Here is a 57,419-nt window from a genome sequence, read left to right on the forward strand (position 1 = left end):
TATGAGGGAAAACCTCACGTACGGTTTGATGAGGAGGGGCTGATAATCTCAGCCCTTTACTCTAGTACGATCTAATGCTCCGCCGTATCCGTTAGCCGTTCGCGGATTTCGAGAAGCAGAGGCAACTCTTGGAAGAAGACGTCGATGACCGCCGGATCGAAGTGACGTCCACGTTCCTCGCGGAACAGGTTCTCGATCTTCTCGATCGGCCATGCCGGCTTATAGACGCGCTCTGCGCTGAGTGCGTCGAATACGTCGGCGACTGCGGTAATGCGACCGTAAATATGGATTTCCTCGCCTTTACGTCCCGACGGGTATCCGTTGCCGTCCCACTTTTCGTGGTGCTGCTCCGCGACGATCGCCGCGGTGCGCAGCAATTCGCGCCTCGATCCGCGTAGCAACTGATGGCCGATCTTCGTATGCGACTTGATGATATCGTATTCTTCCTCGGTTAGTTTGCCGGGTTTGTTCAGCACGGCGTCCGGAATCGCGACTTTGCCGATGTCGTGCATCGGCGAAACGGTACGAAGCAGCTCGGCTTCGCTAATGTCCATGCCCATACCGAGCGCGAGCACGTAAGAATACTCGGCGACGCGTTTAACGTGGTTGCCCGTTTCTTTGGAACGGATTTCGCCGACTTCGCCCATCGTCGATATGATTTCGCGCTGCGTATCGATGATTTCTTGGTGCAGCATGACCGACTCGAGAGACTTGCCCGCATAAGATGCAGCGAGCGACAGTAGCTCCAAATCGCGGGTCGTGAAGTAGTCGACATCCGTCATTTTGTTGATCGCCTGGTAGGCTCCGATAATTTCGCCGTCGTTGTTGGTGAAAGGCACCGTAATAACCGACTTCGTATGGTACCCCGTTCTAATGTCGTTGTCGGCGTTGTGCCTAGGATCGTTATACGCATCCTTAATGATCAGCGGCTCGCCGTTCACGATCGAGGAGCCGACGAAGCCCGTTCCGTAAGGGACGCGAATTTCTTTGACGCCGTGCGCCACCGTCGTGTACAGCTCTTTACGGACGTCGTCGATCAGCCAGACGGCACACCGATCGGAGAGAATCATCTCTCTGCCCATGTTCGCCATAAGGACGAGAACGGCGTTCAAGCTGCTCTCGCCGGCGATTTTGGCCGTATATTCGAAAATTATTTTAAGCAACTCTTCGGGGGACAATTCTTTTCTAACCATGCGGGAAATCACTCCACTCATTCATCGTGCCACCCTACCTTTATTCGCGAGAAAATTGTCGAATCCTTCCTAATCGAGGCGGGAAATCAAAAACCATGCGTAAATCCGCTTGGAACGCGGCTTAAACGCATGGTCCGTCGATGACATGATTAGGATTGGAAACCATCCATATAATGGCTGATAATAATGGTTAAGCTTGCGTCTTTGTCCACGTTCATCTGGAAGCCTCCGGCCGCTTCGAGGGAAGCGAATCCATGAAGCAAGCTGCGCAACCCGCGAACGGCGTGAACGCTATCTTCGTCGGATAACCGGAAGGGCTCCAGCAAGCGATAGAGCAGATGCAGCATATCCTGCGCGATTTTCTCGAATTCAGGCGGCCTGGGCATGCCGATCCGATAAGTAGCCTCGTACATGCCGGGATGCTCTCTCACGAACTGAACGTACGCTTTGCCGATCGCTATGAACGCCGCTCTTCCCGTTTGACCGACCGCGGCGTGGATGAGCCGATCCAGGAGCATGTCGGCTGCGTGAACGGCAAGCTTGTTTCGCAAGTCGTCCAAACCTGAGATATGATTGTACAAGGAAGGAGTCTTAATGCCCAATAGACCCGCCACGTTGGACGGAGTTACGTCGCTCCAGCCGTTGCGGTCCGCGATGTCGGCTGCGGCCGCTACGACGGACTCCGGTTTAATGCCTGCTCTCATCGTGCAGCCTTCCTCCCCAAGTATCGCTCTGCAGCGATTATCGCTTCGTTAATGGCAGATACGGGGCGTTCGATCGCAGCTCCGTGTCCGACGGCTAGGCGATTGGGCTGCAGCTCCATTAACTTGCGGGCGCTCTCGATGGCCGTCTGCGCATGCCAAGTCGCCAGCGCGGGGAAGGGGAAGCTAAGCTTCATATGACCCGATACGGCCAAGCCGCCTTTCGTCTGGAATGCATCGCCGGCGATAAGCGTATTCGTGCTCGTATCCAAGAAAGCCATGTGGCCAGGCGTATGACCCGGCGAAGCGACTGCGACGAGGGAACCGATGCGATCGTTATCGTCGAATAGGAAATCAGGCGAGAAGGGCGCTTTTTTCGGAACGCCGCCGCGTACGGCGGATTGCGGTTCTCCTGGCAACAGGGACTTATCCCCGTTAAGCAGGGCGGCGTCGCGTCGCGATATGCCGATCCGTGCGTTAGGGTACTTGATCTTCAAGGCAGGGACGGCTCCGATATGATCCGCGTGAGCGTGCGTGAGAACAATGCGGTTAAGGGGCAATCCGGTCCGTTCAATAGCTGAGGCAATAGCTTTGGCCATAGGCGGCATGCAAGCATCGATCAAAGTCAATCCGTCGGCATCTTCCACGAGATAGGCGTTCATCGGAAAAAATCGCGGCATGAATTGCAATTGTTTGACCGCACCCCATTCGATAATTCTCATCGTAACATCGCTCCCTATTTACTAATCTTATTATCATAATAACTAATGTAATTAGTTTTAGCAATAGGCATAACCTGTAATATTGACTTTGTTTTGTGGTTATTACAGTCGAAAATGGTCGAATCGTGTCGAAAAAACGCACTTGGCGCAAGATGATCTTATCCCTACTTTAGCCGTTTGACTCCCTTACGCCGTCCGGTTTTGCTTTTACAATAAGGGTGTAACCAACAAAAACACCAAAACATTTGGGAGGTCTACCGCGTGAAAAATAATTTCAAAATCGCCTTGACTATGGTCCTGGCCATGTCGACTTTCTTGGCAGCTTGCGGCAAGAACGATAACAACGAGCCGTCCCCGGCTGCATCTTCTAGCGCTCCGACTGCAAGCGACTCCGCTTCTCCATCCGCTGAACCTAGCCAAGATGCAGAGCCGTTCACGGTCTCGCTCCGCCACATTCAAATCGGCGATGCACAGAAGTTCCGCAAAGCGATCTTGGACGAAGTCGTTAAACGCACGGAAGCAGAAGTGCCAGGCCTGAAATTCGAGTTAGACGGCATCGAAGACGCAGCTAACCGCTTCACGAAGCTGCCTGCCGAGATGGCAGCCGGTAACCAACCTAAAATTTTCGACTTGTTCGGCGGTAACGCCGACGCCCTGAAATACGCAAAAGCAGGTCGCTTGCTCGATCTGACGCCGATCCTTGACGAACTGGGCATTAAAGACAAGTTCCTGAACGTATTCGGCCAATTCACGCTCGACGGAAAAATCTACGGCTTGCCGATCGGCGGTTCCGTAGAAGGCGTATTCTACAACACCGAGCTGTTCTCGCAAAACGGCCTGAACGCGCCTACGACTTGGGATGACCTGGTCAAAGCTGCAGACACGCTGAAGGCTAAAGGCATCACGCCATTCGCAATGGGCTCCCAAGCGGCATGGGTACCGAACATGTTCGTTAACACGATCATCGGTCGCTACACGAACGGCTTCCCGAACGGCATCGTAACCGGCGAAGTGAAATGGAATCAACCGGAAGTCGTAACGGCTTATAACCTGTACGGCGACTGGGTCAAAAAAGGCTACTTCACTAAAGGCGAGCTTGGCAAATCCTACGATGATATGCTTAACGAATTCGCTGCAGGCAAAGCAGGCATGATGTTCGACGGCAGCTGGCGCTCTTCCGCCTTCAAAGAAGGAGCTGTAGCGGCTAACATGGCTGGCAAAGTAGGCTTCGTAGCATTGCCGGCATTGCCTAACGCGGCAGGCGACCAAACGTCCCTGAACGCTAACTATTCTAATGGCTACGGCTTCTCTTCCGATCTGAACGATCAAGAGCTGGCAGCGGTTAAATCCTTCATTAAAAACTTGTACAGCGACGAAATGCAGCTTCGCGGCTTGCTCGAAGACGGCGTGCTTCCTTCCATGAAGCTGTCCGACGAATCGCTTGCTAAAGTTACGGATCCAGTCGTGAAACAAGTGCTTGACGTCATGAAAGCAGCGGGTTCCACGTTCGTTCACTTCGATGCGATCGCTCAAAAATCGGTATATAGCGAAACCGAGCTTCAACTGCAAAAGCTGATCGGCAACAAAGCGTCCGCTCAAGAAGTAGGCGACGCGATCCAAAAGCTGCAAGATCAAGAAAACGCGAAAACGAAATAAGCTAGCATTCCGACAAGGAGGCACCACCCGCCTGCGAGTGGTGCCTTCTTCTCCAAGTAGTGGGGAGGATCTATGAAAAACACACTTAAAAATCCCGCTGTATACTTAATGTTCATAATTCCAACGCTTGCGCTATACGGTTTATTTTTCCTCTATCCGATGTTCTCGTCCGTCTATTACGCGTTCACGGATTACTCCGGCTTGGACGCGACGCATTTCGTCGGCTTCGACAACTTCAAACGCGCATTCGACGACCAAAACTTCCGCGATTCGATCTGGAACAACATGTATTTCATCCTGTTCTCCGTGGGCATACAGGTGCCGATCATCATTATTTTCGCGCTTTTGATCAGTAACGTGAAACGTCTTAAAGGCTTCTACAAGACGACGGTGTTCATGCCGTCCGTATTGTCCACATCCGTAATCGGGATTTTGTGGAGCTTCATCTATGATCCGGACATTGGACCGATCTCCGATTTCCTAGGCTGGTTTGGAATCGATCCGATCTATTGGCTCGCCGAGTCTCCTTGGGCCATGATCGCGATTTTGCTGACGAACGCCTGGCAGTGGGTCGGCTTCTATATTGTATTGATTTTGGCCGCGATTCTCGCGATTCCCAAAGATATCGACGAGGCCGCGGAGATCGACGGCGCGAACGCGACGCAGCGCGCATGGTATTTGACCGTGCCGCTCATCAAGCCAATCGTATCCGTAGTCGTTATGCTTTCCATCGCCGGAGCGATGCGCGTCGTCGACATCGTCCTCGTCATGACGAACGGCGGCCCATACGGCTCGACCGAGGTTATGGCTTCCTACATGGTCAATAAAGCGATGAAATACGGCGAGTACGGCTACGGCACGTCGCTAGCCATCATTATTTTCGCGTTCGCGCTCGTGTTGACGGCGATCTATCAGCTCACCTTCTGGAAGACGGAAAGGATTGAATACTGATGACGCTGACGAAATCGCTGAAGAAATCGATACCCCATATCGTGCTGCTAATTTATGTCGCGATTATTTTGTTCCCGTTCGTATTCGTACTGTTCTCGTCTCTGAAGGCAGACAACGTCGAAATCTCGCAAGCGCCGTTCGCGTTCCCGAAAAAGCTGTTTTTCCAAAACTACTCGGACGCTTGGGTGCAAGCGAAAATCGGCAAGTATTTCTTCAATAGCGCGTACTTGGCGTTATCTTCCGCTGTCGTCGGCGTGCTCGTGGCGGCCGGAACGGCGTTCGCACTGACTCGCATGAAGTTCCGCGTTACGAGCAAGGCGGTGTACGGGCTGGTGCTGATCGGGATGCTCATCCCAGGCAACGTGTTGTTCATTGCGCAATACAAGCTGATGATGGACCTGCACATTTTGAATACCCATTGGTCTTTGTTCCTGCCCTATACGGCAGGCGCGCTACCGTTCAGCGTATTGCTCATCTCGGCGTTCATGAAGTCGATTCCGAGCGAACTGGAGGAGGCGGCCATCATGGACGGGCTGAGCGCAGCGGGATTGTTCGCCCGCATCATTTTGCCATTGACGGTTCCCGCGCTCGTCACCGTGTTCATTATCAACTTCCTGGGCAACTGGAACGAATACTTGCTGGCGAACTTCTTCATCAGCAAAGACGCGCTCCGCACGTTGCCGACCGGGATGGTCGGATTCCGCGACGCTTACCAGACGAACTACGCGCTCATCAGTACGGGCATCGTGTTCAGCGTCACGCCAGTCATCGTAATGTATGCGGTGCTGCAGAAGCAAATTATCGAAGGCTTGACGGCAGGCAGCGTCAAAGGCTAATGTTCGAACGGCGTTCGTTCCCAATTTGGGAATGGACGCTTTTTGCGTTTATAATAGAGGCACCTGAGTTAAAGCGGAGGTAGATCGTCATGCGCGTGCATAGCTTTCCGCCGATTATCGACGAACGATCGCGCGTTCTCGTACTTGGCAGCATGCCCGGGGTTGCCTCGTTGAAGGCTCACCAATATTACGGCAACGAACGCAATTACATGTGGCGGCTCTTGTACGCCGTATTCGAGGGACGCGAGCCGGACCCGGTTTACGAGGAAAGGATTGCTTTCGCGCGCAAGCACGGGGTCGCATTGTGGGACGTCATCGCGTCATGCGACAGACCCGGCAGCTTGGATAGCGATATCAAACAAGTAGTGCCGAACGATATTCCCGGTTTGCTCGAGGCTTATCTGAACGTCGATACGCTAGCCTGCAACGGGACGAAGTCTTATACGGAGTTGTTGAAGCATTACGGGGACCATCCGGAAGTCGCGCGAAGGCGCATCTTGAAGCTTCCATCGACGAGTCCGATTCCGACGCCGAAGTATCGGGGGTTAGAGGATCGGCTGGAGGCTTGGCGAGTTGTAGGAGAGTATGCAAAAAACGGTCTGGACTTAAAGTCCTGACCGCTTTTTGTGTGCTTCATAGATACGTTAATTTCGAGCTTGCCAGCCCATCCGCTCGCGAAGCGACGTAATATGGGCGATATGGTGGTTGCCGTGCCATACGTACATCGCGAACGCCGTATTCAAGCTCATCGGGCCGTATACGGGATGCAGGAACGTTCTGCCGAAGTCGCTCGCGGACATCCCGCGCAAAATGGCGTCCCACCGAACATACAAGCCGTCCAGCAAAGACAGCGAGGAGGCGATCGGAATCGTCGAATCGACCATTGCCGCCCACAGCTCCTCCTCGAACGCTTTGATCGTCGGATTGTCTTCGGTCAATGCGAGCTTGAATCGGGTAAATTGATTGATCGAAGCGTCGGCTACATGGTGAACGACTTGACGCACCGTCCAACCTTCAGGGCGATAAGGCGTGTCGAGCTGTTCGTCCGACAGACCTTCGACCGCTTGCTTCAGCTTCGCGGGTACCGATGCGAGCGAGTCGATCATCCCCGCGCGTTCGGTGTCGGTCAAGCTATCCGGCTTAACGAATTTTCCGATCGGGTATTTCAACTGTTCCAGCGTAATTTCCATGGTGGGTTCCCTTCTCCATGCAAAGCTATATATTTGCTTATTTCGACGTGAGTTGCTCCATTTGCTCGATCAGACCCTCGAACACGCTCATCGCTTGGCGAATCGGCTCTGGAGACGACATGTCTACACCGGCTTTCTTCAGGATGTTGATCGAGTAGTCGCTGCCGCCGCTCTTAAGGAAGCCGAGATAGCGGTCGACGGCCGGTTTGCCTTCGTCGAGAATTTGTTTGGCGAAGCTCGTCGCGGCGGAGAAGCCCGTCGCGTACTTGTAGACGTAGAAGCTCGTATAGAAGTGGGGAATGCGCGCCCATTCCATCTCGATATCTTTGTCCACGACCATGCCTTTGCCGTAATACTGCACGTTCAGGTCGTAATAGATTTTGCTGAACTCCTGCGGAGTAAGCGCCTCGCCGTCTTCGGCTTTCGCGTGAATGATTTTCTCGAATTCCGCGAACATCGTCTGACGGAACACGGTCGTCCGGAATTGGTCGGCGTAGTACGTCAGCAGGTACATTTTTTCCTTCGGATCGGTCGCCTTTTCCAGCATGTCGTGCATGAGGAGCGCTTCGTTCAGCGTCGATGCGACTTCCGCCAAAAATATCGTATATTGCGCATCGCGGTATTCCTGGTTGTTGTCCGAGTAGTACGAATGCAGGGCGTGGCCCATCTCGTGCGCGAGCGTGAACATGCTGTTCAGGTTGTCCTTGTGGTTCAGAAGCACGTAAGGATGGGTGCCGAACGCGCCCCAGCTGTACGCGCCGCTGCGTTTGCCTTCGTTCTCGTAGATGTCGATCCAGCCTTTATCGAAGCCTTCCTGAAGCACTTTGCGGTAGTCGTCGCCAAGCGGCGCCAAGCTATCGTATACTTTCTTCTTCGCGTCTTCGTACGAGATTTCCATGTCGAACTCATCGACGAGCGGGGCGAACAGATCGTACATATGAAGCTCGTCTAGCTTAAGCAGCTTTTTGCGAAGGTCCATGTACCGGTGCATGAGCGGCAGAAACTCATGAATCGTACCGATCAGATTATCGTATACCGACTGCGGGATGTTATCGCCGAACAGCGACATCTCGAGCGCGGACGGGTAATGGCGGGCTTTGGCGTAGAACAGGTTTTTCGTAACGTTGGCGTTAAGCGTGGCGGCCAGCGTGTTTTTCCATTTGCCGTATGTATCGTACATCGCCTTGAACGCGTCGCGGCGAACTTCTTGTTTACGGCTCTCGAGGAACTGGATGTAACGGCCGTGGGACAGCTCGACTTCCTCGCCTTGCTCGTTTTTGACTTTAGGGAACTTCAGATCCGCATTGTTCAGCATGCCGAAAATCGTATTCGGAGCTTGTGAGACGTTGCCGACTTGCGCAAGCAACGATTCTTCGTTCTTCGAAAGGATGTGCGGCTTCTGGCGGAGCATCTCGGTGAGCGTGCGCTTGAACTTCGCAAGCTCGGGAGCGTTCGTCAGTGCCGTCAACTCGGCTTCCGTCAAGCTCAGTATTTCCGGGGTAATGAACGAAGTCGCTTCGCTTACTTCTACGCTAAGCTTCTTAGACTTGTCCGACAGCGCTTGGTAAGCCGATTCCGCCGTATCCTCGTGATGGCGCATATTCGCGTAGACGTATAGGCGTTCCGTGAGCAAGGAGATGTCGTCATCGAGCGTGAAACATTTCGCGATCGCGTCCGCGTTGTTCAACTTGCCTTGGAAAGCGGCTACTTCGCCGAGCATACGCTTAACCTTACTGTACTCGGCGTCCCATGCGGCTTGATTAGCGTATAGATCTTCCAGCTTCCAACGATGCTCCTGCGGCGTTTCACTTCGTTTAGGTACTTGGCTCATAGGGTTCGATGACCTCCTTAAGGGTAGTTCGCGAACGGCCTGCGGGGAGTTGATTCCCGCATCGGTCGTCGCGGGGTAAGCGGATGAGTGCTGGAGCGTAGTGGCCAGCAACAGGAAAGCCGCCATAGCGGCGGCGATCGACAAGGAGTACGGTCTCATGGGCACCTCCGTCTAACGGAAATGGTTACCTGAGACAGTATGCCCCCGCGCGATTCGATCTTTGCATCTCCGATTGAAGCGATAGCGTATTAGCTGCCCGCCTTGAAAAAGCTGTACACGATCAGGAAGAAGGCGAACAAGACGAGCCCGATGGAGGTAAGGGCTAACCCGCGTCGCATGTTCTGCGGAATGCGTTCGCGCATCAAGATGAGGACGACCGCAAGCCCGAATGACGAAACGATAAAAATAATGTTGGCTTCCATGTGAGCATTGCCCCCCGACCGTCGGCGATATTAGATGTTGCGAAGCGTTTCGATCGTTTGTTTGAGCTCTTCTTCGCCTCCCGGGAAATCCTCCGCGCGGAAGCGGCGATTCGCCCAGTCCATCATCTCGGGACGGCTAATGAATTTGTGGCATTCTTCGCCCCATTGATCGGATATTTCGCGAACGACGAGCGTCTTTCCTTGTACTTCTACGGTAAGCATATTGTAATTGTCGTGTTTGTAGACGGTGTGTTTGGCGAACATGTGTAACTCCCCTAGTCCTGGCAGTGTCTGCCGTTTTTTTCATCATAGAAGAGATGGGCGTAGAAATCAACGTAGCGCTGGAAAAAGGTGGTTGACAGTAGGATGGGGCTGTGCGATTCTACTATAAATTGTTTTGGATCCGGCTTAGCGCCGCGATTGAAGCAATTGGAGTTAGCTATTCGAGACGAGCTTTGACGAGCCGAGAGGAGAAGAGCGCAATGAATAACAATGGAGTTAACAAGGGTGCCGATGTAGGTGCTCCGCCAGCGTATCCGCAGACGGGGGTAGCGTCCACGTGCCGCGCTTACCGGGAATACGAGGCGATGTTCCGCTTGGAAGAAGGCGATCTGCGCGCCGGTACCGTGCTGGATGTCGCGGGAGGCGCATCGTCGTTCACGGCGCATTTGCGTACGTTAGGGATCGAAGCGTTCGCGGTAGATCCGTTCTACGAGGGCGTGACCGAGCAAGTAATCGCGGACGCCGAGAAGGAGATCGAAGTGTCCTCCGCGAAGATAGCGGCTAATGCGGCATCTTTTGACTGGAGCTTTTACGGCTCGCCTGAACAGCATCGCCAACTAAGGGAGCAATCGCTTCAGCGGTTCGCCGCGGATTTCCGCATGGAAGGCGGTCGGAAACGTTATATTTCGGCGGCGTTGCCCAACTTGCCGTTCGCGGACGATACGTTCTCGCTGGTCGTATGCAGCCATTTCTTGTTTTTATATGCCGACTCCTTCGACGAGCGTTTTCACGCGGCGGCGATCGATGAAATACTCCGCGTTTTGAAGCCGGGCGGACAGTTGCGAATTTACCCATTAGTTTCCTTGAAATGGGAGGAAATCTCCTATTTAGACCGCTTAATCGATGGGGTTTCGGGGAAGGCGAGAGCGACGTTAATTTCGACCGGTTTACCGTTCACGCCAAGGCCAAGTTCCTTGCTACGCCTGGTTAAAATGGGGTAAGCGAACCCGCCGGACATATTGCAACTTAGTGCCAATTCGGTTATAATTACCTCATTCGCCGAGTAACGGCGAGATTTTAGGAGGTTTTTCATTTGAGAGGAACAGTTAAGTGGTTTAACGCAGAAAAAGGCTATGGTTTCATCTCCGTAGAAGACGGCAACGATGTATTCGTTCACTTCTCCGCAATCCAAGGCGACGGCTTCAAAACATTGGAAGAAGGCCAAGCGGTTGAATTCGAAATCACGCAAGGCAACCGTGGTCCTCAAGCATCCAACGTGGTGAAACTGTAAGTCTCGCGAAGCGAGGACTTATTTTCATAATCACGAAGTGCGCAACGAAGCCCCTGGCACATGCTAGGGGCTTTCGCGTTTCCATAGACGAAGTTTTGACCGCTCGATTGAACTAATGGTAAACTATTAACCGATACTAAGTCTCTCGGGGGTAAGTCGCTATGCCAAAATTCAAGCTGTTTGCCGGTCGGAAAGGCAAGGCCGACCAGGCCAAAAACAACCGATTCGTGAAGCTAGCCCGCGAAATCTACGTACAAGCCCGCAAAGGCGGGACAAATCCGGAATCGAACTACGGCCTAAAAGCAGCCATCGCGAGCGCGAGGGCGATCCAGATGCCGGCCGACAATATCGATAGAGCGATCAAAAAAGCATCAGGCGGAACGGACAGCGTCGACTACGAAGAAATCATGTACGAAGGATACGGCCCGGGCGGCGTGGCGATCATGGTCAAATGTTTGACCGATAACCGCAACCGTACGGCTGCCGACGTTCGTTCGATCTTTAACAAACGCGGCGGCAACATGGGCGAGTCCGGCTGCGTCGCTTATATGTTCGACGAGAAGGGGTTGCTCGTCGTCGCTCGCGAAGAGGACGACGGACGCGACGAAGACGGCGTCATGATGGAAGCGTTGGAAGCGGGAGCGGAAGACGTGATCGCGGGGGATGAGAGCTTCGAGATTTTGACGGCTCCAAGCGAATTCCTTACGGTAAAAGCCAATCTTGAAGCGATGGGTTACGCCTTCGTCGAAGCGGGCGTTCGCTGGTTGCCTCAGAATACGTTGGCGTCGGAAGGCGAGAACGCCGAGAAGCTGCTGAAAATGATGGACGCGTTCGACGACAACGACGACGTTCAGGACGTCTACCACAACTTCGAAATCAGTGACGAAGAAATGCATCGGATTAGCTAATCATATAGGCATGATATGCTGCGCGAAGTACGTGCCGCTTGTTCCCTTAGGGGACAGGCGGCTTTTTTGTTTTTGGATCGCGGGAAGCGTGGCTCATTTGGGCAGCAATGCAATGCTCGTTGGGGAGTAGGTGGGGGGATTATGGTGCGGACGATATATCTCATTGGGGCGATGGGGTGATTCTGTTGTGAACGATAACTCCGATCGAGGCTAATAGGGCAAATATGATGTGGGTAATCATTTTCAGTGGGCGGAGGAGTGCGGGTGGACGGCTTCGATACAGCTTTCGCAAAGTTTTTGAGGGAGCAGCAGCGTGAGGCAAGAGGAATGCGTTTAGAAATGTTGGACAAAGATTTGACGGGCACGAAGAAGCTGCTTCAAGTGCTGTGGCCCGTGCTTGGCTCGTTCGACGACTTGGTGCTCGAATATGAAATAACGAGCTTATCCGGCGTTAAGATCTATGCGGATGCGTATCATCGCGCGTGGCGCGCTGTATTCGAAGCCGAAGGTTATGCGTCGCACGCGGAGACGATCACCCGCGACCGTTTCTCTTTCGAGCGCATGCGCATACGGACATTCACGAACTTAGGCTACCGTTTCATGCCATTTAGCTGGGATGAGCTGGACAAGAGGCCGGAAGCGTGCCGCCGCTCCGTTTACGAGATGCTGGGGAGGTTTGGGAGCGGGGGGCTCGGTGTCATGGGCGCACGTGTACGCTGGACGGAACTTTCCGTCTACGAACGCGAATTGATCCGCTGCGCGTGGCTGCATAATGGATCTTTCGGCCTGCCGGACGTGTGTATGTGGCTGGGATTGAAGGAGGATGCTACACGCTTGGTGGTACGCAAACTGGAGCCGAAGGGGCTACTGCTCCGCGTAGGCGGAAGCGCGCGACATGCTCATCGTTATAAACTAACTGAGTTGGCGGCACAACTGAGCTAGATTGAGGCCAAGATCCCCGGGAAAACCCGGGAACTAGCCCGCTGAGAGTGCGCTGAAGGCCGAGATCACCGGGAAAACCCGGGAACTAGCCCGCTGAGAGTGCGCTGAAGACCGAGATCCCCGGGAAAACCCGGAATCTCGCCCCGCGAGGATGCGTCAAAGACCGAGATACCCGGGAAAACCCGGGAACTCGCCCCGCAAAGGTGCGTCAAAGGCCGAGATACCCGGGAAAACCCGGGAACTCGCCTAATACCAAAAAAACCACCCGTCTCACGACGCCGAAGCGGCAGAGAGCGGGTGGTTCTAACAAAGCGGCAGGTCAAACGCCGGCTTCGGCCGCCTCCAGCTTGTGTACCTTGTCGATCGTGCCGCCGCCGAGGCAGACGTCCCCGTCGTAGAACACGACGGCTTGCCCGGGCGTGATCGCCTTTTGCGGCGTGTCGAAGTCTACGCGATACGACCCGTCGCCAAGCGGCGTCAGCGTGACGCCTTGATCCGGCTGGCGATAGCGGAACTTCGCTACGCAGCGCGCCGGTCCGATAGGCGCTGCCGGGCTGATCCAGTTTACGCCTGTCGCCGTTAGGCCGACCGAATACAGACTCGCGTGCGTGTCTCCTTGCACGACGTACAACACGTTCTCGGCCAAATCCTTATCCGCCACGAACCACGGCTCGCCGTTGCCCGATCCGCCGATGCCGAGTCCTTGCCGCTGCCCGAGCGTGTAATACATAAGGCCATCGTGACGGCCTTTCACTTGGCCGCTCACGAGGTCGACCATATTGCCGGGCTTTGCCGGCAAGTACTGACTCAGGAACTCCTTGAAGTTCCGTTCGCCGATGAAGCATACGCCCGTGCTGTCTTTCTTCTTCGCCGTATACAAACCAGCTTCCTCGGCGATCTTCCGCACGTCCGGCTTGTTCAGATGACCGATCGGGAACATGGCCCGAGCAAGCTGGGATTGATTCAGCGCATGCAAGAAGTACGTCTGGTCTTTATTGTTGTCGACGCCTCGCAACAACCGATACTCCCCATCCTCCAGCGTCACTCGCGCGTAGTGGCCGGTCGCGATGACGTCCGCGCCTAGATCGAGAGCCTTTTGCAAAAATTCTCCGAATTTGATTTCGCGGTTGCACATGACATCCGGGTTCGGCGTGCGGCCGCGGCGATATTCCTCGAGGAAGTATTCGAATACTTTGTCGTTGTATTCCGCCTCGAAATTTACCGTGTAATAAGGGATGCCGATCTGATCGCATACCCGTCTAACGTCCTCGGCGTCCTCTTCCGCGGTACACACGCCGAATTCGTCGGTGTCGTCCCAGTTTTTCATGAATACGCCGATGACGTCGAAGCCTTGGTTTTTGAGCAGCAACGCGGTAACCGAGGAGTCGACGCCCCCCGACATGCCGACGACTACCCGCACCTTGGAAGGGTCGGGGAATCGATTGTCGTACTTATTGTCGTTCATCTATTCGTTCACTCCTTGACGGATTGCTTAGCTAGAAGAGCTATAACTTATCCCTTAGTTTAGCACATTCGCGCAAGTAACTCACTTGCGTAACACTCCCGACATGAATATGTCAACTTTTTTTTGACCACAAAGGTAGTAGATGTGATAACATAGATATGATATGGGGATACCCTCCATTTACCGGATGGATAGGCATACGAACACGATTCCGTGCTTCCGGCGAGAAAGCAGGTGTTGACTTTGAAAATTTCGACGAAGGGCCGCTACGGCTTAACGATTATGATGGAACTTGCGGCAAAATTCGGCGAAGGCCCGATTTCTTTGAAAAGCATTGCTGAAAAGAACGGACTGTCCGAGCATTACCTCGAGCAATTGATCGCTCCGCTGCGTAACGCTGGTTTGGTCAAAAGCGTGCGCGGCGCGTATGGCGGGTACGTATTGTCGCAGGATCCGGAATCGATTTCCGCCGGCGACGTTATCCGTGTACTTGAAGGGCCGATCAGTCCCGTCGATTTCACCGAAGAGGACGACCCGGCGAAGCGCGATTTGTGGCTCCGCATAAGAGATAGCATCGCGCAAGTGTTGGATTCGACGATGCTTACGGATTTGATCCACTTCAAAGGCGAAGGCAAATTGGACAATTATATGTTCTATATCTAGAAGAAGGTGCAAGGCATTGAGTTACATCTATTACGACCATGCCGCCACCACGCCGATGCACGAGGACGTCATTCGAGCCTACGTCGAGGCGGCCAGCGCGGGTCCGGGCAACGCTTCGAGCCTGCACGCGCAAGGACGCGCCGCGCGCGGACGAATTACGGCGGCCAGAGATACGCTGGCGCGTTATCTGTGCTGCGACGCATCGGAGCTCGTCTTTACGAGCGGCGGCACGGAGAGCGATAACGCCGCCTTATTCGGCGCGGCGCTGGCGCAACGCAGTAACGGAAGAATAGGCATCGTGACTTCGGCGGTCGAGCATCATGCGGTACTGCATGCCTGCAAACAACTGGAGAAACAAGGCTTCAAGCTGACCGTGCTTCCCGTTGACGACAACGGGCGCGTCTCGGTCGCGGAAGCCGAAGCGGCCATCGACGACACGACGGCAGTCGTGAGCATTATGGCAGGCAACAATGAGACTGGGACCATACAGCCGATCGCCGCGATTGGCGAATGGGCTCGCAAGCATAAAGCTATAATGCATGTCGATGCGGTGCAAGCGTTCGGCTACGCCTCGCTCGAGCTTCGCGAACTGCCGATCGATCTATTGAGCCTGTCGGCTCACAAAATCAACGGCCCGCAAGGCGTCGGATTGTTGTACGCCCGCAAAGGCACGTCGTTCCAGCCGCTCTTATACGGCGGGTCCCAGGAACGCAAGCGTAGAGCCGGGACGGAGAACGTCGCGGGAATCGCGGCTTTCGCCAAAGCCGCCGAGTTGGCCGTGTCGGATCGCGAACTGCGTTCGCGCCATGCCGAGACGATGAGGGAGACGTTCCTAACTCGGCTAGGGGATCTGATCGGATCCGAGTCGTTCGTCGTGAACGGCGAAGGAGCCGAAAGACTCCCGCACATCGCGAACGTAAGCTTCCTCGGCATCCGTTCCGAAAACATGCTTATGAACTTGGACCTAGCCGGCGTGTCGGCTTCGGGTGGATCCGCGTGCACGTCGGGCTCGCTTTTGCCCTCCCATGTGTTGCAAGCGATGGGCTTGCCCCAAGAAAGAGTTGCATCCGCTGTAAGATTTAGCTTCGGATTGGGCAATAATAGCGAAGAAGCTGAAAAAGCAGCGCAAATTACTGCAACCATTTGGGCGCGGCTGCGTAATTAATAGCAGAAGCCCATCACCGAGGGGCACTGAATGATCCAAATTCAACAAGTGCTCGGCCTTCCGGTATTGCTGCGAAGCGGTAGAAGGATCGGCAGAGTCAAAGATATACGGTTCGACGAATTTTGGAGCTTGAGCGGCATCGTGCTCGATCATCGGGTGTGGCTTCGCAAAGCGTACAAAGTCGTAAGCTGGGACGATGTCGTCTCCTGCGGTCCTGACGCGATATTCGTCAATGACAACGCGGAAATCGCGATCGTCGACAAGAAGCGGTTATTTCGTACTTACCATACCGGGATCATCCAACTAAAGGACATGCCGGTCTTTACTAAAGAAGGTTTGCGTCTCGGAGACATAACGGATGTTTATTTCAAGGAGACTGCGGGAAGACAGATTATAGGATACGAGTTAACGGACGGTTTTCTCGCGGACGTGATGGAAGGGCGCAGACGGTTATTTTTACCGGAGCAACCCGAGAACGTAACGATAGGCGAGAATGCCATTATCGTACCCTCCTCTTACGAGAGGGTATTGGAGAGAGACCATACGTGGAAAGTGACAGGTGAAGACGGATGATGAGATGCCCGAACTGCAATTCCAAAGACATCGGAAAAATCGGTTCCCATCAATTTTACTGCTGGAGCTGTTTCATCGAGCTTACGGTGAACGGCGAGAAAATGTCGGTGTACCAAGTCGAAGAAGACGGTACGCTTAGCTCCTTGGATGACCTATTTTTCAGCGAGTCGGAAGTACCTCAAGTGCACGCGAACTAACGATAGGCTAGCATACATCAAAGCGATGCGCCGGCGCTCCTTATTGGAGTTTGCCGGCGCATTGTCGTATATGCTGGTTTAGACGCACGGACAAGTACATATACTGGAAGGGAGCGTGAAGCCTCGCTGGCGGCTCGACAGGGGGTGGAGAGTTGAATCGGTTTACCCAAAGCCGTCTTTTTACCGTGCTGATCTATACGATCCTCATTTTGTTCGTCTTGTTATTGCTCGTACATGTAAGGCCGATGCTGCTGTCCGTGTGGGGGTTTCTGAAGTCGGTGCTGGCGCCGTTCCTCGTAGCGATGATCATCTCCTACGTGCTTAACCCGATCGTGAACTTGCTGCATAATCGCAAAGTTCCTCGTACGGCGGCGGTGCTGCTTATTTACGCGGTATTCATTACGGTGTGCGTAGTTATTCTGATGAACGTCATTCCGATGTTTATCGAGCAAGCGAAGGAACTGAACCAGCATATGCCGGAGCTGACGATGCGCGCGCAGAACGTCGTGGACCATTTTAACAACGTCAATTCGTTCCCCGAGAGCGTCCGAGTCGGCATTAATCGTTCGATTGACGGGCTGGAGAAGCAAATCGAAGAGCGAATCGCGGACTTTCTGAACAATATCGGAGCGGTCGTAAATGTCCTGTTCCTTGCGATGATCGTTCCGTTCCTAGCCTTCTATATGATGAAAGACATGGACGTGTTCGAACGGGCGGCGTTGCAGCTAGTGCCGCGCAATCATCGCAAGCATGCCGTCAGGCTGATGAAGGATATCGATGCCGCGCTAGGCAGTTACATAAGAGGCCAATTTATCGTGTCGATGTGCATTGGCGTGCTGGCGTACATCGGGTATTTGCTCATCGGGATGCCTTATCCGCTGCTCATGGCGGGGTTCGTCTCGCTGTTCGATATTATCCCGTACCTGGGTCCGTTTTTCGGGGCGCTGCCTGCGCTTCTTATGGCGACTACGATTTCTTGGAAAATGGTGCTATTGGTCATTATCGTCAATTCGGTGTGCCAAAACCTGGAGAGCAACGTAATCAGCCCGCAAGTCGTGGGCAAGTCCATGAAGATGCACCCGCTTACGATCATTCTCGTCCTGCTCGTCGGCGGAGAGCTGGCGGGTATCATAGGCATGATTCTCGCGGTACCGTTCTACGCGGCGATGAAAGTCGTCGTCCAGCATCTGGGCGCTTACTACATTCGCAGAAAAACCGTTTGACAGCGCCGATTGTCGTTTACTATAATTTAAATGTTAACCATAACGTAAAGCATTGACGAAACATGAGTACTTTGCAGACCGCATCGCCAGAGAGAAGATTTCTTGCGCGCTGCCGCGAACCGGAAGCCGGATTCGTCGCACGTCGCTTGGCTGGGAAAGTCTTCGTTGCGAAGGGTAGAGGAAGCCGGTTTCGGAGCGCGGACGAAATCCGCCGGCGAAGGCCGTTAACACTGATCGAGGAGATCGCGCAAGCACGTTCGCGCGATAACCAGGGTGGTACCGCGAAGACATTCGTCCCTGAATTTATTCAGGGGCTTTTTTTATTTGTTCCCCCGCAACCCATTTAATGAATCATTAGGAGGCACTTCACATGAAACCAATGAAAGCCGCTGAAATTCGCGCCAAATGGCTGGAGTTTTTCGCCACCAAAGGCCACAAGATCGAGCCGAGCGCTCCGCTCGTTCCGCATAACGATCCATCCTTGCTCTGGATCAACGCCGGTATGGCGCCGCTTAAAGCTTACTTCGACGGGCGCGTGAAACCTGAAAATCCGCGTATCGCGAACTCCCAGAAATGCATCCGCACGAACGATATCGAGAACGTCGGCAAGACGCGCCGCCATCATACGTTGTTCGAGATGCTCGGAAACTTCTCTATCGGCGATTATTTCAAGGAAGAAGTCATCACGTGGGCATGGGAGTTTCTGACGAGCCCGCAGTGGATCGGATTCGAGCCGGAGAAGCTGTCCGTCACGGTTTATCCGGAGGACGAGGAAGCGTTCAAGTTCTGGAACGAGAAGATCGGCTTGCCGGCCGAAAGAATCTACAAGCTGCAAGACAACTTCTGGGATATCGGCGAAGGCCCTTGCGGTCCTTGTACCGAGATTTTTTACGACCGCGGCGACAAGTACGGCGATCTGTCCGATCCGGAATGCACGCCGGGCGGTGAGAACGAGCGTTTCCTCGAAGTATGGAACCTCGTGTTCTCGCAATTCAACCATAACAAGGACGGCAGCTACACGCCGCTACCGAACAAGAACATCGATACCGGCGCCGGTCTCGAGCGCATTACGTCGATCGTACAGGACGTCGATTCGAACTTCGATACGGATCTGTTCATGCCGTATATCGAGCGCACGAGCGCTATTTCCGGCATTAAATATAAGCAGAACCTCGAGCAAGATATTGCGTTCAAAGTGATTGCCGACCACGTGCGCATGGTTACGTTCGCGGTAGGAGACGGCGTTCTCCCTTCTAACGAAGGACGCGGTTACATCATTCGCCGCTTGCTTCGCCGCGCGGTCCGTTACGGCAAAGTGCTCGGCATCGACCGTCCGTTCCTGTGGGAGCTTACGGCTACCGTAGGCGAAGTAATGGGCGGCTACTATCCGGAAGTGCTCGAGAAGCGCGAGTTTATCGAGAAAGTGATCCGCACGGAGGAAGAGCGTTTCCACGAGACGCTGACGGACGGCTTGGCGATTTTGGCGGATTTGTGCGCGAAAGCCCGCGCCGAAGGCAAGAACGCGATTTCCGGTCCGGACGCGTTCAAATTGTACGACACGTACGGCTTCCCGTTCGACCTGACCGAAGACTACGCGACCGAGCAAGGCATGACCGTCGACCGCGAAGGCTTCGATGCTTCGATGGAAGAACAACGCGAACGCGCTCGCGCGGCGCGCCAAGAAACCGACAGCATGAAGGTGCAAGGCGGACCTCTTGCCGATTATACGGATAAGAGCGAATTCATCGGATACGATCAATTGTCCGCGGAAGCTCGCGTCATCGCGATCGTCGCCGACAATCAATTCGTAGACGCCGCGGGCGTAGACGAAAAAGTGCTAGTCGTATTGGATCGGACGCCGTTCTATGCCGAAAGCGGCGGCCAAGTGAGCGACCGCGGCTTGCTGAAGGGCAACGGCATGACTGCCGAAGTACTCGGCTTGAGCAAAGCGCCGTACGGACAGCACGTGCATCAAGTAGCCGTGACAGCCGGCGCGCTTCGCGTAGGGGATACGGTCACGGCAACGGTCAATGCTGCCGAGCGCGGCGATACGATCAAAAACCATACGGCGACGCACTTGCTCCACAAAGCTTTGAAGGAAGTGCTAGGCGAGCACGTTAACCAAGCGGGATCGCTCGTCGGGCCTGAACGTCTGCGCTTCGACTTCTCGCACTTCGGCGCGATTACGGCTGAGGAGCTGGCGGATATCGAGCGTCGCGTCAACGAGCAAATCTGGCTCGGCACCGAGCTCGACATCACGCTCAAGCCGATCGCCGAAGCGAAAGCTATGGGCGCCATGGCGCTATTCGGGGAAAAGTACGGCGACGTCGTTCGCGTCGTTCGCGTAGGCGACTACAGCCTTGAGCTGTGCGGCGGCTGCCACGTGCGCAATACGTCGCAGATCGGCTTGTTCAAGCTCGTCAGCGAAGGCGGCGTCGGATCCGGCGTGCGCCGGATCGAGGCGGTAACGGGCAAAGGCGCGTACAACTACTTGGATGAGCAACTGAACGTGCTCAAGCAAGCGGCATCGCTTCTGAAGTGCAACGTCGCGGACGTGCCGAAGCGAATCGAAGCGGCGCAAGCGGAGACGCGTCAGCTGCAACGCGATAACGAGTCGCTCCAAGGCAAGCTTAGCCGCTTGGAGGCGGCGGATCTCGCCGGTCAAGCGAAGTCGATAGGCGGTGTTACGCTGCTCGCGGCTCAAGTAAACGCGGGCGGCATGGACGCGCTGCGCGGCGTGGCCGACGAACTGAAGCTTAAGCTCGGTTCCGCGGTACTCGCTCTCGGCGCGGTAGACGGCGACAAAGTGAATCTTGTCGTCGCGGTTACGCCGGACTTGGTAGGTCAAGGTTTGCACGCAGGCAAGCTGATCAAAGAAATCGCCGCGATTTGCGGCGGCGGAGGCGGCGGCAAGCCGGAGCTCGCGCAGGCCGGCGGCAAAGATCCTTCCAAGCTCGCCGAGGCTTTGGCAACGGCGGAACGGCTCGTGCTCTCGCAAATCAATTGACTGTGATTTCCTGTCCACTGCAGAATATGATATGATGAGATCAAATAACGATCTGTGCGTTAATATGAGAGCGAGGTGCAGGATATGAGTCAAGCGGATAAGAACCATCTTGATCTGACAGTCAAGTTTGATGTCGTAGCAGACCCGCAAGAGGTTTCGTCCCGCGATATTTTATTCTCTGTTCACGATGCTTTGCAAGAGAAGGAATATCACCCCATTAACCAGATTGTCGGGTATTTGCTGTCAGGTGATCCAGCTTATATCCCCCGCCACAATAACGCGCGAAGTCTGATTCGGAAGAAAGAACGCGACGAGCTTATCGAAGAGCTCGTCCGGTTCTACCTTCAGCAGAACCGGTAACCGATGAGAACAATGGGATTGGATTACGGGGAACGGCGGATCGGGGTTGCCATAAGCGATGCTTTCGGATGGACCGCCCAGGGTTCCGAAGTGATAGACAGGAAGATCGTCAAAGACGAGTTCGCGCGAATCGCGGAGCTCGTTAAGTTGCACGAGGTCGACAATCTGCTCGTAGGATTGCCGAAGAACATGAACGGTACGATAGGCCCAAGTGGCGAAAATTGTATCGCATTCGCGGAGCAACTGAAACAGAAACTAGGCTTGCCTGTCCAATTATGGGATGAGCGACTAACGACGGTGGCGGCGGAACGAACGCTCCTGGAAGCCGACGTTAGCCGCAACAAGCGCAAGCAGGTCATCGATAAGATGGCCGCCGCGATATTGCTTCAAAGTTATCTCGACTCGAGAGCGAAATGAGGGAAACCGGAATGGCTGATAACAACCAATTGCACGAAGAAGAAGCCGAAATTATTTACATCCCGGATGACGAAGGGAACGATGAAGCGTTCGAAGTCATCATGAGGTTCGAGCTAGACGACGGGACCGACCGCAAATACATTATGGTCGTGCCTGCGGAAGACGACGGAGACGAAGAACAAGAGGTGTTCGCTTTCCGTTATGAGGAAGAGAACGACGACATTCAACTGTTCCCGATCGAAGATCCCGCGGAGTGGGATATGGTCGAGGAGACGTTTAATACGTTAATCGGCGAATTCGACGAAGCCGAAGGAGACAAAGCGTGATTGAAAGCGGAGCGCTCAAACGGCAATTCGGAGATAGCATCGAATTGAACGGCGAAAGCGAAGTTTACGCGATATTGGCGGAGCTGAGCTTGAACGGCTCGTCGTACGCGATCCTTCAATCCGAAGCGATGCAAGGGGAAGACGCGATCGAAGTTTTCCGGATCGTTGCGGATGCCGAAGGCATCCTTCAACTGGAGACGGTTGAAGACGACGACGAATGGGAAGCGGTCTCGGAAGCCTACGACGATGCGCAATTTGGCAGTGACGACCAGCCTTAAGGGCGAATGAATCGAAAGAGAGCGGGCAACCGCTCTTTTTGAACATTTTTCGTGCCCGCGGGGCTGCTGGAGGGGACATAAGAGCGTGGACAGAGACGATGAGTCGCAATCGAACGGCTGGAAATCGTATTACGGTGACCGTTTGAACGACGACAAAGACGATAACGACGATATTGATACGCTGAAAGCCGAACGCGATCGGCTTCGCGAACGGTATGCCGCTAGCTCGCAAGACGCGGAAGAAGACGCGCATACACGCCAATTCCAAGGGTTTACGCAGCAGTTGCGGGAGGAAGCGCCACATCTTGCCGAAGCGACGACAGCTTCCGCCGGGTTAGCCGGCGGAATGCCGCCGCGCCAATCGGAGCCGCCGGCCGATCGGCCGACGCCTAAAGCGACATCGCGCAACGCGACGTACGTACCGCCCAAAAAGCCGAAAGTGCTCTTATGGTCGTTCCTGATCGCGCTGGGCATCGTCATGTCCGTAGGCGCCGGAGCGCTGTTCTACTTATGGAATGGATTACGTCCGCCAGCGGCGGGCGAACCTATCGAAGTGACGATCACGCCGGGCATGCGCGCGCAGAAGATCGCTGAATTGCTTGAGGAGAACGGACTTATACGTAACGCTTTTCTATTCAGCGGTTGGATGAAGCTTAAGGACGAGGGTTCGCGTTTTCAAGCTGGCGTCTATCGCCTTACGCCTGGCATGACGCGGGAAGAGATCGTGGCTAAATTCGACGCGGGCGAGATCGTTGCTGCCGCTACGATCAAATTCACGATTCCGGAAGGCTTTACCGTCCAGCAAATCGCCGCAAGGCTAGCCGATGCAGGAGCCTCGGACAAAACCAAGTTCCTCGACGCGGCGAAGCAGCCAGCGCTATGGACAGGCTCGGTATGGACGTCGACGCTGCCGTCGGACGGCTCGCTCAGATATCCGTTGGAAGGGTATTTGTTCCCGGATACGTACGAGTTCAAACGGGGAGCGACGGAAGCGGAGATCATCAACCGGATGCTTGCCGAGCTTGATCGCAAGCTCGATCAGTTGCCGGAAGATTGGCAGACGACGCTCGAAGAGCGCGGACTTACCGTTCATCAGTTGCTCACGATCGCATCGCTTATTGAACGCGAAGTCGTCGTCGACGAAGAACGGCCGATCGTATCGAGTGTTATTCAGAACAGGCTAAGGAAGAAGATGCCGCTCCAGATCGACGCGACGATCCAATATTTGCTCGACAAGCAAAAGGAACGCCTGTTGCAAGAAGACTTGAAAGTGGTCAGCCCGTACAACACGTATTTGAACGCGGGATTACCGCCGGGTCCGATCGCGACGCCGAGCTACAAATCGATCGAAGCTGCGCTATATCCGGATAAGACCGATTACTTGTACTACGTAACGAAGAAAGACGGCTCGAACACGCACTTGTTCGCCGTAACCTATAAGCAGCATCAGAAGAACATCCAGATCAGCGAAAAGAACGAGAAGAACAAAAAATAAAACGGACGCGCCCGAAAGCGGCGCGCCTCGGCCCGGACATGCGAAGATCGGCTAACCTCTGAGTTAGTCGACGCGTGCCGGGCCTAAGATTTCAGAGGTGATACTAAAATGACATCGACCATTCCCGAACTGTTGATCTCCGCAGGATCGATCGAACAGCTCGAACGTTATATCGGGGCAGGCGCGACCGCCGTCCTTATCGGAGAATCGAAATTCGGCATGCGTCAGCCCGGAGATATCCGCGCCGAGCAATTGGGCGAAGCGGTCGCCGTTGCGCATCGTCTTGGCGCCAAAGCCTATGTGAACGTAAATAAACTGTTCCGCAACGACGAGCTAACCGGCTTGCCCGAATATTTGCGGATCGTGAGCGAGTCTCAAGCGGACGCGATCGTATTCGGCGATCCGGCCGTGCTGATGAACGTTCGCCGGCATGCACCGGATTTGCAGTTGCACTGGAACGCCGAGATGACCGGCACGAACTCGGCTGCCGCCGCGTTCTGGGGACGTCGGGGAGCCGTTCGCGCCGTAGCTGCAAGGGAACTGAACGAGGCGGAAATCGCCGATTTCCGAAGCCAGATCCAGATGGAAATGCAAGTACAGGTGCATGGCATGACGAACATCTATCACTCCCACCGCAATTTGCTCGAGAGCTACATCCAGCATATCGGACGCGACGCGACGCTCATTCGCAAGGGGGCGGACAAAGGCTTATTTCTCGTCGAGACCGAGCGTCCGGACGAGAAGTTCCCTGTATACGAGGACGACAACGGCACCCACGTTATGAGCCCGGACGATATTTGCTTGCTCGAGGCGCTTCCCGAGCTGATCGAAGCGAACGTGGACAGCTTATACATCGAATCGCTCTTGAAATCGGACGAATACAATGAAACGACGCTTAGAAGTTATCGCGCAGCCCTGGATGCTTGGCAGAACGATCCCGGAGCTTATCGCTTCAAAGACGAGTGGCTGAACGCCATCCGCAAGCTTCAGAACCCGGACCGCGAGCTCGGATTCGGATTTTTGTATAAAGAGCAAGTGTATTAAAACGCATTAAGGAAGGAGGCCATACTAATGACACATACAGTTACGTTGGAAGGCGAATCGAGGCTCGGCAAACGCCAGCGTCTCGCTAAGCCGGAACTGCTCGCTCCCGCCGGCAGTCTAGAGAAATTGAAATTCGCGGTTCATTACGGCGCGGACGCGGTATACATCGGAGGGCAGCAATACGGCTTGCGCTCGAACGCGGACAACTTCAGCTTCGAAGAAATGCGTGAAGGCGTGGAGTTCGCGGCGAAATACGGGGCAAAGGTGTTCGTCGCTACGAATATTTACGCGCATCAGGAGGACTTGGCAGGCGTCGCCGATTATTTGCGCGAGCTAGAGAAAGCGGGGATCGCGGCGATTATCGCGGCTGACCCGGCGATCGTCGAAGTCGCTATGAAGGCAGCTCCCAAGCTGGAGGTTCACCTTAGCACGCAGCAGTCGACGATGAACTGGCAAGCGGTGGAGTTTTGGAAAGAGGAAGGCTTGCCGCGCGTCGTGCTCGCCCGAGAGACGACGATGGACGAAATCCGCGAGATGAAAAACCGCGTGGAAATCGAGCTGGAAGTGTTTATTCACGGAGCCATGTGCTCGTCCGTATCCGGACGTTGCGTGCTCTCGAATCACTTTACGGACCGCGACTCGAATCGCGGAGGCTGCTGCCAATCTTGCCGATGGAAATACGATTTGCACGCGGACGAACAATCCGTCTCTGAAGCCGGACAAAACTTGTTCACGATGGGTTCCAAGGACCTATGCATGATCCAGCACGTTCCGGACTTGATCGATGCCGGCGTCGATAGCTTCAAAATCGAAGGGCGCATGAAGAGCATCCACTACGTCGCGTCCGTCGTTAACGCTTATCGCCAAGCTATCGATGCATACATGGAGGATCCGGAGCATTACGAGCTTCGCCAGGAGTGGGTCGACGAAATCGGCAAAGCGGCGAACCGTCCGCTCAACACCGGCTTCTTCTACACCGTTCCAGGCGCCGAGGAGCATATTTACGAAGCGGAAGAGAAACCGGCCCCCTACGACTTCGCTGCGATCGTCACCGATTACGACGAGGCTACCGGCATCGCTACCGTGCAGCAACGCAGTCCGTTCCGTCCCGGCATGGAAGTCGAATTCATCGGTCCGGGAGGCCGTCAATTCAAGCAGCAAGTCGGCGAAATGACGGACGAAGAGGGCAACGCGCTTACGGTCGCGCGCCATCCGTTGCAGCGCATTCGCCTAGCCGTGGCACAACCCGTTCAACCGCTCGATTTGATGCGCAAAAGAATCGGATAAAAAACTACAGTTCGTGATTAAAAAATTAAATTATTTTTAACAATCAACAGGAGTTTTGTTTGGACTTGTCGAATTGACTCTCTTATAGTAAATCCTTGGCATTATTGGCCAATGGTTGCTGAAGAGAACTTCGACAAGTCCTTTTTGTTGCAGCTTTGTCAGTCGTCATTACGTAGAAGAGGGTGTTACATCAGATGAAGAAAACGTGGCGTGAACACGCGGAGTCGGTCAATTGGAAAAAAGGCGCTAAAAGTGTAAGCGTTTTTTCGAAAAAAGTTGGCGGTCAGCTGAAGGGAACGAAGTTCGAAAATCCGATTCGTTCGGTAGGCATGAAACTGTTCTTGCTAATTTTTTGTAGTATACTCGCGGTCGTCTTGTGCTTAGGATGGTTCTCTTATTCGAAATCCAGTTCGATCATCAAGAATAAGGTTGCGGACGCAACCGGCCAGACAGCGACGCAGACGGCAGGCAAAATCGGCTTGTTGCTCGACGGATACGAGAAAGCTTCGCTTCAATTCATTACGGACAACCAATTCATGAGCATGCTTAATACGCTCGCCGTTACGAAGGACGACTACGAGGTATTCGATACCGCACGGAAGTTGACGGAGAAGCTGAACGGCGTCGTTATGGCGGATGGCACCTACGAGTCGATCTCGCTCGTGCCTAAAGATCCCAACGACCAGCTTATTACGACGGGAAGCTCGTTAGTCAAAGAAGAAATCATGAAGTCCCCTTACATTAAGACGATCGATGAAGGCGGCGGCAAGGCGGTATGGGTACCGACCCAGCCTAAAGGGATCGACGGATCACGCAACGGACCTACGTTCTCGATCGGCCGCAAGCTGAGCCAAGGCAAAGATTATTACTTGATTTTGGAAATCAAAACCAAGGCACTCGAAGACCAACTGAAATCGGTTAACCTGGGCGAAGGCAGCAGTACATTTATCGTTTCGGATAACGGTACGATTGTGTTCGGCCCAAGCGTTGAACAGTTCGGCACGAACTATCCTTATCAGGAGCCGGAGGTCAGTGCTCCTAAGACGATTAACTTCGGCGGCACGGACAACTTGTCGTCGGCAGGCTTGATCGAGCTGAACGATTGGAAGCTAATCGGCAACATTCCGGTATCGTTGATGGTCAAAGACGCGAAAGCGATCAGCAACTTGACGTGGTTGATGTCCCTTCTGGCTGCGCTTATCGCGGCAGGTATCGGCGTAATCGTCATGCTGACGGTAGGTCGTCCGCTCGCTCAATTGCGTACGCTGATGAACGAAGGGGAGAAGGGTAACCTTACCGTTCGTTCAACGATCCGCAAGAAGGACGAGATCGGGCAGCTGTCCGACAGCTTCAACCGCATGATGGAGGAAATTACCGGACTCGTTCGCCAGACAACGCTATCCGCGCAAGAAGTGCTCGAAACGGCGGCTTCGTTGACGGAATCCTCTCGCAAGACGGCCGGGGCGGCCAAAGAAATCGCTGTCGCTACCGAAGAGATCGCGAACGGCGCTACGAACCTTGCGGTAGAGTCGGAAAAGGGCACGGACTTGACGATCATGATCGGTTCGCAGGTTCAGTCTGTTATTACTTCCAACATACAGATGGGTCAATCGGCGAGCGAAGTCGAAGAAGCTAGCCGGAAAGGCTCGGAATATATGGGCACATTGATTAAAAAGACGGGACAGACGGAAGATATGACCCGTTCCATGGTAGAGAAGGTAGACAAGCTCAAAGACAGCACGCGTTCGATTCGCAAAATTTTGGACGTGCTGGGCAACATGACGAAGCAGACGAACATCCTGTCGCTTAACGCCACGATCGAAGCTGCGCGCGCGGGCAATGCCGGCAAAGGCTTCATGGTCGTCGCGGACGAAATCCGCAAGCTCGCGGATCAATCGAGACAATCGATCGGCGTGGTCGGCGAAATCGTAGAGAAGATCCAACGCGAGATCGACGAGACGGTATCCGTATTGTCCGAAGCGTACCCGATCTTCCAAGAGCAAATCGAATCGGTTCGCGAGGCCAACCAAATCTTCTACGTCGTTCAAGACAACATGACCGGCTTCGTTCATCGCCTAGAATCGGCAACCGACTCTGTCCGCGATCTGGAGGAAGCGCAATCGACGCTGTCGCTCGCGATGAGCAACGTCAGCGCCGTAGCGCAAGAGGCTTCCGCAACGTCGGAGCAAGTCGCGTCGCTCAGCAACGAGCAGCTTAACATTAGCGACGGTCTCGTTCAGTTGTCGAACAGGCTTGAAGCGGTATCGGGTAAGCTGCGCGAATCGTTGAGCCGGTTTACGGTAGCTTAAGGCAAAGTAAGTTCTCGAAGGTTAATCTACGAAGTCCGATCATAAACGTAAGGCGCCGTTCCATAAGGGGCGGCGTCTTACGTTTTTAATCGTTTTTGGGGGATAACTTAACTATAGCGGGAACGCGTTTTTCTGCATATGTGGCATTCTTGAATTAAGCCATGACGATCTTAGCCAACGCACTCGACGTATTTCGACAAGCCAAGATCGAACGGGGAAAGTTTGTTTTCCTCTCATTGTGACGGGCGACGACCGCCATATAAAATTACCGCGTACAAGCTCTTTATTAAATAGAGAAGGCGGGTCTATTATGGACGTTCGGAACAAGGGAAGGCTACAAAAGTGGCTTGCATTAGCCCGACGGAACACAAGTGGAGGGAACGGTGGACACCATTCGAGAAGGCCGAGCGGGATAAGGAGAGTCCGCTTCTCGAACCCGGTTCGCTCGGTAGGAATGAAGCTCTTCCTACTAATCTTTTGCAGTACTCTCGTATGCGTGTTATGTCTCGGATGGTTTTCCTATTCCAAATCCAGCTCTATTATTCAACAGAAAGTCGCCGATGCCACGAATCAGACGACTAAAGAGAACGCGGGCAAGCTTGCGTTGCTGCTGGAAGGGTATGAACGTCAGTCTTTGCAGTTCGTGACGGACCAAACGTTTTTGAGCAACATGAAAATTATCGGAGCGCCGGCAACCACGGAGGAGGAAGGCGAAGCGGTCCAGGCGATAACGGCAAAGATTAACGGGGCGGCTCTAGCGGACTCGGCGATCGAATCTCTAATTCTATTGCCTTTCGAGAGAGATAAGCCCGTCATTAAATCTAACAGCAACCTGAACATGTCGAAAATCTGGAACGCGCCTATGTTGAAGACGTTTGAGGAAGGGGCCGGGAAAGTCGTGTGGTTGCCGACTCAGCTTAAAGGGATCGACGGCATGCGTTTGAACTCGACGATTATGCTCGGTAGAACGATCAATATCGCTCACAAGTATTACTTGATTATGGAGATCAAGCTGGAGGCGCTCGAACAGCAAATGAGCAGCGTGACGCTTGGCGAAGGCAGCAGCGTGTACGTCGTCTCTCCGGACAATAAAATCGTATTCGGTCCCGATTTAACGAAGGTGGGTACGGACTATCCTTATCCGCACGGGAACGTTAACGGATCGAGGACGATCGATATGGCCGGCACGAAGATGGTGTCTTCCGTCGGCGTCATAAAGACGAACGGTTGGATGGTGCTCGGCAACATCCCCGTGTCGTCGCTCGTGAAAGATACGAAGGCCATTAGCCGGTTAACTTGGGCAATGTCCGCCGTTGCGGCTGTAATCGCGGCCGGCATAGGCGTCATTGTCATGTTAACCGTCGGGAGGCCGCTTGCCCGGCTTCGCACGCTAATGAACGAGGGAGAGAAGGGCAACTTGACGGTTCGATCGACCCTTCGCCAAAGAGACGAGATAGGACAGCTGTCGGATAGCTTTAACCGAATGATGGCAGAAATTACGGGGCTTGTTCGCCGGACGAATCAATCCGCGCTAGAAGTGCTCGAGACGGCGGCAACGTTAGCGGATGCTTCGCGCAAGACGGCAAGCGCGGCATCGGAAATCGCGGTCGCGACGGAGGAGATCGCGGGCGGCGCGACGAATTTGGCGACCGAATCCGAGAAAGGCACCGATCTGACCGTCTGGATCGGAACCCAGGTGCAATCCGTCATCTCGTCCAATGCGCGAATGGGCGAATCCGCGAACGAAGTCGAGGCGGCGAGCCGAACGGGTTTGGATTATATGGACGAATTGATCGACAAGACCGGCCAAACGGAACGGATGACCCGCGCGATGGTCGACAAGGTAGACAAGTTAAAAGAGAGCACGTATTCGATTCGCCGTATTCTCGACGTACTTGGCAATATGACCAAACAGACGAACATCTTGTCGCTCAACGCCACGATCGAAGCGGCGCGCGCCGGCGCGGCCGGCAAAGGCTTCATGGTCGTCGCGGACGAAATTCGCAAGCTGGCCGATCAGTCCCGGCAATCGATCGGTATCGTAGGTGAAATCGTAGGGAAGATTCAGGGAGAGATCGAGGAGACGGTGCACGTCTTGTCCGAGGCGTATCCGATTTTTCGGGAACAGAACGACTCGGTCCGCGAAGCGAACCATATTTTCGGCGTCGTGCAGCACAACATGAACGATTTCGTGGACCGGTTGTCATCGGCGACGGCTTCTATTCGCCAGCTGGAGGACGCGCAATCAACGCTTTCGCTAGCGATGAGCAACGTCAGCGCGGTCGCCGAGCAAGCATCCGCCACGTCGCAGGAGGTCGCATCGCTTAGCAACGAGCAACTCGGCGTGAGCGAAAGTCTCGTACGATTGTCGAATAGACTGGAAGACGTGTCCGCACAGCTGCGAGAGTCGCTTAGCCGGTTTACGGTCGATTAATGAAGGACGGGGAAACAAAAACAGGATGGAGCAGATTATTGAATCTGCTCCATCCTGTTTTTTACTTTTTGCGCTGGTACCTCATTGACTTATCGTTTTCTTGTAATAAATCAACGTAGCTTGGTCATTGAGTCGCTGCTGAACGCCCGTCCGCTCATATCCGATTTTTTCGTAAAGATAACAGTTGCGCGTCTCCTCTAAAATCGTGGCCAGCTCCCAAGACTCGGCTTCGGGGTACAGCTGCTCCGCTAAGGCGAGGGCTTGTTGCGAAAGTCCTCGGCCTTGATGAACGGGAGCAATGAAGATCGGGCTAATCCAGAACTGCGTTTCTTCCTTCCACCATACGCGAATCGCTCCGACGAGGACGCCGGCTTCGATGATTTTGAAGTAAGCGCTACGGGGAGCGTTAATTCTGGCGCGCACGCGATCGAGCGTTTCGTTCGCCGGGCTTGTATCGTAATCTCGATACTTCTCGAGCAACGGGGCAAAAGCTTGAATCTGGATGTCGTAAATCGACTGCGCGTCTTGATCGATCGCGCGTACGAGCGCAACTCCCATTCCCATCCCCCCGTAGCTCGATCCGTATCCTTTAAGCGAACTTCACCAAGAAGTAGTTTTTCTTGCCGCGGCGGAGGACGATGAATTTGCCATGAAGGCGTTCTTCTTTGGCGATCATCGCTTCCGTATCGGTTACTTTACGTCCGTTTACGAGAACGGCGCCGCTCTCGATGTCTTGACGCGCTTGTCTGCGGGACGGCGCGGCTTTCGCGGCGACGAGCAGATCCATCAAGCTGGACGCATCGGCGTCTTCGGCGATCGTGCTCGGCATGTCTTGCAAAGCCTCGATAAGCTCGGCTTCACTGAGCTGCGCGATGTCGCCGGAGAACAACGCTTGCGTGATGAGCTCGGCGCTTGCCAGACCATCTTCGCCATGGACGAGACGGGTGACTTCGCGGGCCAGCTCGCGTTGGGCGGAGCGTTTTTCCGGGCGTTCGGACAGTTCGACCGCAAGCTCGGCGATTTGTTCCCGGGATAACGGGGTGAAATATTTCAGGAACTTGACGACGTCGTTGTCGTCCGTATTGATCCAGAACTGGTAGAACTGGTACACCGAAGTTTTGCTTCTGTCTAGCCAGACAGCGCCGGACTCCGACTTGCCGAATTTTTTGCCGTCGCTCTTCGTGACAAGTGGAAGCGTCATGCCGTAAGCGTCTCCGCCGCCCATTTTACCGATTAGGTCGAGACCCGCGGTAATGTTCCCCCATTGGTCGCTACCGCCGATTTGAAGCGCGCAGCCATGGTCGGAATGCAGCTTGTAGAAGTCGAATGCCTGTAAAATCATGTAGCTGAACTCCGTGAAGGAGATGCCGTTCGCCAGGCGCGAGTCAACGGAGTCTTTGGCCAGCATGTAGTTGACGGTAAAGTTTTTGCCGATATCGCGCAGAAACGTAATAATGTCGAGCGGTTTAATCCAATCGTAGTTGCTGACGAGTTTGGCCGGATTGGCGGACGCGTCGAAATCGAGGAAGCGCGCCAGTTGTCCTTTCAGCCGCTCGGTCCAGCCGGCGACGGTATCGTCCGTGTTCAAGGAACGTTCCGTCGTGCGTCCGCTCGGGTCGCCGATGAGGCCGGTACCACCGCCGACTAGGGCAATCGGCTTATGTCCAGCTTGCTGGAAGCGGCGCAGCACCAAGATCGGGAGCAAATGTCCGATGTGCAAGCTGTCTGCGGTCGGGTCGAAGCCGGCATAGAGGGTAACCGAATCTTCTTGAAGCTTCTTAGCGAGTTCTTCTCGGTGCGTCGTCTGGTGAACGAGTCCCCGGTATTCCAAATCGTCGAGCAAAACGTTGATCGTGTTCGTATCGGTATTCGTGCTCATGTTCATCTCTCCTTGTCAGGTTCCATTGTTAACGCACAAAAAAGACTCGCCTCTGTCATAGACAGGGACGAGTCATCGCGGTACCACCCTTGTTGAGAACGTCAAGAAGAAGTTCTCCACTCTCGCCTGATAACGGTCGGCAGCCGTCTTCTCCTTCTGTCCGGGACAGGTTCGGAGGAAGAAGCTCGGGGACGTAATTCACGTTCGTTGGAGTACCGGCTTGCACCTGACGCCGGCTCTCTGTAACTCCGATTACGAAAGCTACTGATTCCCTTCATTGCGATAAAGCGATTCGGTTCGTCATGCATGGATTTAGTTCAGTTTATACCATGTTCGCGCTTTTGTGTCAAATACGCGCATGTCAGGCCAGTCTGATCGGCGTTCGCGAGGGAATACTGAGAGGATGAGAATCGTACGCTCAAGACAACGCGGGGGGCTATAAAGAATGAATCGGGAATGGGCGAGAAGAGCGTTCCACGTGCTGCTGCTGATCGCCGTCGTCCTAGGCGTGGAAGGCGCGCGATTGGCATGGCTACAGCTAGGGTTCGGCAATGCGCGGACGGCTAGCGGCTCGCTCTTGAGCAACGCGGTTATGCAGCGGTCCGACGGCTTGCTGCTCGATAGCGGCCGGGGACAGTTCAGGGACCGGTACGGGAGATTAATGACCGGGGAGACCGTTCAGACGTTGGCCGCTTTCCCGGACAACGGCATGCCTAGGGGGACTGCGACGTCGCTCGATAGCGTTTCGCGCGCGCTGAAAGTCGAGTCGGCAACGCTTGAAGATTGGCTGGCAAAACTGCGCGAGCCTGCTTTCTGGAAAGAGAAAAGCTCGTTACGGGCGCTCGATCTGTCCGATGCGCAGATTAAAGCGGTGAACGAGGCGGGGCTAACCGGAGTCGCCGTATTGCCAGTCCTTAACAGGTATCCGAAATCGATCGCGCCGCTCCATGCAATCGGGTATATTTCGCAGCATCCCGAACGCGTGCAGGAGCTTTACGGTACGCAGGTTGCGAAGCGCGACATGTCGATTACCCGTCCAATCGGGGGCTCGGGACTGGAAAAGTCGATGGACAGATTGCTGCAAGGGATCGGTCCGACGGCCGTCATTCAAGTGACGGATGCGAAGAGACAGCCGCTTCACGGACTCGGACTTCGTATGATGTTGCCGAACAATGAGCACTATCCGTTGCAAGTAACGACGACGATAGATTTGGATATTCAACAGGCGGTAGATCGCGTTCTAGAGGGCAATCGGATCAAGAAAGGGGCCGTCGTCGTCCTTGATGCCGAGAATGCCGACATTGCGGCGATGGCGTCGCTTCCCCGCCTTAACCCTTATAGCATAGGCGAGCTAGGCACGGACGAACGTAATCATGCGCTGCACGCGGAGCCTCCGGGCTCCGTCTTCAAGACGGTAACGCTGGCCGCGGCGATCGAGTCGGGGATCGCGAGGTGGGACGATGTGTTTTATTGCAGCGGGCATTACGGGAAGTACGGGTTGAAGTGCTGGAAGCATGAAGGTCATGGGGTAATTACGTTGAAGGAAGCTTTCGCCCAGTCCTGCAACGTCGTGTTCGCGCAGCTTGCCGAGCGAATGGATCCCGCTTGGTTGCAAATTACGGCGGACCGTTTAGGTCTAGGCAGACAGATCGGGTGGCATACGGAGAAGTTCGTCGACGGCGCGCCGTTAAGGTTATTGCAAGAGGAGGAGCAAGGCGAGATTTTCTTAAGCCGTAAGCTTGCGGAAGACGGAGGCATACGGGCTGGAACGGGAATCGGTCAGAGGGACGTACGAGTAACGCCGTTGCAGGCGGCGAATATGGTCGTCTCGGTGTTGCATGACGGCAAAGTGTTGTCGCCGCGACTCGTGAAAGACGTTCGGTATGCGGACGGAGGGATTATGACCGATGTCCCCGTTCACGCCGCGAAATCCAAGTACGGCCAGATCGAACCGCGGACCGCCGCTCTGCTACGCGACGGGATGAGAGCGGTCGTGCAGTCGGGTACGGCGGAACGGGCTCTTGCGGGGTCTGATTGGCCGCTTGCGGGCAAATCGGGAACCGCGGAGCTCGCGGGCAAAGACAAAGCCCGTAACGACCATTGGTTCGTCGGTTACGGGCCTGCGAAAGGTAAACCGCATTACGCGGTTGCCGTGCTGCTCGAAGATCAGCCGGCCGGCTTGCGCAATCGGGCGGCGGAACTGTTCGGCGAGATTATGGCGCAACTTCGCCTTCTGGATCATCGGGCTGCGGAGCGAGCGGCGGAACGGTAAATTCTTCTCTCGGATAACGAATCCATTGATGGAAATAGCCTTGGTCGTACAGCGCCTTCAGCAAAATCATGAGAATCGGCGCCAGGATCATTCCGGCGACGCCGAACAGCGACAAGGAGATCATCATGAAGGAGAGCATCGTGAACGCGGATACGCCGACCGTCTGTCCGGTTATCCGCGGCTCTAGAATTTGCCGCGCGATCGTAACGACGAGCAGCAGCCCGGTGAGCCATAAGCCCAACTCATTGTCCCCGGTAAAGAACAGATAGGCGATCCACGGAATGAATAGCGTATTCACGCCTAGCAACGGGAGTACGTCGAAGATGCCCGCCAAGAGCGCGATAGAGAACGCGTTGTTCACGCCCAGCGCGAACAGCGTGATGAAGATCGTAAGGAACGTAATGCTGATTAACTTTCCCTGCGCTTTCAGATATGCGCTTATGCCCCGGAAGACGTTGTTTCGTAAAAACTCCAGCGCGACTTTCAGCGTCTTGGGAGAACGCTCGCGCCCGAGCTTCTTCCACGTCTCGATCTCGACCGAAAGGAAGTAGGCGAGGATGATGGCGATCGAGAAGTTGAACATGAACGACGAGAAGGAAGTAAGCGCGCCCACGAGCCAATTCAGGAACCCGCGCGCCAGCTTGGCGCCTTGATCGGTGACGAAGCCGGTCGCATCGTTCAGCTTCTGCGCGACGTCCGGCGGAAGCGCTTCGTAGTGCCCTTTCATGCTGGCGGTCCAGTCTTGAATTTTAGCTTGCAGTTGAAGCTGATAGTCGGGAAGCTTGTTCGCAAGCTGCGTAATCTGTTGCGTGAAGATGTACCCCAGACCGATGAAAGCCGCCAGGATGATCAGCGTAAACAACAGCGTGCTGATGCCCGAGGCGATCGATTTACGCAGACCCCAACGGTTGAGCAAACGGGCGAACGGTTCGATAATCCAGAAAATAATGAAGGATAGGAACACCGGAGTCGCCAAATTGTACAAATAGCTGAACACGTACATGATTAGCCACACCGTCAGAAAAATAACGCCTATGTCGAACGCGGTACGCCAATATTTTTGATATAACGAGATCATCCGCACATTCACCCTATCTACACGGACGCATCGCGCCCGTATTCCTTTTATTGCTATTGTACATGATTACAAAAAAGATGCCTACTTGGACACTAATTTTATGGCGGGTATGCTAGAATAGATGAAGCATACAGCCGCGGATATTTATACTTGCAATCAAGATGGTGAGGTAGGCATGGGACTCATATTTTGGCTCTTTTTTTACTTTTTGACCTTTTATGCGTTTTTGCCGGCGATTGTAAGCCGGATTTTTGGTTTTCGGGTATTCATGCGAGGCAAGACGGAGCGGGAAATCGCCCTTACTTTCGATGACGGACCGGATCCCGAGTATACGCCAAAGTTGCTGGATTTGCTCAAGCAGCACGGCGCGAAGGGGACTTTTTTCGTCGTTGGCGAGAACGCGGACCGGCTTCCGGATATTATCGCACGGATTCACGAGGAAGGGCATGTCCTCGGTATTCATAACTATGTACATAAGTCGAATTGGTTAATGCGCCCAAGCACGGTGAAGAAGCATATTCAACGGACATCGGACGCGATCGTCCGGATTACGGGCGTAAAGCCGATGTATTATCGTCCTCCGTGGGGAATCGTTAACGTGTTCGACTACGCTAAGCTTGGCCATCTTCAGATCGTGCTCTGGACGTCGATGTTCGGAGATTGGCGGGCTAAGGTAGGCGCCGAGCAGCTCTATCGAAGAATGAGAGCCAAGCTGAAGCCGGGTCAAGTGTTTCTGCTTCATGATTGCGGAACGACTTTCGGGGCGGACCGCGATGCGCCGGCGAATACGATCGAAGCGCTCTCGCGGATTTTGGTCGACGGCGAGAAGCAGGGCTATCGATTTATCGGAATCGACGAGATGATCTCGTTAACGGAACAGCGCAAGCAACGCCGCAAGTCCAAATCATCCAACGACAGGAGCTTGTAGATGTCGAGTCAAGAAACCGCCCCTACTGGCGCAACGAAAAAGATCGGACTGCTTAAAAAAGCGGTCGTAGCGGTCTGGTTGCAATACGAGAAGCTGTTCCATGTCGTATTCCGGCTTCGTCCGGTGGGAGACGGCAAATCGTTCAATTATCGAATTCGCAAGTACTCCGGTCCGCCACTCGAACTTCGCGACGCGCCGGTTCTCCGTTCCGGGGATCATATCATGGAGATTCACTTCGAAAATCAAATGTTGTTCGAGACGGGAATGAGTTCGCGGACGCCTATGCAGATCGGGATTAAGATCATTCGCGAGATGGAAAAAGCTTTGCCCGACCTGGGCAAGGAATTAAGCACCGCTCCTAACGGAGATAAGGTCAAGGCGTTATACGGCGTATCGATGATTCATCGGGGCTCCGAATCTCTCGGATACCAGAACTTCGATCTCCCTAAAGGTATGTTCGCATGGATGACGAATATTTATTTGCGCATTCTGATCCGGGTCATTCACCCGGCGGGCAACGAGCGCGTCAAGGATCACGGTCAATCGTTGAAACCGCGCATGCTTATAATGCCGCGTGAGCAGATGCTCATCTGGGCAAACGACGACGAACCGAGACGAACGATCCGGCAAATGCAGCAACGATAACGATAGAAGCCCCCTCAAGCTAACTTGAAGGGGGCTTTTTTTATTTATTTTACGAATTAGGTCGCGTTTTCATCATCGTCGTCATCGTCGTCATCGTCATCATCGTCATCGTCATCATCGTCATCGTCGTCATCGTCATCATCATCGTCGTCATCGTCATCATCATCATCATCGTCGCTCGGATCAAGGTCGATTTCATCTTTATCCCCGTTCGCGAATTCGACCTCGACTTCCTCTACGTCGTCCCAATCTACCGTGCTTAGCAGAGAGGAGATCGCTTCTTCCTTAGTGACGCCTGTATCTTTCGGCTCCAAGGAATAGTCGGCGGAGCTTCCGTCTTTATATTCGACTTGCACTTCGACGACCTTTTCGTTGGATTCGAGAAACTGACGAACGATTTCTTTGCTATCCATAATCGATCCATTCCTCCATTTTTAATAAAACTTTTCAAGTCATTCGTATAGTATGGCTAAATGCCCGTCCCGGTCATGGGCTAATATAGGTGTTTCGTACAACTATTTTTCAAAGCGTCGATACTCGCCCTTACGTGAATGCCCCAAAGATCATAGCTTATATCACCATTGCTATATGGTAGCGATAATCATCCTTCTTACACAACAAGGGAGAATGCGGATGAAAGGCTTAATTCTGGGCGCCGGTAACGGGACGAGACTCCATCCCTTTACGCGCGTGACGCCGAAAGTGCTGCTTCTGGTAGCGAATAAACCCATTGTTCATTATTGCATCGAAAAGCTCGTTCAACTGGGAATAGAGGAAATCGGTATAGTCATTCAGCCTGCCCAAAAGCCGCTGTTCATGAAGAGAGTAGGACTCGGTGAGCTATGGGGAGTGAATATTCAGTATATAAACCAATACATTCCAAAAGGAATAGCAGATGCTATCAAGCTTGCGGAGCGGTTCATCGAGAACGATGCCTTTCTCTTGCTGCTAGGCGACAATATGCTCGCGGAATCGCTTGAAAGCTTAAGAGATTCGGTTCTAAGCGGGCAACACGACGCGGCGCTGCTTCTCGGGAAAGTCGCGAAACCGCAAGACTATGGAATCGCGGAAATCGAAGGTGATAAGATCGTCGGGCTGGAAGAAAAGCCTTCGCACCCGAAGACGAACTTGGCTGTTCTTGGCGCCTATGCGTTCGGTCCGAAATTGTTCGAGGCTGTTCATGCCATTGCGCCATCGCAGCGCGGAGAATACGAGATTACCGATGCGCTCAAGTGGCTGCTCCGAGAGAATGCTTCGATTTCCTATCGGATGACGGAACGCGAACACTCGGACGTCGGCAGACCCGATCGGTGGTTGAGCACCAATCGATGGATGCTAGAGCAATTCGTCCATACGAGCGGCCGTCACGAACGTTTGATCGCCGCGGGCTGCACGATCATAGGTCCGGTAATTATCGATGATCGGGCGGAGTTGGACAATTGTACGATCGGGCCTTACGTTTCGATAGGTCCGTACGTTCGATTGAAGAATTGCACGGTTAAGGACAGCATCTTGCTCGAGGGCGTCGGCATGATGAACAAAACGATCCATCACGCGATCATTAGCCCGAGACATTCGTATTATCTTAATCGCTTGGAGGCTTCCCAATGAGTATCTTAATTATGGGTACAGGCTATGTGGGCATAACGACCGCGATTATGTTCGCCGAGTTAGGCATACCGTCTACCGGATTCGATTCGAATGCAGGTAAGATCGCAATGCTTAATCAAGGTCACCTGCCGATCTACGAGCCTGGAATGGAGCCGATTTTAGCGAAGCATCTTGCCAGTGGCACGCTTCGATTCGTCCAAGACGAAGAGGAAGCGATCCGCGAGCATCAGACGGTCTTCCTATGCGTCGGCACCCCCTCGAACTCGGACGGCAGCGCTAATCTTCACGCGATTAAGCAGGCTTCGGAATGGATCGGCAAGTATATGCAAGCCGAGACGCTCGTCGTCATCAAGAGCACCGTACCGGTAGGCGTGAACGAAAAGGTGAGCGAATGGATATCGCGCAAACAGACGTCCCCGATCCCGTTCGACGTTGTCATGAATCCCGAGTTTTTGCGCGAAGGGTCCGCTCTCGAAGATGCCCTCGCGCCTGATCGCATCGTCGTCGGCAGCGACAACATGGAAGCCGCCTGGCGGCTTTTGTCCCTCTATGCGGCCATTGAATGTCCGAAGATCATTACGACTCCGAAGGCAGCTGTCATGATTAAATATGCTTCCAACGCTTTTTTGGCGACAAAAATATCGTTCGTGAACGAGCTGTCGGGCTTGTGCGATCGGCTGGGTATCGATATCGAGGAAGTTTCGCACGGGATGGGGTTGGATCCGAGAATCGGCACGAAGTTTCTGAGGGCGGGCATCGGCTACGGTGGTTCTTGTTTTCCGAAGGACGTGGACGCATTGCTCCACACGGCTGCCGCCAGCCGGCAGCGGTTAACGATCATCGAGAACGCGGCGAAAGTCAATCGCATACAACCGCTGCAAGCTTTGGATAAATGGGAGCTCAAGATGCCGTCTACGTTTAGCGGAAAGACGGTCGCCGTGCTCGGCATTGCCTTCAAACCGATTACCGACGATTTGCGGGAAGCTCCGTCTCTTGTTATTTTATCGGAGCTGCTGGCTAAGCAAGCCAAAATTCGCGTGCATGATCCTCTCGCCGTGCTGCCCGCGCACTTCCGGTCTCTCGGCATCATGCAATACGACTCGATCGAAGAGGCGTTGCAAGGCGCGGACGCCGTTATTTTATGCACGGAATGGCCGGAATACCGTCAGGCGGACTGGCAGGCGATGAAGCCATTGTTGAACGGGAACTTCGTCTTCGACGGCCGCAACGCGTTGGATAAGCAAAGCTTGACCACTCTAGGCTACGAATACTATGGAATTAGCAGACACTAGAAGGAAGTTGCCATATCGGCCGCCAAGCGCGGCGAGTACCCAAGCCATGACTTATCCGCTCCCATATACTGACATAGGTACTGGAATTGCATATGGGGCTGGAGGAGATGCTGGTGGAGGAGTATCGTATCGTTCCGTGGGATCAAGATTCATCGATTCCGTTCGGAGTTGATCGCGAGTTTTATATTCCCCCGGAAGTCGAAGAAATCGCGCGCGAGGTCATAACGCACTATGATATGAAGGTTAGCGAGATGACCTTGATAACTTCCAAGCCGGACAAAGGCGGAGCGATCTGGAAGATCGAGACCGACAAAGGGCCTCGAAGTCTAAAGTGTCTTCATCGCGAGCCGAGAAGAAGCTTGTTCAGCGTATATGCGCAACAATGGTTGGTAGAGCAAGGAGCGCGCGTGCCCGCGTTGGTCAAGACGAAGGAAGGCGCGTTATACCTAGAAGCGGGAGGCAAGCTTTGGATCGTGACGGATTGGATCCCGCTCGTTCCCGCATCCAAAGTAGACCTCGAGGGGGCCGAAGCGTTAATATACGGTCTCGGCGAGTTTCACCGTGCGACGCGTGGCTTTATTCCGCCCAAATTCGCGCATCAATCGTCGCGAATTCATAATTGGCCGAAGTACTATTCGAAGATGATCGAGAAGATCGGATGGTTCAAGGATTTAGCCGCTGCTTATCCGGAAACGACGGGGAGCGGACAGCTTCTGCAAGTCGCCGAACATTTTCAACAGCAGGCGAAAGACGCGATGGCCAAGTTCGAAAAGTCGAGCTTTCGCAAAATGGTCGGCAAAGGGGAAAAGTTCTGGGGGCTGGTCCATCAGGATTTCGGCTTCTCGAATGGCCAGATGGGTCCCGATGGCATATGGGTCATAGACTTGGACGGCGTCTCCTATGATTTTCCGATCCGGGATTTGCGCAAAATCATTACGAGTTCGATGGACGATATGGGCATATGGGATCCGGAGATCATGAGAAAGCTGATTCAAGCTTATCATCAGGCCAATCCGATCGACCGGGAAACTTACGAGCTGCTCTTGAACGACATGGCTTTCCCCAATGAATTCTATAAACATATCAAAGAGATGATCTTCGACCCGGAGCTGTTCATGAACACGGAGCTGGAACTGGTTCTTACTCGCGTTCTCGCGACGCAAGAGAGCAAGACGGCGGCGCTCGCCGAACTCGAACGCGATATAACGAATTATGCGCCCGGAGATTACGTGGAAGTATCCGTAGAACAGAAACGTTTGGAACGGATGAAGTATTTGCAGTCGAGGGGCGACGAAGAGATAAGGGTACCTCTAGTCGCCGGAGACGAGTTTGCTTCAATGATGCCGACCGGCGAAACGTCGGAGTTCGATCTCGAGGAAGTGCCTTCGCCGATCGACTTGGGCGCCGAGCTTTCCGAGGTTGCGGAGGACGCCGTTGCCTCGAACGCTCATGACGCGGGCTTTGCTCCCGTACTCGTATTCGGTGATAACAATCAATCGGCGAGCGTCAGCCCGTTCGTATCGGCGCAAACCTCGGATACAATTGCAGCGGGCGCTATAACGTCGCCGGTTCCGCCTATTGTAATTCCTCTTGCAGCCGGAGCGGTTGCGGGTCCTTCAGACTCCACTAAAGTGCCTCTGCGCAAGCCGGGACAACGTACGAACCGTACGATTCGGCGGCGTAAACGCATCATTCGACGTCGTAAATCACCGTTGCCTGCGCGAAAGACTAAAACCAAATCAACCGTTCGTTCCAAGTCGCCCCGTAAATCGAAACCGAGAAAATCAGTCGTTTACAAAACGGCAAACGTCGCGAAACGCAAACTTAACAAGACGAGGGTCCGTAAATTGGCCAAGCGCGCCTAAGGCGTAAGTGACGAGAGGAGAATGCCGTTTGAACGTTTTAATGATTTGTACGGAGAAGCTGCCGGTTCCGAATATAAGGGGAGGAGCGATTCAAACCTATATTTGCGGCGTTGCTCCTCTTATTAGCCAGAAGCACCGTTTGACGATAATGGGTCGAACCGATCCGGATTTGCCGGACAGTGAGACGGTGGACGGCATTCGTTACGTCCGAGTCCGCTCGGACGATTCATTCGAGCTTTATACTCAGAACGTGTTCGACTATTTGAAGTCGACGAAAGAGAAGTACGACGTTATTCATATGTTTAATCGCCCGAAGCTCGTGGATGCCGTCCGCGAAGCCGCGCCTCATGCGCGATTGTTCCTGAGCATGCACAACGACATGTTTAAGCTGGAGAAAATTACGTTCGAGGACGGAGTCGCCGCGATCGAACAGCTGGAAAAAATTATTACGATCAGCAATTACATCGGGAGAACGATCTGCGAATATTTTCCCGAGGCCGCGCCGAAAGTGCGTACGATCTATTCGGGCGTCGACTTATCGCGGTTTACGCCTTGGCTGCAATCGGACACGACTCGGCAAGCGAGAGACAGTCTTCGCGAACAATACGATTTAACCGGGAAAAAAGTCATTCTCTTCGTTGGTCGGTTAACTCGCAATAAAGGGCCTCACGTGCTTATCAAAGCACTTGAATACATTAGACATGAAGATGCGGTACTCGTTATCGTGGGCGGTACTTGGTACCATAACGAGACGGCGTTCAGCGATTACGTGAGCTATATGAGGGCGCTAGCCGCCAGAGCGAGCATCCCGGTCATTATGACGGGTTACGTGCCCGCGCACGAAGTGCACCGTTGGTTTTACGCGGGAGACGTATTCGTCTGTACGTCCATCTGGGAGGAGCCTCTCGCGCGAGTTCACTTCGAAGCGATGGCTACGGGCTTGCCGTTCCTGACGACGGCCAGAGGCGGCAATCCGGAAGTCATTCAGACGAAGAACGGTATTCTGGTCCACAATCCGAACGACCCCGAAGAGTATGCGAAAAATCTTAACTTCCTGTTATCGAATCTAGATTTGGCGAGAGAGATGGGGATGCGCGGCCGACAATTAGTGGAGCGGCATTTCACTTGGGAACGGGTAGCGAGGGAAATTATGGAGTCATGGGAAACGATGCCCGCAAGACGAGTCGTAAAGCTCAGCGAGCTGGCGCCTCCGGTGAACGAATCCAAAGATGCGAAACCATCGAAATGGAACAAAAACTAAAACAAAGGGTGGGCAGAATTGAATTCTGCCCACCCTTTGTTTTTGCTGATATCGCGATTACATCTTCATAACGCCGCCGCGGCTTGCATTCGTGACGAGCGCAGCGTAACGGGCGAGATAGCCGCGTTTGATTTTCAGTTCGAAGCCCGGCCAGTTCGCGCGACGTTGTTCGAGCTCTTCGTCGCTCACTTCGAGCGTGATCGTACGGTTGTTCATGTCGAGCTCGATCATATCGCCGTCGTTAACGAAAGCGATCGGTCCGCCTTCGGCCGCTTCCGGAGAAACGTGGCCGATCGAGATGCCGCGCGATGCGCCGGAGAAACGACCGTCGGTGATAAGGCCGACTTTCGTGCCGAGGCCCATGCCGACGATTTGCGACGTCGGAGCGAGCATCTCAGGCATGCCGGGACCGCCCTTCGGACCTTCGTAGCGGATAACGACGACGTGGCCTTCTTTGACTTTGCCGTTCGCGATGCCGGATAGCGCTTCGTCTTGCGAATCGAAGCAGATCGCCGGTCCGCGGTGGTAGCCGCCTACGGATTTGTCGACCGCTCCGACCTTGATGATCGAGCCGCCCGGGGCAAGGTTACCGAACATGACGGACAAGCCGCCTTCTTTGGTGTGCGGATCGTCGATCGGACGGATGACGCTGTGATCCGTAATTTCGCAGCCCGCGACGTTCTCGCGAAGTGTCTTGCCGGATACCGTCATTTCGTCGCCGAACAGAGCGCCGTCTTTCTTGAGCAGCTCGTTGATGATCGCGCTGACGCCGCCGGCGTTATGCAAATCTTCGATATGGTGGTCGGAAGCCGGCGCGAGCTTGGACAAGTAAGGTACGCGCTTCGCGACTTCGTTGATGCGTTCGATCGGATACTCGATATCCGCTTCGTGAGCGAGCGCGAGCGTATGGAGAACGGTGTTCGTCGATCCGCCCATCGCCATGTCGAGCGCGAACGCGTTGTCGATCGTATTCTTCGTGACGATATCGCGAGGCTTGAGGTCCATTTTGATCAGTTCCATCAGTTGACGCGCGGATTTCTTGACGAACTCTTTGCGTTCTTCGGCGACGGCCAGAATCGTGCCGTTGCCCGGCAACGCGAGTCCGAGCACTTCGGACAAGCAGTTCATCGAGTTCGCCGTGAACATGCCGGAGCAAGAACCGCAAGTCGGGCAACCGTATTGTTCAAGCTCGGTCAAGCTCTTCTCGTCGATTTTGCCGGACATGAAGGCGCCTACGCCTTCGAATACGGAAGTAAGGGAAATCGCGCGTCCGTCGCTCGTGCGGCCGGCTTTCATCGGTCCGCCGCTGACGACGATCGTCGGAATATTGACGCGCAAGGCTGCCATAAGCATGCCTGGCGTGATTTTGTCGCAGTTAGGAATACATACCATGCCGTCGAACCAGTGCGCGTTAACGACCGTCTCTACGGAGTCTGCGATAATCTCACGGCTCGCGAGCGAGTAGCGCATGCCGATGTGGCCCATGGCGATGCCGTCGTCTACGCCGATCGTATTGAACTCGAAAGGAACGCCGCCTGCTTCTCTGATCGCTTCTTTGACGATTTTGCCGAATTCTTGCAAATGCACGTGTCCTGGGACGATATCGATGTAAGAATTGCAAACCGCGATGAAAGGTTTTCCGAAATCTTCTTCTTTAACGCCTGCAGCGCGCAGCAAGCTGCGGTGAGGAGCGCGATCGAAGCCTTTGGTGATCATGTCTGAACGCATTTTTTTGTTGGCGGACATGGGTTGTCCCTCTCTTTCAAGGTATATTCCTGTTAGTCATATTCTTGAGTTTAGCATAGAAATAGAGGGATTGACCAGTGATCGTAGCTTAGGCGATAACATCCAACTATTATGTCACATACATGTTATATAGTTAACAATTACTTGCAAATAATCACAACTTTTCGCAACCAAATGTAATAAAACATTACATAAAAGATTTACTTCCGCGGACGGCTTTTCTATAATGGAAGAAAGTTCAAGGGAGGAGCAGTGGCATGAATCTTACGGAACGCGAAAAAGAGAAGCTATTGATCACGGTAGCCGCGGATTTGGCCCAGCGGCGCTTGGCGCGCGGCGTGAAGCTGAACTATCCCGAATGCGTGGCGTTCATTACGTCCGCGATCATGGAAGGCGCGCGCGACGGCAGGACGGTTGCTGACTTGATGGCCTACGGGACGACGCTGCTTGCTCGCGATCAAGTGATGGAAGGCATCCCCGAGATGATCCATGAAGTGCAGGTGGAAGCGACGTTCCCGGACGGGACGAAGCTCGTAACGGTACATCGTCCGATTACTTGACGAAGAGAGGGATGCGCATGATTCCTGGACAAATAAAAGCGAAGGCCGGGGAAATCGAGTTGAACGCGGGAAGACGGACGGTTTCGTTAATCGTCAACAACGTCGGCGACCGGCCGGTACAAGTCGGCTCTCATTTTCATTTTTTCGAAGTCAATCGCTCGCTTACGTTCGATCGTGCCGACGCTTTCGGCATGCGATTGAACATTCCGGCGGGTACGGCGGTCAGGTTCGAGCCGGGCGAAGAGAAACCGGTCGAATTGACGGAATTGGCGGGAGCAAAGCTGTCTTACGGCTTGAACGGATTGGCGAACGGAACCGCGTCCGGCGATATGTCCGAAGAAGTAGCGGCGCGATTGGCCGCATGGCAAGCTTTAAGCGAATCGTAATGGCGGGGAGGGGGAGCGCTTCATGCGCATGGATCGGCAGCAATACGCGGACATGTTCGGACCGACGACCGGAGATGCGGTAAGACTAGCGGATACCGGGCTATGGGCCGTCATCGAGCAAGATTACACGGTGTACGGGGACGAGTGTAAATTCGGCGGCGGCAAAGTCATCCGCGACGGAATGGGGCAATCGAGCCGCGCGACCAGAGACGAGGGGGTGCTCGACACGCTCATTACGAACGCCGTAATTATCGACCACTCCGGCATCGTGAAAGGCGACATCGGCATCAAAGACGGACATATCGTCGGCATAGGCAAGGCGGGTAACCCCGACATTATGGCGGGCGTCCATCCGAATATGATCGTCGGCGCAAGCACGGAAGTTATCGCCGGTGAAGGCAAGATCGTAACGGCGGGCGGCATCGACACGCATATCCATTATATATGCCCGCAACAGATCGAGACGGCTTTATCGTCGGGAGTGACGACGATGATCGGCGGCGGGACGGGGCCGGCGACCGGCACGAACGCGACGACGTGTACGCCGGGGGCTTGGCATTTGCGCCGCATGCTGGAGGCGGCCGAAGCGTTCCCGATGAATCTCGGGTTCCTCGGCAAGGGCAACGCGTCTTCGCTGCCGCCGCTCGTCGAGCAGATCGAAGCGGGCGCAATCGGACTCAAGCTGCACGAGGATTGGGGAACGACGCCGGCGGCGATCGACGCTTGCTTATCGGCGGCGGACGCGTACGACGTGCAGGTCGCGATCCATACCGATACGCTCAACGAAGCGGGCTTCGTCGAAGATACGCTTAGGGCGATCGGAGGCCGCACGATCCATACCTACCATACGGAAGGCGCGGGCGGCGGTCACGCGCCGGACATTATCCGCGCGGCGGGGGAGCCGAACATCATTCCTTCCTCGACGAATCCGACGCGACCGTTCACGGTCAACACGATCGAGGAGCATCTCGACATGCTGATGGTATGCCACCATTTGGACAGCCGTATTCCCGAAGATGTCGCGTTCGCCGATTCGCGCATTCGGCCGGAGACGATCGCGGCGGAAGATATTTTGCACGATCTGGGCGCGTTCAGCATCATTAGCTCTGACTCTCAAGCGATGGGCCGAGTCGGAGAAGTCATTCTAAGGACGTGGCAGACGGCGGATAAAATGAAGATGCAGCGCGGGCAATTGGCGGAAGACGCAGAGGATGGCGACAACGGCCGCATTAAGCGGTACGTCGCCAAGTACACGATTAACCCCGCGATCGCGCACGGGATCTCGCATTTGGTCGGCTCGCTCGAGCCCGGCAAATTCGCGGATATCGTCGTATGGTCGCCCGCCTTCTTCGGCGTCAAGCCGGACTTGGTGTTGAAGGGCGGCAGCATCGCCCACGCGCAAATGGGCGATCCGAACGCGTCGATTCCAACGCCGCAACCGGTGTTCGGGAGATCGATGTTCGCCTCGTACGGGAGGGCTTTGACGCAAAGCGCCATTACTTTCGTCTCGCAATCGGCTTTCGATCGCGGCATCGCGGATGAGCTCGGCTTGCAGAAGCGGATTGAACCTGTCAGAAACTGCCGGAACATCGGCAAAAAAGACATGATCCACAATAACGCGACGCCGGATATTCAGGTGGATCCGGATACGTACAAAGTCACAGTGGACGGAGAATTGGCGATTTGCGAGCCGGTAGCCGTCTTGCCGATGGCTCAGCGGTACTTTTTGTTCTGACGCACGATCGGAGGTTGACGGCATTGGTGGATCATCACGGCGCATCGGCGCTCGGATTATCGGATACTTGGCTCTCCATGCAGCTGTTGCTCGACTCCGCGCTGCCGATCGGCGGGTTCGCCCATTCGTTCGGGCTGGAGACGCTCGTGCAGGACGACAAGGTGCGGGACGGCGCGGGCTTGCGGGCTTACTTGGAAGGGATGCTTCGGCATAGCTGGTCTACGAGCGATCTGATGATCGTTAAGGCGGTCTACGCGTCGCCGCCCGGAGACGATTCGTACGCTTACGGCATCGAGCGGCTCGTGCACTTACAGCGCGTCGCGACGGAGACGAGAGACGGCATGGAGAAAATGGGGCGAAGGCTGCTCAAGCTAGCTCCGGAGCTGTTCCCGGAATTGTCGATCCGGCATGTGGCGGAAGCGGCGCGCGAAGGGCGATGCTTCGGCAGCTATCCGCTAGCTTACGCCGTCATCTGCAGAGAGTTGGGGATCCCGCTCGACCGGGCGGCCGAAGGCTATTTGTACGCTTCCGTCGCGACGACCGTCAATGCGGGCTTGCGGCTTATCTCGATCGGTCAGACCGAAGCGCAACGGATTACGGCTTCGTTATTCCCGATGCTCGGGGAAGCGTGGCGGGCGGTGCGCGATATGGCGCCGGAAGATGCCTACGGTGCGATGCCGCTCGCGGATTTGGCTATGATTCGCCACGAGACGCTCTATTCGAGGTTATTCATGTCATGAATGTATTAAAGCGGCAATTCGGAATGACAACATAAACTTAACTATTCGGAGGGATTGCTATGTGCCAAGGAAAAGAAGGGCAACATCATCATCACGGGTGGGAGACGCCCGAGATCGTAGGCGGCAGACCGATGCGGATCGGTATCGGAGGACCTGTCGGCTCCGGCAAGACGAAGCTGGTCGAGCAACTCGCCTTTCAATTGAAGGATAAGCTGAACTTAGCGGTCATTACGAACGATATCTATACGAAGGAAGACGCGCGTATCTTGACGGACACTGGATGCCTGCCATCGGAACGGATCATCGGCGTAGAGACGGGCGGATGTCCGCACACGGCGATCCGCGAGGACGCTTCGATGAACTTCGAGGCGGTCGAAGAACTGGAGGGGCGGTTCCCGAATCTCGATCTCATCTTGATCGAGAGCGGCGGAGACAACTTGGCGGCAGCGTTCAGCCCCGAGCTCGTCGACCGGTTCATCTATATTATTGACGTCGCCCAAGGGGAGAAAATCCCGCGCAAAGGCGGGCCGGGCATCATGCGCTCCGACTTGCTCATCATTAACAAAATCGATCTCGCACCATACGTAGGCGCAAGCTTGCAGGTGATGGAGGACGACTCCAGACGCATGCGCGGCGACAGGCCGTTCGTGTTCACGAACTTGTTCGGCGGCGACGGACTCGACGTCGTGGCGGGATGGGTCGCGCAGGAGGCGGGCCGCCATGCGGCGGCTATCTAGCGCGGCGGAAGCCGAAGAAGTTTCCGTGCTTCGCCCTGCCGAGCTATGCGTCGTCGCGGGGCTCGTCTACGGGCGGCCGGAACTGATCTCGCGCTATCATACATCCCCGCTTAAGATCGCCAAAACGTTCCAGTTGGACGGTAATGGAACGAAGCAACTAGCGGTCGTACAGATGGACGGTTCTCCAGGGCTATTGGAAGGAGATCGGTATCGCTTCGATTGGCGCGTGCAGGAGAATGTCAGAGTGTACGCGACGAACCAGGCGTACACGCGCGTACATCCGTGCGGCGAAGGCGAATCGCGGTTGACGCAGCGGTTGGCGCTGGAACGGAACGCCGTGCTGGAGTGGATGCCGGAGCCCGTCATGCTGTTCAAGGACGCGCGGTTTGCAAGCGAGACCGAGATCGATCTCGCGGCTGGAGCGATCTGCATGGCGAGCGATATTTTCAGCCCGGGCAGGTTATCGCGAGGGGAATCGTTCGCGTTCCGCACGTATGACAATCGGGTGACGGTCCGGTATAACGGCGAGCTCGTCCATTATCAGCGGCAACGTTGGGAGCCTTCGCATATGCCGCTCCGGTCGGCAGGTTGCTTCGGCGACGCGACGCATATCGGCTCGTTCTCGATCTTCTCCGATCGGGTGAACGCTAGTACGGCTGCCTCGCTTCGCGAATGGTTGAACGCGGCTCCCGCGCTTGCGGAAGGCGTGAGCTGGGGCATCTCGCATACGGCGCGTTACGGCGTCGTTCTGCAAGCGGCGGGAGGCGCCGCCTGGCGTTTGGAGCGGATCATCCGCGCGGCGTGGGACGGCGCAAGGAAGCTGCTGTTAGACGAGCCGCCGCTTAGGTTGTTACGCAACAAATAAGGCAGGCGCATACGAAGGGACTGTTTCCAATCCTCCGAAGCTGGAGGGGAAACAGTCCCTTATTCGTCGCGCTTAGTCTTTGGAAAACAGATTGGCGAGTCCTGCGAACGGCAAGTTCTCGTAGTGGTCGGTTTTGTAGACGACTTCGCTTTCGATCTTCGCCTCTTCGCTGATTTTGTTATGTTTGAACTGCAGCTTGTCGTACAGCTTGACGAGAATTTGCGCGGTGTTCATCGCATCGTCGAGCGCGCGGTGGTGGGAGCCCTCGAACGGAATTTCGAGCATTTCGAGCGCGGGCTTCAGCCCCATCTGCTGCTGTTTTTCGAGCTTATATATTTTGGAGAGCATCTTCTGTAAATTGTTATGGTTCACGATCCATTCTGTCGGGATCTGATGCTGGCGGCATTCTTGCACGAGCTGGCGCTGATCGTCGGGACCCCACGCGCACAAAAAGTACTCTTCGGATCCGATCCAATCGGTGAAGTCGCGGACGACTTGGGAAAGCGTGCCCGCGTCGTTAACGTTATCTTGCGTGATGCCGGTGAACGACATCGTGTCCGTTGTTAGCTGCGGGACGACCACCGGTTTAACGAACGATTGGAAGGTGGATATAATTTGCGGCACTCCGTCGGCTAAACCGACTTTCGCGGCCCCGATTTCTATGATTTCGGCGATTTGGCCTTTCTTGCGCCTCACCGTCATTTCAAGATCATATACGATAATGGTCAATTTCAAGCACCTCAAGGACATCGATGGATAGAAAACGTATCCTTGTTATTATAGTCTTCCGACGGCATTTTGTCAGGGGATGTTAACAAAAAAGTAAGAACCCCGCGCGGGGCGGGGTTCGGTCGTCATCTATGCGGAAATCAGAGGGTCGGCTTGAAGAACATGAACAGGAACAGAATGATGCCCAAAGTCGTGGCGATGTAATTGATTGCGTTCACTTTGCTTACAGCAGCGCTCAAAACATCGTTGGCAGGCTTCTCGGAATCATCCGTGGAAGCGAACGCTTGAGCGGCTGCTCTGGCACCCGCGGGAGCCATGAAGCCGATGACGACGATCTGAATAATAACGTAGAGCGCGATCGAACCGTAAATCCACAATTGATCGAAGCCGTAGTCGCCGAGCCAAGCGAGCAGCAAGCCGGATACGACCGCGAGAGAGCCGAGAATTTTCGGAAACAGTTCAAGCTTTTTGACTAGTTGCAGCGAGTTTCTCAATTGGTTCAAGGTTTGGCCTTTGCGTAGAAGCACATGGGAGAAGAATGCGGGACCGATACCAACAATCGCGGAAATTACATGGATTGCGACTAGCACGTTAAGCCAATCCTCCGAAAAACTGTACCCATTGATCGACATTCCAACAATTCCTCCCATGATTTGGGTTATTAACCAATCAGATAGTAGCACGTATTCGCGCGTTTGACAACAAAATTTGTTACTAATCGAGTAGTTCCGCTATAGTTCTCTTGTGCTAAATTTGGTAGTATAAATGAGAATTGTTAGAATAATTTGCTATTTATTTCGTTCATTTTGGCTATAAATATTCGCTTGCAACGGTCTCTGATAAGTATATTAGAATGCCGTTTTTTTAGTACATAACGGATCGGGTTTGGCGTAATTAGGGGGACAAGGCATGTGGGTTAGGCGGGGCGTTCGTTCATCGAAGAATTCATTCGCAGTTGGGATCTTGATAGCGGTGTTATGCGTATGCGTGCTGCTACTGGCATGCGCGGGTCGGGCGGAAGCGGAATCGAAGTTGCCGTTCCTCAAATCGATCGCAGGAGAAACACCTGCGAGCAGCGCGAGCGTGGAACCTAAGGAGAGCGAAAGCCCGGTACCTGCTGAAAGTGGAACTCCGGAAACGGCGAACGATCCGAACGCCGAGCCTAAAGCTGCAGCCGACGAGGATGGGAAGGCGAATTGGACGAAGCCGGTGTGGATCGGGGGAATTGCCGTCGCATGCGCGGCTGTCGGATTCATTGCCGGCGCGTTGGTCGCTCGCAAGCGAAGGGGCAGAGCTTCTTTGGGTAAGAACAAGCCGGAGCATTCGCCCGCGAACGAACTGACGGAATCTCCGATGCAAACTGCGGTTTCATCCGGCATGGTGTCCGGGACCGGCTTCGCGGCGAAAGTCGTGCCTGGTAATGCCCAGCATATCGGCGCGCGGCAAGAACAACAGGACGCTTTCGCATTTTCGGATTTCGACGACGAATCGCAAGTACGCCTTACCGGTTTTTACGCGGTGCTCGCGGACGGGATGGGAGGTCTCGCCAAAGGGAGAGAGACGAGCAATCTCGCGGTCGGCACGATGTTGCGGCAATACGGGGAGAGGAAGGCGTCGGAATCGATCCCCGAAGCGCTATTAAGAGGCGTGCGGCTTGCCAACGAAGCGGTCTGCCGATTGGCGCGCGATTCCGATATGGAGTGGAACATCGGAACGACGTTAATGACCGCGGTCATTCAAGAGGGTAAGCTGTATTGGATTTCCGTCGGTGACAGCCGGATTTATCTCGCTAGACAAGGCAACGTCACGCAATTGACGACGGATCATGTCTATGGCCGCAAGCTGCAAGAGGACGTAAGGAACGGCATTATCTCGCGGGAGCAGGCGGAGAGCCATCCGGAGCGGGCAACTTTAACAAGCTATCTGGGTATTCCGGAAGTGCAGGAGATCGATAAGAACTTGACACCGTACCCTCTCCAGCATGGAGATTGCGTTATGTTGTGCAGCGATGGCTTACACGGAGCGATTACGGAGTCGGAGATGAGCCGGTGCTTCACGGAAGGCGGACATCCGCAGCAGATCGCGGAGTCGCTCGTGCAAGCCGCGCTAGCCAAAGGCATTGCGAATCAAGATAACGTTACCGTAGCGATATTAGCTTATAGGTAGGGGGCGGCGAAGTTGGACAATTTATCGGTCTTTCGTAAGTTAGGCGGATATTTCGGCGCGATTAGCTTGCTATCCGGGTTGTTGATTGTTCCGGTCGCATCCGCGGCAACGCCGGAAGATAAGATTCTGAAGGCGCGGGAGAGCGTCGTGCGCGTTTACGCGCCTCTCGATGAGGAGCAGGCGAGTCTCGGTACGGCGTGGCCGGTCGGGACATCCGACGAGGTCAAGTATTTCGTGACTAATCATCACGTCATTGACGGAACGCAGGCGGTTTTCATCGTCCACGACGAGCCGCAGTCCGAGGATTCGCTAATCCCGGCTAAAGTTATCGATTTTTATACGCAAGACCGTCAAGATCTAGCGTTGCTCGAGCTGGAGCGTCCGATCAAGATGAAGCCTTTCAAGCTCGTCGAGAGCAAGGACGTTAGCCCGATCGAACACGTATGGACGCTCGGGTTTCCGGGCATCGCGGACAAAGCCTTCGGCAAAGAGCAGCAGCTTGATTCCAGACCGGAGAACGTAACGATCGCCCAGGGCAACGTTAGCAAAATCGTCGATGACGTGTCGCAAGGAAGAGCGATGTATCAGGTTACGGCGACAATCAATCACGGCAACTCCGGCGGACCGCTCGTTAACGATAACGGAGACGTTATTGGAATTAATACGATTACGATTACGGGAGAAGACGCGCAAGGTCTATACGGGGCAGTGCAAGTGGATGAACTGATTCCGTTGCTTGAGCAAAACGACGTAGAATACGAGCTCGCCTCAAGCGGCAGTAAGGGCGGAAACGGGAGTTCGAACAGCGATGACGAAGAGTCTTCCTCTTCTAGCGACACGCAATGGTATTGGATCGGGGGAGTCGTTGGCTTAGTCGCGGCGATTGTGGTCGTAGTTAACCTCAACCGTCGCAAGCAGCGTCCGATGGCCGTAGCGGCAGGGGGCGGCGTCTATCCGCAATTTCCAGTGCAGGCGCCGGCGCCTAGCGTGCCTCACGTCGGACCGGTATCACCTCCTGCGTCTAGTCCCGATTATTATGAAGCGCAGATAAAGCCGCCTTCTTTGTTCGGTATTACTGGAGAGTTCGCCGGCAACGACTTCGATCTGACGGGCGGGCCGATCTCGATCGGACGCGATCCGTTGCAAAGCCAGCTCGTGTTCACGAATACGCCCGACGTAAGCCGCAAACATTGCACGATACAATACGATGCGTTGAACGACCAGTTTATTTTGGAAGATAACGGCTCTTCGAACGGGACCTACCTGCAATCTGGAGAAAAGCTCGTACCTGGGCAATTTTACGCCTTGCAGCGAGGAGAGCGATTCTATCTTACGAATCCGAACGTGCTGTTCGAAGTTAGATAAGCTTGTACACCGAGGGGCGGTGCGGCGATGAAGTTCATTGCTGCTTCAAGTAGCGAGGCCGGCGGCAGGAAATCGAACGAGGATTATTGCAATTACGTGCAGCAGCAACGATTCGGCTGTTGGGTCGTCGCGGACGGGCTTGGCGGACATGAAGGCGGAGAGTTCGCTTCTCTGATCGCCGTTTCCAGAATCGTCGAGACGGCAGGCCGCAAAATGCTGCATTCGGACGCGATTATGAGGTATTACATTCAAGAAGCCCAGGAAGCGCTGCATGCGCGGCAAAAGCTAGAGATGCGTCTCGCCTCGATGCGTACGACGATCGTCGTGCTAGCCAGCGATCATAAGACCGCTTCATGGGCGCATGTGGGGGATTCTCGACTCTATCATTTTCGGGACGGGGCAATCGCGTCGGAGACGAAAGACCATAGCGTCTGCCAAAGTCTCGTTAATTTAGGGGTAATTACCCGGGCGCAAATTCGTCAGCATGAAGACCGCAGCAGATTGTTACGCGTGCTCGGAGCGGAGGGGGCGGCTCGGCCGGACGTTCGTACGAACGTCACATTGAAGCCGGGAGATCGATTTCTGCTCTGTACGGACGGATTATGGGAATACGTCACGGAGACGGAGATGGAGATCGATCTCGCGAAGTCGGCAACGCCGAAAGATTGGATCCGGCGAATGGAACAGCGTCTTTTGCCAAGAGTGAAACCCGGGCATGACAATTACTCGTCTATCGCGATTTTCGTAGAGTCTTGAGGTAAGGAGGGGAGAAGCCGATGAATCTACAGCAGCTATGCATGGGATGTATGACGAACAAAGGCGAGGCATCGCAATGTCCGACTTGCGGATTCGTGGAAGGAACGTTGCCGGAATCGCCGCAGCATCTAGTGCCGCGAACGATGTTGAACGATCGCTATTTGCTAGGCAGAGTACTGGGACAAGGCGGATTCGGCATTACTTACTTGGCTTGGGATATAAATTTGGATACAAAGCTGGCCGTGAAGGAATATTTGCCTCGCGATTTTGCGACGAGATCGGCGCAGCAGACGGAAGTGTCGGTCTATTCCGGTGACAACCGGCAGCACTTCCTGAGCGGCCTCGAGAAGTTTCTCGAAGAAGCGAAAATACTCGCTCAATTCAACAACTCGCAAGGCATCGTATCCGTCAGAGACTTCTTCCGCGAGAACGGAACGGCGTATTTGGTCATGTACTATTTGGACGGGATTACGTTCAAGCAATATCTCGAGCAAATGGGAGGCAAAATCCCGTTCGAGACGGCCAAATCGATCATGAACCCGGTGCTCGAAGCGCTGGCCGACGTGCATGCCAACGGCTTGCTGCACCGGGATATTAGTCCGGACAATATTTACATAACGACGGGACGACAAGTCAAGCTGCTCGATTTCGGCGCGGCGCGTCATTCGATTACCGAGCATAGCAAGAGTTTGTCCGTCATCTTGAAGCCAGGCTTCGCCCCTGAAGAGCAATACCGGACTAAGGGAAAGCAAGGTCCTTGGACTGACGTTTACGCGGCCGCGGCTACGCTTTATCGCTCGATCGTAGGCACCGTGCCGCCGGAGTCGCTTGACCGAATGGAAGAAGATACGCTGGAGCTGCCGTCTAGCCTTGGCGTGGCGATTCCGCCGCATGCCGAGACTGCATTATTGAAGGCGTTGTCCGTGCGGGCGCCTCTGCGCTATCAGTCGATGGGCGAATTCCAGCAGGCATTGTCTGGCGGAGGAGCGATGTCGCCCGATCAACAACCGACGCAGCCTTATCGGGATCCGAATGCGACCGTGCACGTCCCTCAGCAAGCGCAAAGCGCGGGTGGGTATGGACATGAGGCATCAGGTAGTCCGGCGTATCCGGTGAGCGGGGCAGGCGCGGCAAGTTCGGCAAGTCCTCAGCAGGATGCGCGGCAGCCGTTCTTTGCGCAGTCTTACGGAGGTCAGCAACCGCAGTCAACTCAGCCGTATCAACAAGCGCCATCGCAACCGTATCAACAAGCGCCATCGCAAAACTATCAACAAGCACCATCGCAACCGTATCAACAAGCACCAATGCATGCTCAGTCAAACGCCCCTTATGTATCGTACAATCCGCAACCGCGTCCGCAGCAATCGAGAAAAGGGCTCTGGATCGGTTTGATTTCCGCGCTAGTCGTCGTTGGTCTTGGAATCGGCGCGTTCTTTTACATCTCGGGAGGCGGCGAAGACAAGAAGATCGGCAATTATAAAGGCATGGCAATCGCCGACGTACGCAAGGAACTGCGGAGTAAGGGGATTAAATACGAAGTCGAGGAAGATTACAACGACAAGTACGACAAAGGGGAGGTTATTAAACAGTCCCCGTCTTCAGGCACGACAATGGAATCCGGCGATGTCGTCGAGTTGACGGTCAGCTTGGGAGAAGAGAAAGAAGAACCGTCGCCTGCACCGTCCGATGATCTCG

General features: G+C 54.5%; 56 protein-coding genes and 1 other annotated feature (1 of these 57 running past the window's edge). Of the genes, 41 read left to right on the forward strand and 15 right to left on the reverse strand.

From position 1 onward, the window contains the following. Nucleotides 1-71: 71 nt before the first annotated feature. From ACFPQ4_RS21365 to ACFPQ4_RS21375, 3 genes are all read right to left on the reverse strand, one after another. On the reverse strand, nt 72-1,214 hold the full coding sequence (locus ACFPQ4_RS21365; protein ID WP_378113946.1) for an HD domain-containing phosphohydrolase: 1,143 nt from the start codon (nt 1,212-1,214) through the stop codon (nt 72-74). A gap of 128 nt (nt 1,215-1,342) precedes the next feature. Continuing rightward, nucleotides 1,343-1,897: a TetR-like C-terminal domain-containing protein gene (locus ACFPQ4_RS21370; protein WP_378113947.1), complete on the reverse strand. Its 555-nt coding sequence runs from the start codon at nt 1,895-1,897 to the stop codon at nt 1,343-1,345. After that, a complete protein-coding gene (locus ACFPQ4_RS21375) occupies nt 1,894-2,616 on the reverse strand; it encodes an MBL fold metallo-hydrolase (RefSeq protein WP_378113948.1) in 723 nt (240 codons plus the stop codon). Before ACFPQ4_RS21375 ends, ACFPQ4_RS21370 begins: the two co-directional genes overlap by 4 nt. Before the next feature lie 261 nt (nt 2,617-2,877). Here ACFPQ4_RS21375 and ACFPQ4_RS21380 point away from each other — a divergent pair, with 261 nt between their 5' ends. The 4 genes from ACFPQ4_RS21380 to ACFPQ4_RS21395 all read left to right on the forward strand — a co-directional run bounded on the left by ACFPQ4_RS21380 (nt 2,878) and on the right by ACFPQ4_RS21395 (nt 6,676). Then, complete coding sequence (locus ACFPQ4_RS21380) at nt 2,878-4,272, forward strand: extracellular solute-binding protein (protein ID WP_378113949.1); 1,395 nt, start codon at nt 2,878-2,880, stop codon at nt 4,270-4,272. 72 nt (nt 4,273-4,344) lie between these two features. After that, the gene (locus ACFPQ4_RS21385) at nt 4,345-5,223 is read left to right on the forward strand and encodes a carbohydrate ABC transporter permease (protein WP_378113950.1); all 879 of its coding nucleotides are present in this window, start codon (nt 4,345-4,347) and stop codon (nt 5,221-5,223) included. After that, the gene (locus tag ACFPQ4_RS21390) at nt 5,223-6,059 is read left to right on the forward strand and encodes a carbohydrate ABC transporter permease (protein WP_378113951.1); all 837 of its coding nucleotides are present in this window, start codon (nt 5,223-5,225) and stop codon (nt 6,057-6,059) included. Before ACFPQ4_RS21385 ends, ACFPQ4_RS21390 begins: the two co-directional genes overlap by 1 nt. An 89-nt stretch (nt 6,060-6,148) precedes the next feature. Beyond that, complete coding sequence (locus ACFPQ4_RS21395) at nt 6,149-6,676, forward strand: DNA-deoxyinosine glycosylase (RefSeq protein WP_378113952.1); 528 nt, start codon at nt 6,149-6,151, stop codon at nt 6,674-6,676. 27 nt (nt 6,677-6,703) lie between these two features. Here the strand turns inward: ACFPQ4_RS21395 and ACFPQ4_RS21400 are convergent, their stop codons facing one another. From ACFPQ4_RS21400 to ACFPQ4_RS21415, 4 genes are all read right to left on the reverse strand, one after another. After that, complete coding sequence (locus ACFPQ4_RS21400) at nt 6,704-7,249, reverse strand: YfiT family bacillithiol transferase (RefSeq protein WP_378113953.1); 546 nt, start codon at nt 7,247-7,249, stop codon at nt 6,704-6,706. 37 nt (nt 7,250-7,286) lie between these two features. Continuing rightward, nucleotides 7,287-9,080, reverse strand: a complete 1,794-nt coding sequence (gene pepF, locus ACFPQ4_RS21405; RefSeq protein WP_378114506.1) for an oligoendopeptidase F — start codon at nt 9,078-9,080, stop codon at nt 7,287-7,289. Nucleotides 9,081-9,328: 248 nt separating this feature from the next. Continuing rightward, the gene (locus tag ACFPQ4_RS21410) at nt 9,329-9,502 is read right to left on the reverse strand and encodes a hypothetical protein (RefSeq protein WP_378113954.1); all 174 of its coding nucleotides are present in this window, start codon (nt 9,500-9,502) and stop codon (nt 9,329-9,331) included. 30 nt (nt 9,503-9,532) lie between these two features. Continuing rightward, complete coding sequence (locus ACFPQ4_RS21415; protein ID WP_378113955.1) at nt 9,533-9,766, reverse strand: hypothetical protein; 234 nt, start codon at nt 9,764-9,766, stop codon at nt 9,533-9,535. A 218-nt stretch (nt 9,767-9,984) separates the two neighbouring features. Between ACFPQ4_RS21415 and ACFPQ4_RS21420 the strand changes: the two genes are divergently transcribed. The 4 genes from ACFPQ4_RS21420 (at nt 9,985) to ACFPQ4_RS21435 (ending at nt 12,865) form a co-directional block, all read left to right on the forward strand. Continuing rightward, nucleotides 9,985-10,725, forward strand: coding sequence for a class I SAM-dependent methyltransferase (locus ACFPQ4_RS21420; RefSeq protein WP_378113956.1), 741 nt, complete (start codon nt 9,985-9,987; stop codon nt 10,723-10,725). A 92-nt stretch (nt 10,726-10,817) separates the two neighbouring features. Next, a complete protein-coding gene (locus ACFPQ4_RS21425; protein ID WP_027088130.1) occupies nt 10,818-11,015 on the forward strand; it encodes a cold shock domain-containing protein in 198 nt (65 codons plus the stop codon). A gap of 161 nt (nt 11,016-11,176) precedes the next feature. Then, entirely contained in the window at nt 11,177-11,923 is a 747-nt protein-coding gene (locus tag ACFPQ4_RS21430) for a YebC/PmpR family DNA-binding transcriptional regulator (protein WP_378113957.1), read from the forward strand. Between the two features lie 327 nt (nt 11,924-12,250). Beyond that, complete coding sequence (locus tag ACFPQ4_RS21435) at nt 12,251-12,865, forward strand: hypothetical protein (RefSeq protein ID WP_378113958.1); 615 nt, start codon at nt 12,251-12,253, stop codon at nt 12,863-12,865. 319 nt (nt 12,866-13,184) lie between these two features. Here the strand turns inward: ACFPQ4_RS21435 and mnmA are convergent, their stop codons facing one another. Then, complete coding sequence (gene mnmA, locus ACFPQ4_RS21440) at nt 13,185-14,330, reverse strand: tRNA 2-thiouridine(34) synthase MnmA (protein ID WP_378113959.1); 1,146 nt, start codon at nt 14,328-14,330, stop codon at nt 13,185-13,187. A 243-nt stretch (nt 14,331-14,573) separates the two neighbouring features. Here mnmA and cymR point away from each other — a divergent pair, with 243 nt between their 5' ends. The 16 genes from cymR (at nt 14,574) to ACFPQ4_RS21520 (ending at nt 31,108) form a co-directional block, all read left to right on the forward strand. Next, entirely contained in the window at nt 14,574-14,993 is a 420-nt protein-coding gene (cymR, locus tag ACFPQ4_RS21445) for a cysteine metabolism transcriptional regulator CymR (RefSeq protein WP_378113960.1), read from the forward strand. A 16-nt stretch (nt 14,994-15,009) separates the two neighbouring features. Then, nucleotides 15,010-16,158 (forward strand): cysteine desulfurase family protein, encoded by a 1,149-nt coding sequence (locus tag ACFPQ4_RS21450; RefSeq protein WP_378113962.1) that lies wholly within the window; start codon nt 15,010-15,012, stop codon nt 16,156-16,158. A gap of 30 nt (nt 16,159-16,188) precedes the next feature. Then, a complete protein-coding gene (locus tag ACFPQ4_RS21455) occupies nt 16,189-16,731 on the forward strand; it encodes a PRC-barrel domain-containing protein (protein WP_378113963.1) in 543 nt (180 codons plus the stop codon). Continuing rightward, complete coding sequence (locus ACFPQ4_RS21460; RefSeq protein ID WP_035119714.1) at nt 16,728-16,928, forward strand: hypothetical protein; 201 nt, start codon at nt 16,728-16,730, stop codon at nt 16,926-16,928. The genes ACFPQ4_RS21455 and ACFPQ4_RS21460 overlap by 4 nt, the downstream gene beginning before the upstream one ends. 152 nt (nt 16,929-17,080) lie before the next feature. Then, nucleotides 17,081-18,151, forward strand: coding sequence for an AI-2E family transporter (locus ACFPQ4_RS21465; RefSeq protein ID WP_378113964.1), 1,071 nt, complete (start codon nt 17,081-17,083; stop codon nt 18,149-18,151). A 102-nt stretch (nt 18,152-18,253) separates the two neighbouring features. Further along, on the forward strand, nt 18,254-18,379 hold the full coding sequence (locus ACFPQ4_RS21470) for a hypothetical protein (RefSeq protein ID WP_378113965.1): 126 nt from the start codon (nt 18,254-18,256) through the stop codon (nt 18,377-18,379). Between the two features lie 151 nt (nt 18,380-18,530). Next, nucleotides 18,531-21,158: an alanine--tRNA ligase gene (gene alaS, locus ACFPQ4_RS21475; RefSeq protein WP_378114507.1), complete on the forward strand. Its 2,628-nt coding sequence runs from the start codon at nt 18,531-18,533 to the stop codon at nt 21,156-21,158. An 84-nt stretch (nt 21,159-21,242) separates the two neighbouring features. Continuing rightward, nucleotides 21,243-21,518 (forward strand): IreB family regulatory phosphoprotein, encoded by a 276-nt coding sequence (locus ACFPQ4_RS21480; protein WP_378113966.1) that lies wholly within the window; start codon nt 21,243-21,245, stop codon nt 21,516-21,518. A gap of 3 nt (nt 21,519-21,521) precedes the next feature. Beyond that, complete coding sequence (ruvX, locus tag ACFPQ4_RS21485; protein ID WP_378113967.1) at nt 21,522-21,935, forward strand: Holliday junction resolvase RuvX; 414 nt, start codon at nt 21,522-21,524, stop codon at nt 21,933-21,935. A gap of 11 nt (nt 21,936-21,946) precedes the next feature. Next, on the forward strand, nt 21,947-22,261 hold the full coding sequence (locus tag ACFPQ4_RS21490; protein WP_378113968.1) for a DUF1292 domain-containing protein: 315 nt from the start codon (nt 21,947-21,949) through the stop codon (nt 22,259-22,261). Beyond that, on the forward strand, nt 22,258-22,539 hold the full coding sequence (locus ACFPQ4_RS21495; RefSeq protein ID WP_378113969.1) for a DUF1292 domain-containing protein: 282 nt from the start codon (nt 22,258-22,260) through the stop codon (nt 22,537-22,539). Before ACFPQ4_RS21490 ends, ACFPQ4_RS21495 begins: the two co-directional genes overlap by 4 nt. A gap of 85 nt (nt 22,540-22,624) precedes the next feature. Next, the gene (gene mltG, locus ACFPQ4_RS21500) at nt 22,625-24,034 is read left to right on the forward strand and encodes an endolytic transglycosylase MltG (RefSeq protein WP_378113970.1); all 1,410 of its coding nucleotides are present in this window, start codon (nt 22,625-22,627) and stop codon (nt 24,032-24,034) included. A 108-nt stretch (nt 24,035-24,142) separates the two neighbouring features. Beyond that, nucleotides 24,143-25,078 (forward strand): peptidase U32 family protein, encoded by a 936-nt coding sequence (locus ACFPQ4_RS21505; protein ID WP_378113971.1) that lies wholly within the window; start codon nt 24,143-24,145, stop codon nt 25,076-25,078. 27 nt (nt 25,079-25,105) lie between these two features. Beyond that, nucleotides 25,106-26,365 (forward strand): peptidase U32 family protein, encoded by a 1,260-nt coding sequence (locus ACFPQ4_RS21510; RefSeq protein WP_378113972.1) that lies wholly within the window; start codon nt 25,106-25,108, stop codon nt 26,363-26,365. Nucleotides 26,366-26,559: 194 nt separating this feature from the next. Beyond that, nucleotides 26,560-28,674 (forward strand): methyl-accepting chemotaxis protein, encoded by a 2,115-nt coding sequence (locus ACFPQ4_RS21515; protein WP_378113973.1) that lies wholly within the window; start codon nt 26,560-26,562, stop codon nt 28,672-28,674. Nucleotides 28,675-29,170: 496 nt separating this feature from the next. Next, nucleotides 29,171-31,108 (forward strand): methyl-accepting chemotaxis protein, encoded by a 1,938-nt coding sequence (locus ACFPQ4_RS21520; protein WP_378113975.1) that lies wholly within the window; start codon nt 29,171-29,173, stop codon nt 31,106-31,108. A gap of 81 nt (nt 31,109-31,189) precedes the next feature. Here the strand turns inward: ACFPQ4_RS21520 and ACFPQ4_RS21525 are convergent, their stop codons facing one another. Together ACFPQ4_RS21525 and tyrS are read right to left on the reverse strand one after the other, a co-directional pair. Further along, a complete protein-coding gene (locus ACFPQ4_RS21525; protein WP_378113977.1) occupies nt 31,190-31,666 on the reverse strand; it encodes a GNAT family N-acetyltransferase in 477 nt (158 codons plus the stop codon). A 31-nt stretch (nt 31,667-31,697) separates the two neighbouring features. Next, nucleotides 31,698-32,987, reverse strand: a complete 1,290-nt coding sequence (gene tyrS, locus ACFPQ4_RS21530) for a tyrosine--tRNA ligase (protein ID WP_378113979.1) — start codon at nt 32,985-32,987, stop codon at nt 31,698-31,700. A 60-nt stretch (nt 32,988-33,047) separates the two neighbouring features. After that, nucleotides 33,048-33,274 (reverse strand) — a binding site (T-box leader). 158 nt (nt 33,275-33,432) lie between these two features. On the opposite strand from tyrS, the gene ACFPQ4_RS21535 reads away from it, so the two are divergent. Next, nucleotides 33,433-35,259 (forward strand): peptidoglycan D,D-transpeptidase FtsI family protein, encoded by a 1,827-nt coding sequence (locus tag ACFPQ4_RS21535; protein WP_378113980.1) that lies wholly within the window; start codon nt 33,433-33,435, stop codon nt 35,257-35,259. Here ACFPQ4_RS21535 and ACFPQ4_RS21540 read toward each other — a convergent pair. After that, complete coding sequence (locus ACFPQ4_RS21540; RefSeq protein WP_378113981.1) at nt 35,201-36,337, reverse strand: AI-2E family transporter; 1,137 nt, start codon at nt 36,335-36,337, stop codon at nt 35,201-35,203. The genes ACFPQ4_RS21535 and ACFPQ4_RS21540 overlap by 59 nt on opposite strands. A 175-nt stretch (nt 36,338-36,512) precedes the next feature. Here ACFPQ4_RS21540 and ACFPQ4_RS21545 point away from each other — a divergent pair, with 175 nt between their 5' ends. Next, a complete protein-coding gene (locus ACFPQ4_RS21545) occupies nt 36,513-37,265 on the forward strand; it encodes a polysaccharide deacetylase family protein (RefSeq protein ID WP_378113982.1) in 753 nt (250 codons plus the stop codon). Further along, complete coding sequence (locus tag ACFPQ4_RS21550; RefSeq protein ID WP_378113983.1) at nt 37,266-37,910, forward strand: YkoP family protein; 645 nt, start codon at nt 37,266-37,268, stop codon at nt 37,908-37,910. 56 nt (nt 37,911-37,966) lie between these two features. Here ACFPQ4_RS21550 and ACFPQ4_RS21555 read toward each other — a convergent pair whose 3' ends face one another. Continuing rightward, nucleotides 37,967-38,323: a hypothetical protein gene (locus tag ACFPQ4_RS21555; protein ID WP_378113984.1), complete on the reverse strand. Its 357-nt coding sequence runs from the start codon at nt 38,321-38,323 to the stop codon at nt 37,967-37,969. A gap of 220 nt (nt 38,324-38,543) precedes the next feature. On the opposite strand from ACFPQ4_RS21555, the gene ACFPQ4_RS21560 reads away from it, so the two are divergent. The 4 genes from ACFPQ4_RS21560 (at nt 38,544) to ACFPQ4_RS21575 (ending at nt 43,939) form a co-directional block, all read left to right on the forward strand. Then, nucleotides 38,544-39,521: a sugar phosphate nucleotidyltransferase gene (locus ACFPQ4_RS21560; protein WP_378113985.1), complete on the forward strand. Its 978-nt coding sequence runs from the start codon at nt 38,544-38,546 to the stop codon at nt 39,519-39,521. Further along, nucleotides 39,518-40,813, forward strand: coding sequence for a UDP-glucose dehydrogenase family protein (locus tag ACFPQ4_RS21565; RefSeq protein WP_378113986.1), 1,296 nt, complete (start codon nt 39,518-39,520; stop codon nt 40,811-40,813). The genes ACFPQ4_RS21560 and ACFPQ4_RS21565 overlap by 4 nt, the downstream gene beginning before the upstream one ends. 113 nt (nt 40,814-40,926) lie before the next feature. Then, the gene (locus ACFPQ4_RS21570) at nt 40,927-42,678 is read left to right on the forward strand and encodes a CotS family spore coat protein (RefSeq protein WP_378113987.1); all 1,752 of its coding nucleotides are present in this window, start codon (nt 40,927-40,929) and stop codon (nt 42,676-42,678) included. Nucleotides 42,679-42,706: 28 nt separating this feature from the next. Further along, complete coding sequence (locus tag ACFPQ4_RS21575) at nt 42,707-43,939, forward strand: glycosyltransferase family 4 protein (protein WP_378113988.1); 1,233 nt, start codon at nt 42,707-42,709, stop codon at nt 43,937-43,939. Between the two features lie 57 nt (nt 43,940-43,996). Here ACFPQ4_RS21575 and ilvD read toward each other — a convergent pair whose 3' ends face one another. After that, nucleotides 43,997-45,685 (reverse strand): dihydroxy-acid dehydratase, encoded by a 1,689-nt coding sequence (gene ilvD, locus ACFPQ4_RS21580; protein ID WP_378113989.1) that lies wholly within the window; start codon nt 45,683-45,685, stop codon nt 43,997-43,999. 257 nt (nt 45,686-45,942) lie between these two features. Between ilvD and ACFPQ4_RS21585 the strand changes: the two genes are divergently transcribed. Genes ACFPQ4_RS21585 through ACFPQ4_RS21610 form a run of 6 tightly spaced genes read left to right on the forward strand, consistent with a single transcriptional unit; the run spans nt 45,943 to nt 50,708 of the window. Further along, the gene (locus ACFPQ4_RS21585; protein WP_378113990.1) at nt 45,943-46,245 is read left to right on the forward strand and encodes an urease subunit gamma; all 303 of its coding nucleotides are present in this window, start codon (nt 45,943-45,945) and stop codon (nt 46,243-46,245) included. Between the two features lie 17 nt (nt 46,246-46,262). After that, nucleotides 46,263-46,631 (forward strand): urease subunit beta, encoded by a 369-nt coding sequence (locus ACFPQ4_RS21590; RefSeq protein WP_378113991.1) that lies wholly within the window; start codon nt 46,263-46,265, stop codon nt 46,629-46,631. Between the two features lie 28 nt (nt 46,632-46,659). Then, nucleotides 46,660-48,366 (forward strand): urease subunit alpha, encoded by a 1,707-nt coding sequence (gene ureC / locus ACFPQ4_RS21595; RefSeq protein WP_378114508.1) that lies wholly within the window; start codon nt 46,660-46,662, stop codon nt 48,364-48,366. A gap of 26 nt (nt 48,367-48,392) precedes the next feature. Then, nucleotides 48,393-49,106, forward strand: coding sequence for an urease accessory protein UreF (locus tag ACFPQ4_RS21600; protein ID WP_378114509.1), 714 nt, complete (start codon nt 48,393-48,395; stop codon nt 49,104-49,106). A gap of 59 nt (nt 49,107-49,165) precedes the next feature. Next, nucleotides 49,166-49,843 carry an urease accessory protein UreG gene (gene ureG, locus ACFPQ4_RS21605; protein WP_378113992.1) on the forward strand — a complete coding sequence of 226 codons (678 nt, stop codon included), beginning with the start codon at nt 49,166-49,168 and terminating at the stop codon, nt 49,841-49,843. Continuing rightward, a complete protein-coding gene (locus ACFPQ4_RS21610) occupies nt 49,827-50,708 on the forward strand; it encodes an urease accessory protein UreD (protein ID WP_378113993.1) in 882 nt (293 codons plus the stop codon). Before ureG ends, ACFPQ4_RS21610 begins: the two co-directional genes overlap by 17 nt. A gap of 72 nt (nt 50,709-50,780) precedes the next feature. Here ACFPQ4_RS21610 and ACFPQ4_RS21615 read toward each other — a convergent pair whose 3' ends face one another. Together ACFPQ4_RS21615 and ACFPQ4_RS21620 are read right to left on the reverse strand one after the other, a co-directional pair. Then, on the reverse strand, nt 50,781-51,437 hold the full coding sequence (locus ACFPQ4_RS21615; RefSeq protein WP_378113994.1) for a 3'-5' exonuclease: 657 nt from the start codon (nt 51,435-51,437) through the stop codon (nt 50,781-50,783). 140 nt (nt 51,438-51,577) lie between these two features. Further along, complete coding sequence (locus ACFPQ4_RS21620) at nt 51,578-52,069, reverse strand: DUF2269 family protein (protein ID WP_378113995.1); 492 nt, start codon at nt 52,067-52,069, stop codon at nt 51,578-51,580. A gap of 277 nt (nt 52,070-52,346) precedes the next feature. Between ACFPQ4_RS21620 and ACFPQ4_RS21625 the strand changes: the two genes are divergently transcribed. The 4 genes in view from ACFPQ4_RS21625 to ACFPQ4_RS21640 are tightly spaced (at most 27 nt apart) and all read left to right on the forward strand, a layout consistent with a single transcriptional unit that may run on beyond the window. Further along, nucleotides 52,347-53,603 (forward strand): protein phosphatase 2C domain-containing protein, encoded by a 1,257-nt coding sequence (locus tag ACFPQ4_RS21625; RefSeq protein WP_378113996.1) that lies wholly within the window; start codon nt 52,347-52,349, stop codon nt 53,601-53,603. Nucleotides 53,604-53,615: 12 nt separating this feature from the next. Then, nucleotides 53,616-54,968 (forward strand): trypsin-like peptidase domain-containing protein, encoded by a 1,353-nt coding sequence (locus tag ACFPQ4_RS21630; RefSeq protein WP_378113997.1) that lies wholly within the window; start codon nt 53,616-53,618, stop codon nt 54,966-54,968. 27 nt (nt 54,969-54,995) lie between these two features. Next, nucleotides 54,996-55,724, forward strand: coding sequence for a PP2C family protein-serine/threonine phosphatase (locus tag ACFPQ4_RS21635; RefSeq protein WP_378113998.1), 729 nt, complete (start codon nt 54,996-54,998; stop codon nt 55,722-55,724). Between the two features lie 20 nt (nt 55,725-55,744). Continuing rightward, nucleotides 55,745-57,419 carry the 5' portion of a protein kinase domain-containing protein gene (locus tag ACFPQ4_RS21640; protein WP_378113999.1) on the forward strand. It continues 974 nt past the right edge of the window, so the window shows 1,675 of its 2,649 coding nt (coding positions 1-1,675); its start codon is at nt 55,745-55,747; its stop codon lies off the right edge, out of view.

It is taken from the genome of Cohnella yongneupensis (genome assembly GCF_042655785.1).
In the GTDB taxonomy this organism is placed as follows: domain Bacteria; phylum Bacillota; class Bacilli; order Paenibacillales; family Paenibacillaceae; genus Cohnella; species Cohnella yongneupensis.

Excerpts from the sequence above, each read along its gene's own strand:
- ACFPQ4_RS21535 (WP_378113980.1), top strand. The coding sequence starts at position 33,433 with ATGAATCGGGAATGGGCGAGAAGAGCGTTCCACGTGCTGCTGCTGATC.
- ACFPQ4_RS21390 (WP_378113951.1), top strand. The coding sequence starts at position 5,223 with ATGACGCTGACGAAATCGCTGAAGAAATCGATACCCCATATCGTGCTG.
- ACFPQ4_RS21415 (WP_378113955.1), bottom strand. The coding sequence starts at position 9,766 with ATGTTCGCCAAACACACCGTCTACAAACACGACAATTACAATATGCTT.
- ACFPQ4_RS21525 (WP_378113977.1), bottom strand. The coding sequence starts at position 31,666 with ATGGGAGTTGCGCTCGTACGCGCGATCGATCAAGACGCGCAGTCGATT.
- ureG (WP_378113992.1), top strand. The coding sequence starts at position 49,166 with ATGTGCCAAGGAAAAGAAGGGCAACATCATCATCACGGGTGGGAGACG.
- ACFPQ4_RS21585 (WP_378113990.1), top strand. The coding sequence starts at position 45,943 with ATGAATCTTACGGAACGCGAAAAAGAGAAGCTATTGATCACGGTAGCC.
- ACFPQ4_RS21610 (WP_378113993.1), top strand. The coding sequence starts at position 49,827 with ATGCGGCGGCTATCTAGCGCGGCGGAAGCCGAAGAAGTTTCCGTGCTT.
- ACFPQ4_RS21540 (WP_378113981.1), bottom strand. The coding sequence starts at position 36,337 with ATGATCTCGTTATATCAAAAATATTGGCGTACCGCGTTCGACATAGGC.
- ACFPQ4_RS21515 (WP_378113973.1), top strand. The coding sequence starts at position 26,560 with ATGAAGAAAACGTGGCGTGAACACGCGGAGTCGGTCAATTGGAAAAAA.
- ACFPQ4_RS21620 (WP_378113995.1), bottom strand. The coding sequence starts at position 52,069 with ATGTCGATCAATGGGTACAGTTTTTCGGAGGATTGGCTTAACGTGCTA.
- ureC (WP_378114508.1), top strand. The coding sequence starts at position 46,660 with ATGGATCGGCAGCAATACGCGGACATGTTCGGACCGACGACCGGAGAT.
- ACFPQ4_RS21400 (WP_378113953.1), bottom strand. The coding sequence starts at position 7,249 with ATGGAAATTACGCTGGAACAGTTGAAATACCCGATCGGAAAATTCGTT.
- ACFPQ4_RS21435 (WP_378113958.1), top strand. The coding sequence starts at position 12,251 with ATGCGTTTAGAAATGTTGGACAAAGATTTGACGGGCACGAAGAAGCTG.
- ACFPQ4_RS21565 (WP_378113986.1), top strand. The coding sequence starts at position 39,518 with ATGAGTATCTTAATTATGGGTACAGGCTATGTGGGCATAACGACCGCG.
- ACFPQ4_RS21365 (WP_378113946.1), bottom strand. The coding sequence starts at position 1,214 with ATGAGTGGAGTGATTTCCCGCATGGTTAGAAAAGAATTGTCCCCCGAA.
- ACFPQ4_RS21460 (WP_035119714.1), top strand. The coding sequence starts at position 16,728 with ATGATGAGATGCCCGAACTGCAATTCCAAAGACATCGGAAAAATCGGT.
- ACFPQ4_RS21430 (WP_378113957.1), top strand. The coding sequence starts at position 11,177 with ATGCCAAAATTCAAGCTGTTTGCCGGTCGGAAAGGCAAGGCCGACCAG.
- ACFPQ4_RS21490 (WP_378113968.1), top strand. The coding sequence starts at position 21,947 with ATGGCTGATAACAACCAATTGCACGAAGAAGAAGCCGAAATTATTTAC.
- ACFPQ4_RS21625 (WP_378113996.1), top strand. The coding sequence starts at position 52,347 with ATGTGGGTTAGGCGGGGCGTTCGTTCATCGAAGAATTCATTCGCAGTT.
- ACFPQ4_RS21545 (WP_378113982.1), top strand. The coding sequence starts at position 36,513 with ATGGGACTCATATTTTGGCTCTTTTTTTACTTTTTGACCTTTTATGCG.
- ACFPQ4_RS21590 (WP_378113991.1), top strand. The coding sequence starts at position 46,263 with ATGATTCCTGGACAAATAAAAGCGAAGGCCGGGGAAATCGAGTTGAAC.
- pepF (WP_378114506.1), bottom strand. The coding sequence starts at position 9,080 with ATGAGCCAAGTACCTAAACGAAGTGAAACGCCGCAGGAGCATCGTTGG.
- ACFPQ4_RS21560 (WP_378113985.1), top strand. The coding sequence starts at position 38,544 with ATGAAAGGCTTAATTCTGGGCGCCGGTAACGGGACGAGACTCCATCCC.
- ruvX (WP_378113967.1), top strand. The coding sequence starts at position 21,522 with ATGAGAACAATGGGATTGGATTACGGGGAACGGCGGATCGGGGTTGCC.
- ACFPQ4_RS21375 (WP_378113948.1), bottom strand. The coding sequence starts at position 2,616 with ATGAGAATTATCGAATGGGGTGCGGTCAAACAATTGCAATTCATGCCG.
- ilvD (WP_378113989.1), bottom strand. The coding sequence starts at position 45,685 with ATGTCCGCCAACAAAAAAATGCGTTCAGACATGATCACCAAAGGCTTC.
- ACFPQ4_RS21370 (WP_378113947.1), bottom strand. The coding sequence starts at position 1,897 with ATGAGAGCAGGCATTAAACCGGAGTCCGTCGTAGCGGCCGCAGCCGAC.
- alaS (WP_378114507.1), top strand. The coding sequence starts at position 18,531 with ATGAAAGCCGCTGAAATTCGCGCCAAATGGCTGGAGTTTTTCGCCACC.
- ACFPQ4_RS21455 (WP_378113963.1), top strand. The coding sequence starts at position 16,189 with ATGATCCAAATTCAACAAGTGCTCGGCCTTCCGGTATTGCTGCGAAGC.
- ACFPQ4_RS21480 (WP_378113966.1), top strand. The coding sequence starts at position 21,243 with ATGAGTCAAGCGGATAAGAACCATCTTGATCTGACAGTCAAGTTTGAT.
- ACFPQ4_RS21420 (WP_378113956.1), top strand. The coding sequence starts at position 9,985 with ATGAATAACAATGGAGTTAACAAGGGTGCCGATGTAGGTGCTCCGCCA.
- ACFPQ4_RS21385 (WP_378113950.1), top strand. The coding sequence starts at position 4,345 with ATGAAAAACACACTTAAAAATCCCGCTGTATACTTAATGTTCATAATT.
- ACFPQ4_RS21555 (WP_378113984.1), bottom strand. The coding sequence starts at position 38,323 with ATGGATAGCAAAGAAATCGTTCGTCAGTTTCTCGAATCCAACGAAAAG.
- ACFPQ4_RS21505 (WP_378113971.1), top strand. The coding sequence starts at position 24,143 with ATGACATCGACCATTCCCGAACTGTTGATCTCCGCAGGATCGATCGAA.
- ACFPQ4_RS21410 (WP_378113954.1), bottom strand. The coding sequence starts at position 9,502 with ATGGAAGCCAACATTATTTTTATCGTTTCGTCATTCGGGCTTGCGGTC.
- ACFPQ4_RS21395 (WP_378113952.1), top strand. The coding sequence starts at position 6,149 with ATGCGCGTGCATAGCTTTCCGCCGATTATCGACGAACGATCGCGCGTT.
- tyrS (WP_378113979.1), bottom strand. The coding sequence starts at position 32,987 with ATGAGCACGAATACCGATACGAACACGATCAACGTTTTGCTCGACGAT.
- mnmA (WP_378113959.1), bottom strand. The coding sequence starts at position 14,330 with ATGAACGACAATAAGTACGACAATCGATTCCCCGACCCTTCCAAGGTG.
- ACFPQ4_RS21550 (WP_378113983.1), top strand. The coding sequence starts at position 37,266 with ATGTCGAGTCAAGAAACCGCCCCTACTGGCGCAACGAAAAAGATCGGA.
- ACFPQ4_RS21635 (WP_378113998.1), top strand. The coding sequence starts at position 54,996 with ATGAAGTTCATTGCTGCTTCAAGTAGCGAGGCCGGCGGCAGGAAATCG.
- ACFPQ4_RS21510 (WP_378113972.1), top strand. The coding sequence starts at position 25,106 with ATGACACATACAGTTACGTTGGAAGGCGAATCGAGGCTCGGCAAACGC.